This window comes from Bradyrhizobium sp. 18BD (assembly GCF_054185225.1).
On sequence record NZ_JAVAYL010000014.1, the window covers coordinates 1 to 57671 of the forward strand.

The window sequence follows — 57671 nt, forward strand, 5'->3', positions numbered from 1 at the left end:
TTGTTGACCGACGTCTCAGGGTTCTGCTTCCACCCTTGCACGATCATCCCACTCACACTTCTTTCGGACGTCCGGGAGACAACCCTTCCTCATGCCTCCCCCCTTGACTTGGGACATAAGAGGATGAGGGCCTTCTTCGTGGCACAACTTTTAGACCCTCATGGTGAGGAGCGCCGAAGGCGCGTCTCGAACCATGCGGGCCCAGCCGCCGCGTCAGACCGCGTCCGCGCGCAGCAGCGTGTCCACCGTGATCGTCCCCCGCGCGCGCGACACGCAGGTGCAGATCTTTTCGTTGCTCTGCTTCTGATGGTCGCTGAAGAAGACGTCGCGATGGTCGATCTCGCCGTCGACCTTCACCACATCGATGGCGCAGAGGCCGCATTCGCCGCGCTTGCAATCATACATCACGTCGTGGCCGCTGGCATTGAGCACATCCAGCATCGAGCGCTCGCGCGGGATTTCGAGCTCGACATTGGAATCTTTCAGACGCACGCGAAAGCTCTCGGTCGGCAGCGTGCCGCTGGAGCCGAAGGTCTCGTAGCGCAGATCGGGCAGCGGATGACCGGCGCCGATCCAGGCATGGCGCGCGGCGTCCAGCATCCGCATCGGGCCGCAGAACAGCGCCAGTGCGCCTTGCGGCAGCGAGGCGAACAGCGCGTCGAGATCGAGCCGCTTGCCTTCGTCGCTGGCATGGACGACCAGGCGATCACCGAGCTGAGCTGCGAGATCGTCGAGATAGGCCGCCTCGCGGCGCGAGCGCACGGCGTAATGCAGCGTGACATCGGCGCCGCGCCGCGCCAGCGCCTGCGCCGCGCCCAGGATCGGGGTGATGCCGATGCCGCCGGCGATCAGGCAGTAATTTTGGCGTGCCCAGTCGACCGCGAGCAGCGAAGCGGGCTGGGTGATGTCGAGCCGCGCGCCCGGCTGCAAGGACCACATGTAGCGCGAGCCGCCGCGGGAATCCTCGGCGCGGCGTACCGCGATGCGCAAGCCGCGCGAGGTAGCCTCGCCGACCAGCGAATAGGACCGCGTCTCCGGCAGGCCGTCGATGGTCACGCTGACATTGATGTGGCTGCCGACCGGATAGGCCGCGCCGTCGAACTGGTCCGGCCGGATCAGGAATTCGCGGATGCCGGGGGCGAGATCGCGCATTGAGACGAGCGTCGCCGGAATCCAGGTTTCGATGAAGCGCATGGCGGCACCCCTCAGTCGGTTGCGGTCTTGATCAGCGCGAGCGCCGGCAAGAGATCGAGATGGGTCCGGTTGCGCAGCGCGAGCCTCAGGTTTCTCACCGCGAGCCGCGCGTGCTCGCGCATCACCGCCTCGGCGCGCGCGCCTTCGCGGTTCTCGATCGCGTCGATCGCGACGCGGTGGTGCTCCTGCCCGATGATAAGGATCTGCTGCGCTTCGGGCAGCGCCGACTGCGCCATCACGAAACCGCTTGGCGAGGCGAACGGCAAAGCCGAGGCGCGGTCGATCTGCCGGATCAGCGGTGGACTGCGCGACAATTCGGTGAGCAGTGCGTGGAAGCGTGCGTTCAGCGCGACATAGGAGGAGAAGGCCTCGATCGAGATCGGCACCTGGCGCAGCAGCTCGTCGATCGCGGCGAGGCATTCCTTCAGCGGCTCGAGCTCGCGCGCGGAGACGCCGCGCTCGGCGGCGAAGCGCGCGGCAAGGCCTTCCAGCGTGCCACGCAGCTCGATCGAGTCGGAAATATCGCGCTCCGAAAACGCCTTCACCATGAAGCCGCCGGAGGGGATCGCCTCCAGCAGGCCCTCCTCCTCCAGCCGCACCAGCGCCATGCGCACCGGCGTTCGCGAGGCGCCGGTTGTCTCCACCGCCTGCAGCTCGGAGATGCGCTCGCCCGGCCGCAAAGCGCCCGACAGGATCTGGTCGCGCAACGCGAGCTGCGCCTTCACGGTCTGCGAGATGGAGCGATCGACCTCACGCTCGGCCATGGATTACTCCGCGGCCTGGAGATGCGTCGGCGGGTTTTCCTTCGCCACCATTTTGTCGATCAGCTTGCGCGTCCACATCGCACCGGCGTCGATGTTGAGGTTGTAGAAGATGCGGTCCGGGTTCTCGTCCATCGCGCGCTGCTGCGCCTCGAGGATCAGCTCGTCCTCGCGGAAGATGCCGGAGACGCCTTCGCGGATCTCGGTGGTGATGCGCTGCTCGCCGATCTGATAGTTGCGGACGAAGGCCCAGAAATAATGGCAGGTCTTCTCGGTTTCGGGCGTGATGGTGTTGAGCACGAAACCGTTGACGCCCTGCGAGCGGTCGCCTTCCGGCGCGCCGGTGCCCGTCGGCGCCACGCCGACATCGATCGCGATCGTGCACGGCGCCTCGAAGCGGATGATCTGCCAGCGATCGACGAGGCCGGGCTTGCCGAGCTGCTTGGCCCAGAACGGCGGCGCCTCGATGCCGCGCATCCAGCGCGTCACCGTCACGGTCTTCTCGCCATGGGTGACGTCGAACGGCGCTTCGGCCACCGCGTCGTTGCCGATGGAGGAGCCGTGCACAAAAGTCTCGTGGGTGAGGTCCATGAGATTGTCGAGCACGAGGCGGTAGTCGCAATTGACGCGGATGGTCTTGCCGTCGCCCGCCCAGGCCGGATCGTGATTCCAGTGCATGTCGGGCACGAGCGCGGGATCGGCGAGCGCCGGGTCGCCCATCCAGAGCCAGATGTAGCGGTGACGCTCGACGACGGGATAGGCGCGCACGCAGGCGGACGGGTTGATGGTCTCCTGCGAGGGCATGAAGGTGCAGCGCCCTTGCGAATTGTACTTCAGGCCGTGATAGCCGCAGACGACGGTGTCGCCTTCGAGCCGGCCCTTCGACAGCGGCACCAGCCGGTGCCAGCAGGCGTCCTCCAGCGCGGCCACCGAGCCATCGGCCTTGCGGTACATCACGACATGCTTGCCGCAGATCGTCCGCGGCAACAGCGCGGGCTTCACCTCCGCGTCCCAGGCGGCGGCGTACCAGGCGTTCATGGGGAAGGGTTTTGTCACCGGCGATTCTCCCAAGGTTTATGTATGCGTTATGTATACAATAGCGGAGGGATATAATAGTTCAAGGGCAAAATTGGCGTATCTAAATACCTATCATCTACGTGATGTATACAGATCTAACCACGGGGGTCATTCCCCGCGAAAGCGGGGAATCCAGTACGCCGCGGCGGACATTGGGTTCACACAACTGGCGCCGCGGCGTACTGGATCACCCGCTTTCGCGGGTGATGACAGCGGAGGATGCGGCAGGCGCTCCCCTCGGAGCGGCAGCTTGAGAGCGCTCGGCGCGTCGCCTTACGCCCCGAACACCTTCGCGAGGCCGGCCTGGGCTTCCTGCTGAATCTTCTTCAGATGCTCGGTGCTGCGGAAGCTCTCCGCATAGATCTTGTAGACGTCCTCCGTGCCGGACGGCCGCGCGGCGAACCAGCCGAAATCGGTTTCGACCTTGATGCCGCCGAACGACTGGCCGTTGCCGGGCGCCTTGCTCAGCGTGGCGCGCACCGGATCGCCGGCGAGATCTTTCAGGCCGAGCTGCTCGGGCGTAACGGATTTCAAAATGGTCTTCTGCGGCCCGGTCGCGGCGACGTCGATGCGCGCGTAATGCGGCACGCCGAGCTCGGCGGTGAGATCATTGAAGAGCTGACTCGGATCGCGGCCGGTCTTGGCCATGATCTCGGCCGCGAGCAGGCCGAGGATGATGCCGTCCTTGTCGGTGGTCCACACCCCGCCGTCGCGGCGCAGGAACGAGGCCCCTGCACTCTCCTCGCCGCCGAAACCAAAGCTGCCGCCGACGAGGCCGTCGACGAACCATTTGAAGCCGACCGGCGTCTCCACCAGCTTGCGGCCGAGTTTTTTCGCGACGCGGTCGATGATCGAGCTCGACACCACGGTCTTGCCGATCGCGGCATCCTTGCCCCAATTCGGACGGTGCGCGAACAGATAGGAGATAGCGGTCGCGAGATAATGGTTCGGATTCATCAGGCCGCCGGTGCGCGTCACGATGCCGTGGCGGTCGGCGTCGGTGTCGTTGGCAAAGGCGACGTCGAAGCGGTCGCGCATCGCGATCAGGCTCGCCATCGCGTAGGGCGAAGAGCAGTCCATGCGGATCTTGCCGTCCCAGTCCACCGTCATGAAGCGGAAGGTCGGGTCGATCGCCTCGTTCACCACGGTAGCCTTCAGGCCGTAGCGCTCGATGATCGGATGCCAGTAATGCACGGCGGCGCCGCCGAGCGGGTCGATACCGATATTGATGCCGGCGGATTTGACGAGATCGAGATCGACGACATTGCCGAGATCGGCGACGTACGGCGTGATGAAGTCGTAAGCGTGCACGTTGGCCGCCTTGCGCGCCCTGGCGTAGTCGATGCGCTGCACGCCCTTGAGGCCGTCGGCGAGATAGGCGTTGGCGCGCTTCTCGACGACGCCGGTGACATCCGTATCGGCCGGGCCGCCATGCGGCGGATTGTATTTGTAGCCGCCGTCTTCGGGGGGATTGTGCGAGGGCGTGATGACGACACCATCAGCCAGACCCGATGTGCGGCCCTTGTTGTAGGTGAGGATCGCGTGCGAGATCACGGGCGTCGGCGTGTAGCCGCCGTCCTTGTCAATCATGATCTCGACGCCGTTGGCCGCGAACACCTCGACCGCGCTCACCAGCGCCGGCTCGGCCAGGGCGTGAGTGTCAATGCCGACGAAGAGCGGGCCGGTCAGCCCCTTTTCCTTTCGGTAGTCGCAGATCGCCTGCGTGGTCGCCAGGATATGGCCTTCGTTGAAGGTGTTTTTGAACGAGGTGCCGCGATGGCCCGAGGTGCCGAACGCGACCCGCTGCGCGGGGTCGGCGACGTCGGGCTTGCCCGCGAAATAGGCCGTCACCAGCCGTGGAACGTTGGTGAGCGCGTCCGGCGAGACCAGTTTGCCCGCCGCGGGATGAACATCAGCCACTGAAATACCTCGTCCTGTCGTAGAGATTGCGGAGCACCATAGCATCGGCCGCGCCCCCGCCAAACCACAACACACAACACACGTCACGGGTATGGCGTTCCTTGGGCAGGACGAAGGTGTGGATCCCGTCATCCTGAGGCGCGAGGTGCGCCGCGCGACGCGCGGTGGGCCGAGCCTCGAAGGATGCACGGCCGAGCTGCAGCCGGGCCGTCGCCCTTCGAGGGCCGCTGAAGAGCAGCCACCTCAGGGCAACGGGGATGGATGAGCGTTCACGACATCAGGTCAGGCGGTCGTGCTATGCTCGACGCTTTCGAGGCTTTTCGAATCGTCCATGGCTCTTTCGCGCAAGCTGCTTCTGCCGATCGCCTGCATCGCCATGGGCCTTGCCCTGACCGGTGCGCCGGCGCACGCTGCCGAATTCTACACCGAGGACCTGCGCATCCCGATGGCGGAAGCCGGGCCGCAAGGGCTTGAGGCGTTTCTGGTGCGGCCAGCGGGGACGAAGCGCTATCCGCTGGCGCTGCTCAGCCACGGCTCGCCGCGCAGCTTCGACGACCGTGCGACCATGTCGGCGCACAAATATTACGGCATCGCGCTGGAATACGCCCGGCGCGGCTTTGCGGCGCTGATCGTGATGCGGCGCGGCTACGGCACCTCGCCCGGCGGACGTATCGACAGCCTCGGCGGCTGCACCAACGCCGCCTATCTGCCGGCCGCCGCGGTTGCGGTCGCTGATTTGCGCGCCGCGATCGACGCGATGGGACGCAGGACGGACGTCACGACGTCAGGCATGATCGCCGCCGGCCATTCCGCCGGCGGGCTCGCCACCGTCGCGCTGACGGCGCAGCCCCCGACAGGTCTCGTCGCCGCGATCAATTTTGCCGGTGGCCGCGGCTCGCGGGACGACGACGACGTCTGCAACGAGGATGGCCTCGTCCAGGCCTTCGCCAGCTTCGGCAAGACCTCGCGCGTGCCGATGCTGTGGGTCTACGCGACCAACGATTCCTTCTTCGGTCCCGAACTCGCGCGCCGGCTCTATGACGGATTTCGCGGCAATGGCGGTAACGCGAAATTCGTCGCGGCGGCGCCCTACGGCGACGATGGCCATTATCTCTATTCCGTGGTCGGACGGCCGCAATGGACGCCGTATGTGGATGGCTTCCTGCGCGAGCGCGGGCTCGGCCATGACATCCTGAGCCCGCCCGATCCATTGCCACCGCCAAGCCAGCTCAACGAGGCTGCGCGGGCCGAGTTCGCCCGCTATCTCGCCAGCACCATGCCGCACAAGGCTTTTGCGGTGTCGCCGAACGGCGGCTACGGCTGGCGTTCGGGCCGCACCACCACTGACGATGCCCAGCGCGATTCGCTCGCGGCGTGCATGAAATGGTCACCGACCTGCACGCTCTACGCGGTCGACGACCGGCTCGCCGGGGCGAGCCGGCAAACCTCCACCGACCAGAGCTCCCGCGCGCGATAGGCGCGAGAGCGATCGGGTCTTTCAGCGGATGAGGTTAGAGGCGCTCGCTGAGTGCGAGCTTGTAGCCGACGCCGGTGACGGTCGCGATGACAGGCGTGCCGCTGCCGACGAGCTTGCGGCGCAGCCGCGCCACCAGCGCATCGACGGTGCGGATGTCGACCTCGGCCTGGCGGTTGCTGACGACCTCGATCAGATAGTCGCGGCTGAGCGGCCGGCCGTCGGCGCCGACCAGTGCGGCGAGCAGGTCGAACTCGGCGCGCGTCAGCGCCACCGGCTTGCCGTCGCCGCCGAGCAGCTCGCGCCGCGTCAGGTCGATGATCCAGTCGCCGAAGGCGATTGAATTGTGGTTGCGCGCCGCCTTGCGGTCGATCGAACGCCGCCGCAGCACGCTGCGCGCGCGCGCCAGCAGGTCGCGCAGATTGATCGGCTTGGTGACGTAATGGTCGCCGGCGATCTCGAGACCGAGGATACGATCGACGTCGGTGTCGCGGCGGGTCACGAAGATGATGCCCGCGTTGCTGGTCGCCTGGATTTCCTTGGCGAGCTCGAAACCGTCGCCGTCAGGCAACTGCACGTCGAGGAAGACGAGGTCGGTGCGCACGCGCAGCGCCTGGCGGCACTCCGCGCAGGAGCCCGCGCCGACCACGTCGAAATTGTTTTCGCTGAAGTAACCGACCAGCATGGTCCGCGTCACCGGATCGTCTTCGACGACGATCAGGCGCTCGCGACCTGCGGGCCGCGCTTCCTGACGTGCGGAATCAGCCACGATGTTGGATGTCCTGTGTGCCTGCGGCGCAGCCTGAAAATTCAAGTCGTCGCGCAAAGCGCCGTCCTGTGAACGAACATTCACGACTGGTTCGAGCCCCCGAGATTGCCTGATGGAATACTAGGCGTGTTGTGCAGCCCAAACAATATTGGTCACGGTATTGAAGTATTAAGTATGAATTGGCCCACAATTCTCATCGCGCGCATCATCATGCTCTTAGGCCACTTCACTACCGCCGATCCCGCACATTCGGTGCTGGACTCAACTGCTGGTTAACGTAAAGAAAGCGTTCGGCTTCGGAAAAGCCGGCCGCGCCTCTATGGTCCTCGCCTGCAGATGGAAAACCACGGAGCAGATGCGATGCAAGGGCAGGCCCGATTGGCTGCCGGTCGAACCGGGGACAGCGCGGCGGTTTTCGGCCGCTCGCACAGCCTCGACTTCCTGCGCGGTCTCGCCATCGTCGGCGTGATGGCGATCCACGTCTCGCAATCCTTTCCATCGAACATCCACGCCGTCGACTACGCCTTCATGTGCGGCTGGACTGGCGTCAACGTGTTCTACTTCGTCAGCGCGATGACGATGTGCCTGATGTGGACGCGGCGTACCGAAGCGAATGCGACGCGCAAATTCTACATCCGCCGCTTCTTGCGTATCGCGCCGCTGTTCTGGCTCGCGATCCCGCTCTACCTCGTCGTCAACGGCACGGGGCCGAGCTACAACGCGCCCAACGGCATCGGCCCGCTGCAGGTGATGCTGACCGCGACGTTCCTGCACGGCTTCTGGCCCGACAGCGTCAACAGCGTCGTGCCCGGCGACTGGTCGATCGCCGCGGAGATGACCTTCTATCTCGTCTTCCCATTCGTGATCGCTGCGTTCGGATCGCGCCGCCATCTCTACCTTGCGCTGGCGATAGTGCTGCATCTCGTCAATGTCTGCCTGTTCAAGCCGTTCGCCTTCGCGGCATTCTCGGCCTATTACGGACCGGGCCATGAGGCCTTCGTCTGGAACGCGCTGCATATCAGCTTCCTGAACCAGCTCCCGGTCTTCCTGGTGGGATGCGCGCTGTTCTTCTCGCTGCGCGACGGCTTTGCGAAATCGGACGCCGTGATCTTCGCCGTCTTCATCGCCCTGTCCTTCATCGCCGATCGCACGACAGCTTCGCACGAGTTCAACTATCTGATGATCAACCTCGTGCTCGGCGCGCTGGTTGCCGGCTGCATCAAGCTCGCGATCCGCTTCCAGCCGATCGAGGCGCTCGGCCGCAATTCCTATTCGATGTATCTGTCGCACTTCGCGGTGATCCACGGCCTGCGCCAGATCTGGCCGCTCGCGGACGGACTGGTGTCGCTGCTGATCGCCTACGTCGTCACGGCCGCACTGAGCTATCTGGTCGCGCGCGCGACCTGGCACCTGGTCGAGCGGCGCGCGCAGGATCTCGCGCATCGCCTGACGTCTTCCGGATCGATCCGCTCCACCATCCAGCCGACCATCGCCGCCCCCGCGACAGGCGTGCGCTGAGCGCCCTGCTCCCGCAGCCGGCCGGTCTCGGTCCTGCTAATGCTCTGAATTTACTTCCCCTTCCGGCGGCATTGCACTACGTCGTCTCCTCCGCGGGCGGACGAAATGTCTTCGCAGTCTTCCGAACAAGGCTCACGTAGTTGCGAACAACGGGGGAGGTATCCCCCCGCCGCAAGCCGAGCATCAGCACGGCCTTTGGCTGAACCGCACCTTTGAGCCTGCGGTACACGACACCATTCATTGTCATGTTCTGCAGGCACGCCGGCACAAGCGACACACCGAGCCCCACTGCCACCAGGCTGAGGGCCGAAGTGATACGCGGGGCTTCCTGACCAAGGCGCGGAGTAAATCCCGCCTTGAGGCAGGCTGCCATTGTCGTCTCGTAGAATGCGGGCCCGAGTTGACGCGCGTAGATAATGAATTGCTCGTCGGCCAAGTCTTTCAGGGAAAGCGACACGGAGCGGCGCCCGTCCCGCGCGAGGGGGTGGTCGCTCGGCAATGCCGCGACCATCGGCTCGTTAAGCAGCGGATAAACGAGGAAATCCTCCTGGTCATCCATCGCGCTGCGGAGAAAGGCGATGTCCAGCTGCTGATTCCGCAGGCCCTCGATTGCTTCTGTACGGAGACATTCGTCCAGTGTCACTGACACCTGCGGGTAAGCCGTCCGGAACGCTCGGATGACAATCGGTACGAAGGGATGGAAGAGTGTTGTGGGCAGCACGCCGATACAGAGGTGTCCTTGCTCACCGCGCGCCGCGCGGCGGGTCGCCTGGAATGCGCCATCGTAGTGCGCGAGCGTCGCACGAGCGCGATCGAGAAAGACGCGCCCGGCCTCGGTTAGCTCGACGCCGCGCGGTTTGCGGCGAAAGAGCTGCACATTGAGCTCGCCCTCGATAGCCTTGATCCGCTGGCTGAGCGGTGGCTGCTGCATGCCAAGCCGCTCGGCTGCCCGCGTGATATGTCCCTCTTCGGCGACGACGACGAAATGCCGAAGATGCCGCAGCTCCATTGCCATATCCATTTATATATGAGTTTTGTCCGATCCATATAATAGCTCAACTGCCGCGCAAGCGATAGACAGGCCGTGTCCGACCGAGGAGATGGTCATGACGCTGTTGCGCCGGCAATTTCTGCAACTGACGGCGGGCTCGATCGTCGCGCCCGCGTTGTCGTCCTTCGCGCTCGCACAGACCTACCCGGCGCGGCCGGTGCGCCTGCTGGTGCCATACGCGCCCGCCGGTCCAGCCGACATCCTCGCCCGCCTTGCCGCCCAGAAGCTGTCCGAGCAGCTCGGAAGCCAATTCTATGTTGAGAATGTCGGCGGCGCCGGCGGCAATATCGGAATGGGTCAAGGCGCGAGAGCCGTGGCCGATGGCTACACTGTTCTCGTCGTGCCGCCAAACATCGTTGTCAATCCGGCGATGTACGACAAGGTGCCATACGATCCCTATAAGGATTTTGAGCCGGTGACGGTGGCGGTGAGTGCGCCCACGGTGGTGACAATCCATCCTTCGCTGCCGGCCAGGAATCTGAGCGAGCTGGTCGCGCTTATCAAGGCGGGCGGCACGAAATACAGCTTTGCGTCACCCGGCACAGGCACGCCGCCACATCTCATCGGCGAGCTGTTTCGCCTGTCGGTGGGGCTCGACCTTGTGCATGTCCCATTCAACAGCGCTGGTCAGGCGATCGGCTCGACGTTGGCGGGTCACACTCCGATCGCGTTCACGTCGTTGCCGCCCGCAGTGCCGCATATCCAAGAAGGAAAACTGCGTGCGCTCGCCGTTACCAGCAAGACGCGATCGCCGGCGCTGCCGGAAGTGCCTGATACCGCCGAAGCCGGATATCCGGAGATCCAGGGCGAGGGTTGGTTCGCGTTTGTCGTTCCGGCCGGGACGCCCAAGGAGGTTGTCGCGCTGCTCAACCGCGAGATCACTCGCGCCATGGCTCTCCCCGACATCAAGGAGAAAATGGCAGCACTGGGGTTCACGGTGGTCGGTACCACTCCGGAGGACTCCGCGACGCTGTTTCGCACCGAAAGTGCGAAATGGTCCAAGGTCATCCGCGAGGCCGGCATCAAGTCAAACTGACACACTCGGCCGGAGGATATCGTGACGCGCGATCGTTTGCATGGTGTGGGCATCATGGCAGCCGGTGGGGCCTCACCGGTGGCGCCCCGCGCAGATTGCCGAGCGCGCTCTGTCGCAGAACCTGCCAGCCCTGCTTGCGCTGGAGCAGGCGGAGGCGGGTGGCCTTCTGGGCTACGGAACCTCGCTCGGGCAAGCCGCTCATCGCATGGCGCGGCAAGCCAGCCGGCTCCTTGACGGCGATGCTGCAACCGAACTGCCGATCGAGACCCTGCGCTGCCCGGACCTTGTCCTGAACATGCGTACCGCGTGCCGCCTGGGTCTGACGATACCGCCCGAACTTCTACGGCGCGCCGGCCGAGTGATTCAGTAGCTTGGAGGGTCCGTGCGCGGCCGATTTATGGGTTCACGGCCTAAGACGTTCCCACATCGACCCGGAACGACAAGCGCTCCTCTGCCCCAGGTGCGATGTGCATCAGGCCCGGCTTGTCGGTGAACTCGCCGTCGAAGTCCTTGGGGCTGGCATAGCCGCGCCAAGGCTCGATGCAGAGGAACGGCGCGCCTGTTGGTTTCGACCAGACGCCGAGCTCGCGGAAGTCACGCCATGACATTTTGAGCCAGGGTCCGGTGCCATCCGTGGAGGCGTAGCGAACCGCACGGCTGTTGACGGGATCGAGGATGACGGCGTCGCTGACGAACAAGGCTTCCGACAGCGGAAGCACAGTGCCGCGGACCGGGCTCGGATCCGTTTCCGCAAGCAGAAGCCCGCCCTCGACGCGGCGGACCGGAGACGGCTCCTCGTTCGTGAACGTCAGCGCGTAGCTCTCCTTCGCCACGCCGGCCTGAAGCGGCCAGTTGAAAGCGGGATGACCACCGAGCGACACCGGCAATATCTCGTCGCCGGTGTTGACGACCGTGAGCGAGAGATCGAGACCGGCGTCGTCGAGCACATAGGCTGCCGTCAGCCGGAACGCGAACGGATAGAGCGCGCGTGTCGCCTCGCTGTCCTCGAGCACGAGCGTACACCTGCTCTCACCACGCTCCACCCACGCAAAACGGCTGTCGCGCGCAAAGCCGTGCTGGGTCATCCGGTAGGTCTTGCCCTGGTGCCGCATTTCGTCATTGGCAAGACGTCCGACGATCGGAAACAGCAGCGGCGCATGGCGCTGCCAGGCCGGGCCGGCCTGCCAGACGAATTCGGTACCGTCCTTGTGCCTGAGCGAGCACATCTCGGCGCCGTGCGCCTTGATGGTCGCGGTGAGCCCGCCGCTGCGGATCGTGTGCGTGTCGTCGGTCATGACAACCTCCATGGTGGCAGCCGCCACCGGATCATATCGCATCAGAAACGATTTCGCCCGCCTCACGGGTGAGGCGGGCGACGATCAGGTCTGCATGATTTGTCAGGCTTGGGACGAGCGCCCGACGCTCTCGTAAGTGAAGCCGGCTGCACGCATATCTTCGGGGCTGAAGATGTTGCGGAGATCGACGACGACGGGCTGCGCCATGACGCTCTTCAGCCGGCCGAGATCGAGGCCACGGAACTGCACCCATTCCGTGACGACGACGAGAGCATCGGCGCCTTCGGCGCAGGAATAAGCGTCCTCGCTATAGGCGATGCTGGGCAGCTCACTCTTCGCCTGCTCCATGCCGACGGGATCGAAGGCCCTCACGTTCGCGCCCATGTCGAGAAGGCCGGTCACCAGCGGGATCGACGGCGCATCGCGCATGTCGTCGGTATCGGGCTTGAAGGTGAGGCCGAGCACGGCGATGGTCTTGCCGCGCAAGGAGCCGCCAAGCGCCTGGCTCACCTTGCGCGCCATCGCCCGCTTGCGGTTCTCGTTGACCGCGAGCACGGATTCGACGATGCGCAAGCTCACATCATAGTCCTGCGCGATCTTGATCAGCGCCTTGGTGTCCTTCGGGAAGCACGAGCCGCCGAAGCCGGGACCGGCATGCAGGAACTTGGTGCCGATGCGGTTGTCCAGGCCAATGCCGCGCGCGACTTCCTGGACATTGGCGCCGACCTTCTCGGAGAGGTCCGCGATCTCGTTGATGAAGGTGATCTTGGTCGCGAGGAAGGCGTTCGCGGCGTATTTGATCATCTCGGCGGTGCGGCGCGCGGTGAACATCAGCGGCGCCTGGTTCAGCGACAGCGGGCGATAGATGTCACCCATCACCTTGCGGCCGCGCTCGTCGGAGGTGCCGACCACGACGCGATCGGGAAACTTGAAGTCGCGGATCGCCGCACCCTCGCGCAGGAATTCGGGATTGGAGGCGACGACGACGTCGGCCTTCGGATTGGCCTCGCGAATGATGCGCTCGACCTCGTCGCCGGTGCCGACAGGCACGGTCGATTTCGTCACCACGACGGTGAAGCCGGTGAGCGACTGTGCGATCTCCTTGGCGGCGGCGTAGACGTAGGAGAGGTCGGCGTGACCGTCACCGCGGCGCGACGGCGTGCCGACTGCGATGAAGACGGCGTCGGCGTCCGCGACCGGCTTCGACAGATCAGTGGTGAAGTCGAGCCGCTTGGCCTTGACGTTGGTCGCGACCAGCTCGTCGAGGCCGGGCTCATAGATCGGGATCTCGCCGCGATGAAGCGCCGCAATCTTCTTCTCGTCCTTGTCGACGCAGGTGACGTCGTGACCGAAATCCGCAAAGCAGGCTCCCGACACCAGTCCTACATAGCCCGTTCCGATCATCGCGATTCGCATGAAAAACTCTTCCCGTTAAGACGGATGTTCCGCTGAACACCCTAGACCATTTCACTATCCGATCGCGCGCCCAACATTAAGGCAGGTTGCTGCGCGAACCGAATAAATCTTAGCCGCCGCGCGTGACAGGATTTGCGGACCGCGTCGGCGTTGGCCGTGTATTGCAGGCTCTCGAAGCTGACCGCGACGTGGCTTTGCGCGGCGAGATTGTAGATCTCGGTCGGCCGGATCTGCTGCACAGATTGCTCGAATCCATCATGTCGCTGTAGTGCATCAGGAGCGGCACGTTGCCGAAGTGCGGGTCTTGGTAGAGGTGATCGACCCGCGCGGTACTGAACTGCCGCGAACTTAGGCCCATTTGCCCCGCGGAAGGGCCGCTACGGTCAACCAGTCAGGCCCGCCAGCGGCGAGCCCCTCGCCCAGCCAGCCGCGAGGGCCCAGGAAGAAATACGCCCAGATCAATCCCCTCGCATCACGTGCAAGGCGCATCACTTCCGTCGGATGAAGAGACCGCCGTGCACACCGGAGCCGTCATCAGGTGAACACGAAGTACTCGCTGTGAAGGTTAGCGACCGTGGTTCCCTTGAGCAAGATCGTATCGTGACTGTCCAATGTGATCAGAGCATCCGATCCTTGCTGAGTCATGTGAAGACCGCTGAAATTTGCAGCGAGCGCAGAGCTGATCGCGATCTTGTCCGTACCGGCAGAGGCGGTGTCGGTGTTAAAGCTGTAGACCGTGTCATTGCCGCCCTGATAGGTGACCGTCCCGCCATTGGTAGAGCGGAAATAGAACGTATCGTTGCCCGTGCCGCCGGCAAGCTTCAGATTGTCGGCATAAGCATAGACTTCGTGGGCTCCGGTCGTGTGGGTATACTCGCGCATTGTCAGATTGCCGCTGGCATCCGCCGTATCGGTGCGGATATCGCCGGTGCCGTCCTGGCTGTAATAGTCGACGACACGGGCGCCGTTGGCCTCGATGAGCGTGTGATTGAGGATCGCACCAGCGCTGGAGTAGTTGGAAATTTCCTTGCTGCCATCTGAATTGTGTTTTTCCAGATAGTCGTAGCTGCCGTCGGCATGGAAGCGCTCGACAAGCGTTACGTTGCCGCTGGCGTCGGCGGCTTGATGCGTCGAGGTATAGGACTGGCCGGTGATTTGATAGGCGTAGACATCCGACGAGCCGTCCTTGTGAAGGACGCTGTCCTTTGTCAGCACACCGCTGGTGTAAGTCTTGTTATCCGCGCTGCCGTCCACGTTGGCCGTATACTCGGTCAGCTTGTAGCCGGCCGCGGTGTCGTAGGTGGCGGTGGTCGTGCCGGTCGAGGTCACCGAGACCTCCGTGCTCAATTTGCCGGCGCTGGTATAATAGTCGTAAAGTTTCGAACCATCGGTGTGATAGGCCGCCTTGTAGTCGTAGGTGCCGTCGGCATGGAAGCGTTCGACAAGCGTTACGTTGCCGCTGGCGTCGGCGGCTTGATGCGTCGAGGTGTAGGACTGACCGGTGATCTTATAGACATAGACGTCCGACGATCCGTCCTTGTGCAGGACGTTGTCCTTGGTCAGCACACCGCTGGTGTAAGTCTTGTTCTCCGCGCTGCCGTCCACATTCGCGATGTAGTCCGAGATCTTGTAGCCGGTCGAGGTGTCGTAGGTCGTGGTCGTGGTGCCGGTCGACGTAACGGCAATTTCGGAGCTGTGAACGCCCGTGCTCGTATAGTAGTCGTAGACCTTCGAGCCGTCCGAATTATAAGCCACCTTGTACTGATAGCTGCCGTCGGCATGGAAACGCTCGAGCAGCGTCACCTTGCCGCTCGCATCTGCTGACTGATGGATCGTCGTGTAGGACTGGCCGGCGATGTTGTAGACGTAAACCTCGGACGAGCCGTCCTTGTTAAGGACGTTGTCCTTCATCAACACGTTGCTTGTATAGGTCTTGTTGTCGGCGCTGCCATCCACATTGGCCGTATAAACGCTGAGCTTGTAGCCCGTCGTCGTGTCATAGGTCGTTGTCGTCGTGTTGGTCGACGTGACGGCAATTTCGGAGCTGTGAGCCCCTGTACTCGTATAGTAGTCGTAGACCTTGGAGCCGTCCGAATTATAAGCCACCTTGTACTGGTAGCTGCCGTCGGCATGGAAACGCTCGATCAGCGTCACCTTGCCGCTCGCATCTGCCGACTGATGCATCGTCGTGTAGGACTGGCCGGCGATGTTGTAGACATAGACCTCGGACGAGCCGTCCTTGTTAAGGACGTTGTCCTTCATCAACACGCCGTTGGTATAGGTCTTGTTGTCGGCGCTGCCATCCACATTGGCCGTATAAACGCTGAGCTTGTAGCCCGTTGTCGTGTCATAGGTCGTTGTCGTGGTGCTGGTCGACGTAACGACCACGTCGGAGCTGTGAACCCCGGTGCTCGTGTAGTAGTCGTAGACCTTGGATCCATCCGAGTTATAAACCACCTTGTACTGGTAGCTGCCGTCGGCGTGGAAGCGCTCGATCAGCGTCACCTTGCCGCTCGCGTCGCTCACCTGATGGGTTGTCGTATAGGACTGGCCGGTGATGTTGTAGACGTAAACCTCGGACGAGCCGTCCTTGTGAAGGACGTTGTCCTTCATCAGCACGCCATTTGTATAGACCTTGTTGTCGGCGCTGCCGTCCGAATTGCTGGTGTAAACCCGGAGCTTGTAGCCGGTCGAGGTGTCATAGGTCGTCGTGACCGTGCTGGTAGACGTCACGCCGACTTCCGTGCTCAGCGCACCGGTGCTGCTGTAGTAGTCATAAACCTTGGAACCGTCACTATTGTACACAGCCTTGTATTGATAGCTGCCATCGGCGTTGAAACGCTCGATGAGCGTCACTTTGCCGCTCGCGTCGTACGCGGTGTGATCTGACGTGTAAGATTGGCCCGTAATGCCGTAGTGATAATAGTCGACCCGTCCGTCAGCCTGCGTAATGCTTTTCGAAATAATGGCGCCGCTGCTGCTGACACCCCACACGATGGTCTCGGTAAGGGAACCGTTGGCGTCGAAATCCTGTTCCTGGGTCCAGCCGTCGCCGCTCCAGGTGATAGAGAAGGAATAGCCGCCGTCGATCTTCGAAAGAAGATCGCCATAGTGGGCAATGACGTATTGCATGGTTTCGGACGACGAGACGGCCAGAACATGCGAGTCGGTCAAAGTCACCTTTTCCAGCCCGGTGGTGGCGCTCGCCAGAGTGTCCATCTGAGCGACGAAGGCGGCCGATGTCATGGTGAGATCGGGATCCACCGTCGCCGGAGGCTCGGCTGCCGCGGAACCTGCGCCGACTTCAATGATCAACGGGTGATCGCTGAGGCCGATCTGGATCGTGCTGGTGTTGTAATACACCGCAATCGGGCTCGTCCCCTTCAGCGGATCATAAACGTAGATGGCACTTTGCACCTGCCCGAAATTGACAGTAACGGAGGTTTCCGGCGTCGTGATTTCAGCTTGGGCCGCACTGTCCCATACGACCGTGTCGGCCCATACGACGAGGTCGCTGACGGCGCCGGACTTGTTCATCAGCATCGTATGGGTGTTGCCGGGCGCATTGGACAGCGTGTAGCTCAGGTCCGCGCCTGTATGAGCGCTGCCGTCGTCACCATGGCTCAAAATGGTCGTCAGATTGTGGACTGCGACAGCGGCTTCCTTCGGTGTTCCGTCAGCATTGAAAAGACCGAAAGAGGTTTCCTTGGCGCCGCGAGGCGCCGAGGATGGCGTGTCGAACAGTTCGTAGAGATAGGTGGCGGAAGATCCGTCTTCATAAGCCAGGAGCAGATTGGAGAGGACAAGCTTCGCCTGTGCGTCTTCATTGACGCCGATTCCGGCGGTGCTTGACAATGTCGTGTAACCGGTCTCCGTCACGATGACCGGATCGTTCGTCGAAATATCCTTCGCCAAAGCAAGGTCTTGCTCGATCTGACCGTCGGCAAGCGCGCCTGTGTGCACATAGACGTGTGCATTCGCCGCGTCCGAATAGGCGCTCATGTCGCCAACTGTGGCGTTCATCGCATCGGTTTGGTTCCCGATGCTGAAGTTGACAACGGTGACATCGCTAAGAACACCGTTGGCCTTCACTGCGGCATAAAGAGCCTGCTGAAACGCCGCTGCTCCTTCAAGCGAGGTCAGCCCGTTATAGGAAAAGGAATTCAGATTGGCTTCATTTATGCCTTCGATGGACAACAGGGCGCCCGGGTGCTCCGTCTTAAACTCTGCAAGAGCTGCGACAAAGCTGGCCAACCCGCTGCTGCCCGACCCAGGCAGCGTGTAGCTCACGCGAAAATCGAAAGAGATACCCGCATTGGCAAGCGCATCGACGACTGCATTTGCATGTCCAGTCGCACTGTAGGAGTCGCGGACGTGACTGATGCCCAGGTAGTCCAGGCTGCGGATGATCAAGCTGGAATTTGTGTATGCGTCGGTATAAGCGCCTGCCTTGGTGTTGATACCGAGAGAATTCAAGAAACTCGATGCAGTGGTCGCAGTCGCATTAGACATGTTGAGCCCCATTGGCGATGGAGCGCAGACTGACAGCCACTCCTAAGAGAACGCCTTGCGAGAAAGCTAAAATTGTCGGCTATCGACAATCTCCCCAGAACCCCATCCCGCTATCGCAGGAAAACCCGACAAGATTTAGATGCTTCTTAGGAGTCATCAAGTCAAGCGCAACGATCTTCTCGTGCTTGTCGACGAAGGTGACGTCGAGCGAAATCCGCAAAGCAGGTTCCGACACGAGCTGCACATAACCCGTGCAGATCATCGCTATTCGCGTGAAGAATTATTTCCGTTGGCGACGGATGCTCCAGTGAACACGCAAGACCATCTCTTTATCCGGCCGCACGCCCAACATTGAGGCAGGTTGTTTTGCGCGAACCGAACAAATCTTAACCGCTACATGTGACAATCAAACGCGGCGGCGTGGTCACAAAAAATCCGAGCGACATCTCTCACCATCATTTCCGCGACGAGTTCCGCAGACGTCTGCTTCAACGTTCCGCCGAGTCCTTCGGAGGCCTGTCGTCTGATTCGGCGATCACACGCCGTGATAGCTTCGACACCATTCGACGAAACGAGCGAGACCTTCCGCGATGGGCGTCGACAGCGCGAAACCGACGTCGCGCTGGAGCGCGGAAATGTCGGCGCGCGTCTCCAGCACGTCGCCGGCCTGCATCGGCAGAAGCTCGCGGATCGCAGGCTTGCCGATGATCTTCTCGAGCGTCTCGACGAACTCGAGCAGCTTCACCGACTTTTTGTTCCCGATGTTGTAGACGCGATACGGCGCATAGCTCGACGAATTTTCCGGCGCTTCCGCGTTCCACGCGGGATTCGGCGCCGCGGGCCGGTCGAGGGTTCCGATCACGCCTTCGACCGATGTCGTCGACATAGGTGAAGTCGCGCCACATATCGCCGACGAGGCGTAAACGAGATGGGCAGGGCCATGGCGCCGGCCGGCCTCGAGCACAGTGACAAAGCCGTCACAATTGGCGCGGATGCTGGTGATGAGATCGTCGATCGAGGCGCACACGCCAGGCTGCGCCGCGACGAGTTCGGCAGACGTCTGCTTAGACGTCCAGCCGAGTCCTCCGGAGGCCTGTCGTCTGATTCGGCGATCACACGCCGTGATAGCTTCGGTACCATTCGACGAAACGAGCGAGGCCTTCCGCGATGGGCGTCGACGGCGCGAAACCGACGTCGCGCTGGAGCGCGGAAATGTCGGCGCGCGTCTCCAGCACGTCGCCGGCCTGCATCGGCAGGAGCTTGCGGATCGCGGGCTTGCCGATGATCTTCTCGAGCGTCTCGACGAACTCGAGCAGCTTCACCGACTTGTTGTTCCCGATGTTGTAGACGCGATACGGCGCATAGCTCGACGAATTTTCCGGCGCTTCCGCGTTCCACGCGGGATTCGGCGCCGCGGGCCGGTCGAGGGTGCGGATCACGCCTTCGACGATGTCGTCGACATAGGTGAAGTCGCGCCACATATCGCCATTATTGAAGATCTTGATCGGCTCATTCGCGAAGATCGCGCGCGTGAACAGCCAGGCGGCCATATCGGGTCGGCCCCACGGACCGTAGACGGTGAAGAAGCGAAGACCGGTCACCGGCAGCTTGTGAACATGCGCGAAAGTGTGCGCCATCAGCTCGTTGGCCTTCTTGCTCGCGGCATAAAGGCTGACCGGATGGTTCACCGATTGCTCGGTCGAATACGGCAGGGTGCGATTGGCGCCATAGACCGAACTCGACGAGGCGTAAACGAGATGGGAAAGGCCATGGCGCCGGCCGGCCTCGAGCACCGTAACAAAGCCGTCGCAATTGGCGCGGATGCTGGTGATGGGATCGTCGATCGAGGCACGCACGCCAGGCTGCGCCGCGAGGTGGACGACCCGATCGGGCGCGACTTCATCAAAAACGCGTATCACCGCGGCAAAATCGGCCAAGTCGATCTCGCGAAAGCTGAAGCCCGGACGGTGCCTGAGCGTTTCGAGACGCGCACGCTTCAGCGCCGGATCGTAATACGGCGTAACCGCATCGACACCCACGACCTGTTCGCCACGCGCCAACAGCCGCTTGCAAACGTGCATTCCGATAAAGCCGGCAGCGCCAGTAACCACCACGGGGGCCAAGGTCAAACTCCGCTGTTTCGTTCTTCTGCACTGCAATGCCAGACCGGATCGGCGGAGGCAAGGCTCAGACGTGCACGGATTTCGCTGCCAGAATCATGCCGCTGGAATTCGCAATCGCGACCGCCGCTGCATATGACAGGGTTACGGAGAAAACGACACGTTGGCACGTCACGGCGCCAGGCAGCACCATCGGCAAGCTACGCGCTCGGCGGCACCCCGAGGTCAGCCGCGCTGGCTTGCGGAAGCAGGAAAGCAGGGATGCGAAATGGCAAGTCCGCGATCCTGAGCGAACCTGCGAAACACCAGCCGCACTTCATCCGGTTGGCTGCACATCTGCCCCAGCAACACCGCCTGCGTCGCCGCCGGCGCAGCCTGATATATGACAACGGCTGCAGGAAGCTGGCGGGTGCCAACAATATCGACGAAGTCATCGAGCGTCTGCTGCTTGAGCTTTTCAGGCAGGAAGCCATACGCCCGCAACGCAAGTGGCGCACGGAATAGCTGCACCCACATCTCGTGTGGCGCAAGGGCGTAGGACTGGGTCAAATAGGAAATGGCGTTTGGACTGAAGCCGCGCGTGCGAATTTCCGCCCAGTAGAGCGCCAGCCAGCCTATCGATTCCGAAGGTGAACAGGCGATCAACTGCTTGGCCGCATCCGTGACGTTCGGCAGCCTCACATCCATGGTGGCCGCGTCGCCGGCTTCGAGGGCGTTGCTCAACAGCCGCAGCTGGATCAAGAGCACGTTGCGTCTCAGCTTCGGATCGCAGAGCCCACCCGCGTCGCTCTTGACGCGGGTCACGATCTGGTCGAGCGCCGCGCTGTCGTAGCGCTCGCCGCGCATCAAATGCGACGCAAGATCCTGCAAGGTCGGCCGGAACGTATAGCTTGCGACCGATGTCAGCCAAGCGAGCGCCATCACCACGAGGGCGGCATTCAGAATGGCGACCGAGATTACCACCGACCGCCGCGCAACAGGCGGCAGGTCAGCTCTGCTCAATGTAGTAGTCAGAGTAATGTCGTCCCTTATACGACTCGATCCGCTTCAGCGTTTTCGGATTGGCTCGATTGAGAACGATTCCGACGATCTTGTTCTTGAAGACTTCCAGATCCGTGAGGGATTCCTGGACCGCCGCCCGGCGCGTCTTGCCCCATTCGACGACGTAGACGATGGCGTCGATCAAATGTCCAGCCGCCTTGGCGTCCGTCACCGGCAGCACGGGAGCCAGATCCACGAAGATATAGTCATACTGCTTGCGGGCGGATCTGAGAAAATCCGCCATCGCGGGAGAAGCGAGCAGATCGGCAGAATTGACCAATCTCGTCTGTACCACCGAGGGCAGGAAATTGAGCTTCGAGTGGCGATCGACCTGGACATGCCGCTCGAACTGGTTTGGCTCCGAAAGGGCCTCGATCAATCCGGTCTTGGCACCGGGCGCAAGCTTGCGGGTCAAAGCCTGCGTGTGCAGGTCGCCGTCAATCAACAGCGTGCGGTGTCCCGTGAGCGACGCCAGATGAGCGAGGTTTGCGGCGACCGTCGTCTTACCTTCCTTCGGAAGCGACGATACAATGGCGATGACGTTCGTCTCTCTCGATAAACGTGCCAGGTCGACCGCCGTTTTTACATTCCGCAGCGTCTCCGCGTAGCGCGAGAACGGGTGCTCCAGAGCATATCGGACGAGACCACCGCCCACATCCGAAGAGGAACCATCCAGCCCGTCCGAATGAATTTCGGGCAGCGTTCCGAGGCACTGGAGCGCGGTTTCGCCTTCCACTTCCAAAGGCGTTCGCAGCACCTCGGTCAGCAGCTCCTTGGCTACGGCCCCACCGACGCCGAAACATAGTCCACCGACCAGGCCGCCAAGCAGGAGCAGGCCGATCCTCGGCCAGCTCTTCTTGTCCGGCTTTTGCGCCGTGCTGATGATTCGCGCTTCGCTGATCGGGAAGCTCTGGTTCTGCGTGGCTTCCTGGAGTTGCTGGAGGAAATTGTTGTACAGAGTTCGATAGGTATCGGCGGCGCTTTCGAGATTGCGCAGCTTCACCTGCGCCTGGCTCGCGCTGCTGGATGCGCCGACGAGCTTGTTCAGATCGCTTTCGAGAGAGCTCTCTCGGCTCCGCGCGATCTCGTAATCGCTCTTGTAGGCATCGGCGATCCGCTTGACTTCATCCTTGATCGCCCGCCGCAGCTCCTGCATTCGCGAAGCCAGGTTGATCGATGCCTGATGTTCCTTCCCGTACTTGTTGGACCAGTCGGCATATTGGGCCGCGAGATCAAGATATTGTGCCCGCAGACGCGTGATGACCGTATTGTTCAGCGCATCGGTGACAGTGGGCTGAGCAAGATCCTGGTCCGTGATCGCATTGATCCGGTCGAGGCGCGCCTTGGCCTCGGCCGTTGCGGCCCGGGCCTGAATGAGCTGAGTGTTGACGTCGGACAATTGCTGCTCACTCATGAGCCCCTTGCTCGTTCCGACGATATTGTTTTCGGCTTTGAAGGTCTGGACCGCACGGTCGGCGTCCATGGCCTGCTGTTGCAGCTCCGCGCTTCGCCGCTGCAACCACTCGCTTGCCCGTTTCGTCGACTGGTACTTGGCCTCCAGAACGCTGACCATATAGGTGTCGGACAGAGCATTGGCGATACGCGCCGCCTTGTCCGGGTCCGTGGACTTGAATGACAGGGTGAGAACGTAGGTGACGCCGACCCGCTCCACCTTCAGATTCTTCTTCATGGCGGCGACGACCGCCCGCTTCACGAAGTCATTGGACGGGGGCTCGGCAAGTCCAAGCGCACTTATGACGGCACCGATGACGTGGGAGACCAGGTCGCCGTCAACATACTCCGGGTCGCTCGTCAGCTTCATCGAATCGACGACCGACCGGATGAGGTCGTCGGACGAGAGAATCTCAACCTGGCTCTCCACGAATCCGGGATCGATCAGGGTGCTATTGGCGTCCGTGGACTTGCTCAGAAGTTGCGCCTGGCGTGTGTCAACGAGAATGCTGACGGAGGCCGTGTAGTAAGGGGTGGCCGTCAGCGCGTACGCCAAAACCAGGGCGAGACAGCAGCCGACGACGGTGGCAATCAAGGGCCACTGCCGACGAACGATATCCACCGCCCGCTCGAACGTCAGCACGGCCGTGTTGAACGGGAACGTCACCGGCTGGCCAGGCTCAAAGTTGCTGCGAGGCTGATACATGTTGCACTTTTATTGCGGGGGGGTCTCGAGGGGAACCGGAATGGGAGCGAATGGATCGGCGACGTCGAGATTCCATTCGCCGTTGAACAATGAATTGGACCGACTTGCCGGAGCGCTTTGCACGGGAATCTGCGGCGTCGACTCAGAATCAACCGAACCATAGCCCGCGCTCACGGACGAGTCTTGCAAGCTCCGCGTAAAGTCGATGATGCTTTGCACGGCCTTGGGATCGACAGGACCGCAGTGTTGCGCGGCGCGAGCAAGCCCACGACCGATCGCGGAGCGATTCGTCGCAGGAGCGAGCTGCACCAACTTCTTGACCGCGGGCAGAAGATCCGGGTTACTCGCCAGATACTCAGTCACCTTCTGCTCGATCTTGGACCGATCATTCTTCGCGTATCTCAACAAATGGTCCGGATCGTCGGCGAACAACCGAAGCTCCAAGGACGGAGTGCGCAGGAGAAGCGGCAAACAACCAGCCGCCGTGGCCGGCGAAAGACCGACCACGGCGAACAAGAGAGCAAGCACAAAGCGTGCCATTAGGTGGGCTCACCAACGGTGAACCAGGATCCACAACTCGAAGAAGTCAACTGATCTCACCGTTAATATCTGTCCGCAAACGCACGCTTAACAGACAAATACGGCAAGTCTTTGTGCGTTGCAAAAAGATTTGTGTCTTGTCTAGTTTGAGCCGTCCTTGGCGGTCCCAAGTTCAGCAAAATCACGGTGATCCTGCTTGGCAATGGACATCCAGAAGCGGGGGTTTTCACCCGACTCCATCGACACCCACTGATAGCCCACTCCGCCCCACCTCTGAACGTCGGAGGCGAGATTGTCCAAGATGTAGTCACCATCTTGCAGGCGTGCGACGAGCACCAGATGGCCTCCGGCCGGCGCATAGACGACCGCCAAACGCAGAGCGCTTGCAGGCCAGCCCCTGGCGATGAGCATATGCCGCTTGGTCACCGCGTAGTCGTTGCAATCTCCCGACGCCGGCGAAATCGCCCAGTGCGACCGCAGCGGATCCGTCGATTTGGCCAGCGGATGAATGCTCTGGTTCACCGTCGCATTGACCTCGGCCAACATCGAGAAGGCCGCATCCCGCGCCGGCAGCCGGGCCTCCGAAGAGCTCGGCTCGCACTCTGCGGGGTTGTTCATGCAGAACTTCACGAACTGGAGCGGAGCCAGAACGTTCTGCGCCTCCTTCAGGAATGATCCCGAAGGCGCCGTCGCCTGCTCAGCTGCGTAGCACGGCATTGAAAGCCCAACGACGAGCCAAGCCGCAATCAGATGCCGTTTCATCACCACCTCCAACGAAATATTCGATGGGTTGAGCGTAGCGTCGAAACTTCTCAGCCTGATTGCGCAATTTCGTAAAATTGCACCTAAACGAAGGATCTACCTTCAGTTCGTGGGGCTGATTGGAGCAAGAACGTTGGTGGAAGCGCTCGATGCGGCGGTGAAGAAAGTCGGCGCCGTCGGCGTTGACCCTCTCGAAAAAGTGGTGGGATCGGAGGCACTTATGCCCCCCGACGACTGCGGGGCCTGGGTCCCGCGACCGCCTCCCACGACCGATTCGCCGTTGGGGTCAGACCCCGGAACGACGTTGGTCGGAACATCTCCAGTGATGCTTTCGAAGGACTGAATGAGGTCGCTATTCTCGGTTTTGAGGACGGCTTCCTGGATCAACACTGCGGTCGCCGGATGCGATATGACGCAGGTCGATGCAGCCGTCCCGAGCCCGGCGCCGATTGCGCGATTCTGACTCGGCGAGCTGGCCCCCGATAGCGACCGGATACCCTCCAACGTTTCGGGGCGCATTGTCGCGAAGTCTCTAACGGTTGCCGAAAGCTTGCCCTCGTCCCCCTCGGGGAAGCCGCCTAGCAAGGCGGTCGGGTTGTCGAGAAATTGTGTCGCACGCTCGGCAGTCATCCCACCGGCGAGAGGCGCGCATGAAACATCGACCGCAGTCGCGGCGCGAGACAATGACGGCTCAAGTAAAAAGGGAACCAAAAGCAGCCACACTCTAACCTTCATTTTGGCAACCTCTTTTCGAATTTTTTACGTCTATAAATCGCATTTTATATAAGCGATTTTCCCAACGGGGTGAACACATTTAAGAAATGGTGAATCGGCTAGCGCCGCTGCGGACGTTCGAGAGTGGAGATTGACTGCGCCAGGCCACAGCCCACGATCGCGGCGAATAATACTGCAAAGCCCGTTACTTGCACTGAAAAATCGACACATGAATGCAGCGCTCCGAGCAGAAACACCGCGGCACCCGTGGCTGGCATATAATTGTCACGTCGTCTTGCAAAATTGCCCAGGACCATTCTTCCGAAGAACAGGGCTGCGAGACCGCCCACCAGGATCGTCAATGGAAGGCCCGCGGAGACCAACATCTCGAGCGGGGTACTGTGGGCCTTGTCCCAGATTCCCTCGCTTCCAAGATCTGCCGCCCGGAACGCAGGAAAGGCAGCCTCGAAATTGCCCAGCCCCCAACCGAACAGCTCGTGGCCCCTCAGCATCTCCAATGATGTTCGATAGACCTCGAGCCGCCGCGGGTCCCCCATCCCGAATATGCCGACGCGGCTGCTTGCCATTCCGCCGATCACAAAAAAACCGGTGATGGCAGCGACAGTCACCGCCCCGGCGACCAGCCAGTAACGCTTCAACTGGTCTCGATATTGCATCAAGTGCAAATTGGCCAAGAAAGCGAGACCGAGGAGAGTTAGAAGAACGCCGGCGCGAGATCCCGTCATGCCGACTGCCGTCAGACATGCAAGGAGGCCCAAGCAAAGAGCAATGGGATGATCGACAAACGAGCGCGGAATCCTCCGGGGGCCTCGCTCGGCAAACCATGTGTCGGATGACAATGCCAACAATTTACCGAGGAACAAGATCGCACAGCAGCCCCAAAAAGCCGCGGCTGTATTTCGATTAACGAACGTTCCAGTAGCGAACGAAAGATAGTGCTCCTTGGTCCGCCACAAGAGCATCGCAGGAGCAAAAAGCTGTGCAGCGATGCCGTAGACAGCATAGGCAAAACCGGCATATGCAGTCGCCTTCAACAGCGATCTCGCGGCCTCTTCGTCAATTGCGATCAGATAGGCCCGCACAAGCACCAGGGCAAAGAGCAAACAAGGGCCAAAGGCCACCCACGGAACTGAAGCTGTTACAGAAAGGCGATCCGGCAGCGTCAGCCCGGCAAAATTCCGGGCAACTTCCCATGCCGGATTGGCGAATTCGACACCGACTCCGGGCCAGACTTGAAATACCGCCAATGCGCAGGTGAATAACAGGATGACGACCGTCGAGCCCAAAATCCAGAGATCTGCGCGACACAGGCGCGACAGGTCGGCTGTCATCAGGCTGACAACCAGGAGCGCGGTCCAAATCCAGACCCAGATCAGATCGACGGAGCCGAATGGCAGCGGCGCCACCAAGAAAACGAAAAGTGCGATAAACTGAGATATCCGGTGCACAGCAACAGTTTCTATTTGGAGGCCAGGCAATCGGCCATCAGTCGGTTGGGCTTGTCGCGCAGAATGAACAAAATCGACACCATGGGCCACCTTGTGGCCAACACACTTCCGTCGTGAAGACACGAAGTATTTAACGAAAGCCTTCACGATGGATCAACCGACGACGCATCTCGAAGACCAAAAAATCGAAGACCAAAAAACGACGTCTGCGACCTGGACGCTTCCAACCCTGGAAGGTCTCGCAGTGATCCTGTATTTTGGGCGCGACGCCTTCGCTGGCGTGGTTCGATATTATGCAAGTCGTATGCATCTCGACCCGCTTTGGTTTATTCCGGACATCTTCGCATTCGCCTGTATTGGCGCCTTCTTCTACAGGTACGCCGTCAAGGGAACGAACGTTCTCGCAATTCTCTTCCTCTTATATGTGGTGTTTGCCCTGTTCCTGGGTTACGTCTTCCTCGGCGAAGTCAAGGGACTGGCTTCGTCCATCAAGATGATCGCGCCGGCCTTTGTTGGCTTCTGCTTTTGCGGCCGCGAGTTCAAAGATCAAAAATTCCTCCTGAAGCTCATCTACTTTCTCTTTTTCGCCTCCATGCTCGGCATCCTGTGGTCTTCTCACACACGCTTGCCGTGGGTCGCCTTCTCGTACGAGTCTTTCGGCGCGACACGTACTGCCGCGCGGCTTTGGTGGACCGACGGCGAAAGCCGTGTCTCCGGGTTCGCCGCCGACAGCACCATGGCAGCCTATTTCGTCTTGATTACCTACGTCTTCACCTCCGTTCGAAAAAGCGTTCTGTGGTGCCTCCTGTGGGCCGGACCTGCCCTTTATGCGATCCATCTTTCGACGAACAAAACAGCGATGGGCGTCCTGGCGATCTATATCGCGGCCCTGCTATTCGTCCGCGCATTCAACGAAAGATATCGGTTTGCCGCACTTCGCTCGATCGCTCTTTGGTCGTTCGCTTGCATTCTGATCCCCGGAGCGCTGATGCTGATGTTCAGCGGCACGAACCTCGCGAGGATCGCAAAGGGCCTCTACAGCTTGCAGGACCGCATCAATAACAGCTGGCAACTGCCCTTCGTATACATGAACGACCTCATGCCACTCGGCTATTTCACGGGCTGCGGATTGGGGTGCTTCAACTATCCTCAGCAGCTATTTTCGAACAAAGTCAGCTACTACGTACCCGTGGACAATTTCTACATCGGTACGTACCTGATGTTCGGTCCGATCTTCGTGCTCTTCATGGTATTCGTCATACTCGCGGTGGCGAGAACACGGGACATCTACAAGCTCACCGTGATCTTCGTCATGAACTTCTACACCATTACGGTTCTGGGCTATGGACCCGCCAGCGGCCTCTTGGTCATCACCATGGGATTTAGCGAAGTATTTGGCCGGAAATTGAAGTCACGCACGTTAAGTGCCGAATCCAATGCCATCGGACGGCAGCCGCTTCTAAGGGTAGCGAGCGGTTGATGATGCTCCCCAGATTGCGCGACAAGCGGGTAGATCCCGTCAGGACGACATTTGCCGAGGGAACCAATCGCTCCCACACGAAGCAATTCGAACCCTCAATTCAAGGCTTGCGCGGCCTTGCAGCCTTGAGCGTATTGCTCGTCCACCTCTATGACATGCCGATGCTGGCCGGCTTCCTTCCAGCCATGCCGTCGTGGCTGGACGCGATCGTGGGAACCTTCGGCCGCGGGGTCGAGGTGTTCTTCATGATCAGCGGCTACCTCATTCCGGCGAGCCTGGTTCGGCACAAGTTGATTTCGAAATTCTTTTACGACCGATGCCTGCGCATTCTTCCGGTGTTCGTTACCTTCCACCTCATCCTTTTCGCCATTGGCCCTTTGGTCGGATACAAATTCTTCAAGGACATCGACGCGCTGAACTATCTGAAGATTTTCCTCGCCAACCTCGTTTTCCTTCCGGACATTCTTAATCTTCCTCTTGGCCAGCAGAACGCCTGGACCCTCACCTACGAGTGGGCCTTCTACATCTGGTTTGCGATCGCGTTCTATTTCGCACCGCGCTCGCTGGCGGCCACGGCGCTCGTGGTCGTCGCGGGCTGCGTCGCCATGTTCTATTTTCCCATCACCGCCTATTTCCTGATTGGCCTCGTACTCGGGGCAATCGAGCTGCGCATCAGGGCACAGGGCTTGCCTGGGCTGATATTCAGCGTCGCCTGCCTGGCATTGATGTATGCCATGCTGGAGTATGTACATCCGTTCGCAGGACTGATCCCGGCGTTCTTTCTGTTTTCGACCGTGTTGAACCCGGGCTCGGCTATCGCGCAGTTGCTGTCGAAGGCTGCACCGCAATTTGTCGGCAAGATCAGCTACAGCCTCTACCTTGTTCATCCCTTTGCGCTCTATCCGCTCCAGGTCATCGGGAGCAAACTGGTTGCGCATGGGTATTCACCATGGGCCATCTGGCCGATGTTCGTGACGATCGGCTTGCCTCTCTCGTTCGTGGCGTCGACCATTACGTACGAGCTGATCGAAGTTCGAATGAGACTTGCCATCGCGGCATTCCTTGGAGATTCCAAACCAAGGTCCCTCGCCGAAGCACGGAATGATTAGCCGCCCGACCGATGGGCGGGCAGCGCATTGCCGGAACATAGCTGCCGGTGCGCTAGCCTGCCCAAGTGGCTATCGGATGCTTCGAGTTGCACAACATTGCATCTCCCAGCCAACCGCCGTCGACCCCCCTCACCTTTGACAGCGTTTGCACGATATGCTTGGCCTTCGCGGTCGCGGATGAAGACGGTTCTGACAATGCGCATACCTCGGAAATTGATTGCCCTCACGAATGTCCTCATTCGATCCGCGACGTTGGGGCTCCGTTTCTTACTTTCCTTCTACATCATCAAATATCTCGGGTACGACGCGGCCGGCGTCTACGGGCTCACGGTTGGCGTGACGGGCATTACGCCGGCGTTGATCGGCTGGGGGCTGAACTATTTCGTCGCCCGCGAGGTCGTCGGCATGTCTCCGTCGGAGGCAGCCTTGCGGGTTCGAAATCGCCTGTTCATCACGATCGTCTCGCTGTCATTGGCCACAGTGGTGATGATCCTGCTGTCCTATTTTGCCCAACGAACGAGTGCCGCTCTCTTCGTGTTGATCGCCATCCTTGCCTGGCTCGAAACGATTGCGCTCGACTTGCACCTGCCGCTGATCGGTCTGGGCAAAGCCCTGGAAGCGAACATTCTCGTCTTCATACGCTCCGCAGCCTGGGTCCCCTTCATCGTTGGTCTCGGCCTGGCCTTCCCGCAACTCCGCTCGATGGAAGCGCTGTTGGCGGCCTGGATCGTCGCCAACGTACTGGCGCTCATCCTGCTCGGCGTCATGGCGCGGCGATGGGATGTGGGCAGGATATTCAGCAGCCAGATCGATTTCGATTGGATCATCAACCGGCTTCGACGATCTTGGCACATCTATATCAGCGACGTCAGCCTAGTGGGGTTGATGTATCTTGATCGATATATCGTTGGAATTTTTCTCGGGTTGTCGGCAACCGGCATCTACACCTTCTTCTGGTCGCTCAGCAATTCGTTGCAGACGCTGGTCTCGACCGCCGTCGTCCAAACAGCCTTGCCAACTCTGGTGAAAGCCTTCGCGAGTGGGGATCGCTCCGCCTGGAAAAATGCCATCACGGTCGAGTTCTACAAGGTGATCTCGATTTCCATCGGAATGGCGCTCGTGATTTTCGCGGCGAGCGAAGTCGCGCTGCGTTACATGTCGATGCAGGGCTTGAGTGAGCATCACGGGCTCTTCCTGCTGCTCCTTGCCGCGTCCGTTCTGCGTGCGTGTTCGGATCTGGGAAATGTCGCATTGTTGAGCACGCAAAAGGATAGGTCATATGCCGCCATCAACATCATCGGGGTCTTTCTTTCGACCGGCATGACCTGTCTTGGCGTCGCATTCTACGGCCTCTCCGGCGCAGGCGTGGCGATTTTTGTCACCGCCATCATCCTGTTTCTGATGCGGGTCTGGCTGCTCGCGAGTCTCCTTCGGCCCGCTGCATCGCCCCGCCCCGGAGGCGATGCCTGAGCCGATCAAACGGCCTTGCGCCGCAAAAGAAAGACCTTAAGCTTGCCGGCAGCCAGTGCCGCATCGCGGAGCAACTCTCTATGACTCGAACGACGAAAATAGCCGACAAGATCAGGGAGGATCTTGCGCATTACGCCCTGCGGGAACACACCAGCGTCAGCCCCGCCTTTGTTGCACGCATGTTCCTGTTGACCCCGGGATTTCAGTTCGTGCTGGCTCTGCGCATTCAGGAGGCGCTGTTTCGGATACCGCTCATCGGCAGGCTGCTGCGCCGCATAGCCTGGTGGGCCTCGTGCCTCTTCTTCGGATCAGAGATTGCGTTGGCTGCCGACGTGGATGGAGGACTTTACGTCCCCCATCCATACGGAATCGTCGTGGGGGCCAGCGACATCGGAAAGCGCGTCACATTGCTGCAACACATCACGATCGGCCGAAAGGACCACACGGATCGAGGACGCCCTCGGATCGGCGATGGAGCCTCTTTGATGGCAGGCTGCGTCGTGGTCGGAGACATCACAATCGGTAGCGGCGCAATCGTCGGCGCCAATTCAGTCGTACTGAAGGACGTCCCGCCCGATTCCGTGGCGATCGGCGCTCCGGCCAAAATACTGCGGCGCGCCGACGCTCCGATCAGCGCCAAGGGCGAATTGCGGGACGCAGGATCCGAGGTCGCCTAGGATTGCGGGACGCGTGATGAGCGACTCAACCAGCCCTGGCTTTTGATTTGTCTGCTCCGACGATCCGAGCGGGAGCTCCTGCCACGCAGGCATGATCGGGAACATCGGCCAGAACGACTGAATGTGCCGCGACGACGGCGTTACGTCCAACCCTGATCCCACCCAGCACCGTTGCACCGGTGTAGATCACTGCTCCGTCTTCGATCGAAGGGTATGCCGCGACGTCTTGCGACGTGCGGCCAAGCGTAACACCCTGATAGATCGTCACGTCGTTCCCGATCACGCTCCCCTCACCTATGACGACGCCGATCGGATGCGGCAGACATAGTCCGGCACCCAGCCGGGCCGTGACTGAAATGTAACACCCATACGTCGTGATCGTACCTCGCCAAACAAGCCGTGACAAAACTCTAGCCAACTTGCCGCCGCCATTCAGCCGGCTCGCGAGCCGTGCGCGCATGACGACACAAAAACCTGGCGATGTGACGAGAGCGATCGCGGCCCCCAGCCAACCCTCGCGCGCGGCGTTTCGCGAGAGATCTCGCCTCCAAGTGCTCATTCGTAGCCTCATATTCTCCGGTCGACCGATCGCGCCTGATGTAACAGTTCCTAAGCGCTCTGAACGCCCCGCGATCAGTCACAAGTACCTTGTAGCACCGTCGTTTGCCATGTTTGTAGCGTACTTCGTAACCATTCCGCGGTTGATCCCGCTCTCATGATGTCAAACCAAATCGGCAGAGTGCGCCTCGCGCCTTGAGCCAGCCGGACGCATCAGGTGCCTAAATTGAAGGCGCATCTGGCCGGCGAGGCTTGAGCGAATGCGCGGTGGCCCCCGGAAAGCGGCGGCAAGGCTCTGACAATAAGGCTCCGACGATAAGGCCTCATCGATAGCACAGCGCTGTCGCGCCGTCGTTCCGCCGCGCCGGTTCGCGATCCGCTCGCGCAATGTCATTCGATCTAGCGCCGGTCCGAGGTGCTCATCATCCAAACGACGGGGCTTGTATGGCGCCCCATCGGCTCCGCTGCTTCCATCGAACGGATAAACCGAGGTCCCGCGCTAGCCGGATGATCGGAACAACAGTGGCCCGTCATCATGAGAAGCGCCCCTGGAACAAGACGGCCACAACGTGAGCTTCATCCGGTCGTGAATCCGACAAGACGGTTCTAAACGACTCGTTAGCAATCGCGCTTCTGCGTCCGAAGCCGATCTCGGCAGCATGGTTCGCAACAAGCTAACGACGCTCGTCGACTGAGCCCGCTGCCGCACAATTCAGCAGAAACAGACGAACCCGTCCGGAGTTTTACGGACCGAAGAAACATTCGTCTCTCGCTGATGACGAAGCTGATTACAACAACGGCAATTATCACGAGGGAACTGCGCGTTGGTTCCGAGACCAACGACAATAGTTCCGCACTCGAACACGCGACGCCGCAAATTTTACATTGTGCAAGCACGGAATATTCCAACTTGCGTGAGACACATCGTGAAACACTCGAGCTTGGAATTAAGTCGCGATGGCAACGTCCAGCACATCCTCCACCGTCCTTTCGGCCCAGGCCTTTGTTGCTTCGATCGCCGTCAATGCTCACTCGGCCTATTCGAGTTCCTCTGCTTACGCGTCTTACGGCAACTCAAGCCTGATCCTCGACGACCTGCATTATCTCGGCGTCACCACGATCCGTGACGCGCTCCCCGCGGATCCGAACGCAACTCCCGTGGTCAATGCGCTCGCTGCCGCCGGCGTCAAATTCGACTTCGTGGTCTCGTCCGAGCTGCCTGCGTCTGGCGCGGCGGGAATTGCGCAGTTCATCGCATCGCTCGACAGCTTCGTCGCGAAATACCCAAGTAGCATCGTGGCAATCGAGGGGCTCAACGAAGCGAATATCCAGGCCTTCAGCTACCACGGCAGTTCGTCGATGGCCGCGGCCGCCCAGTTTCAGAAAGATCTCTACACAGCGATCAAGGCGGACGCACATCTCGGTGGCGTCTCTGTCTACAATCTGACCCTTGGCCTGAACGATTCGGCCGCCTACGCAAAGCTCGGCGACCTCTCCAAGTACTCCGACTATTCGACGTCCCACGCGTATGTCGCAACGTCGACACCTGAGAATTACGGCATTCAGTACGGCGTTAACGTTGCCGCAACCAGCTCGCCCGGTAAGCCCTCCGTCATCACCGAGACCGGCTACGCCACGCTCGCGAGTTACTCCGGCCTCGGCGTTGATCAGCTCGTGCAAGCCAAATCGATCCTGAATTCCCTGGTCGATGCCTTCAAGGACGGCGTCAGCAAGACCTACCTCTACGAGCTGCTCGACCACGGCAGCAATTCCGACCCGGAAGGACATTTCGGCCTGTTCAACGCCGACGGCACTCCGAAACTGGCCGCAGCGGCGGTTCATAATCTCACGACCATTCTCGCTGACGACGGGAGTGGCGGCCGGACGCCGACGACGCCACTCACCTACACGATCGACAACCTGCCGACGAGCGGCAACAGCATGGTCCTCGCCAAGAGCAACGGCGCGTACGAGCTTGTCGTCTGGGCCGAGCCGCAACTCTGGAACGACGCAAAGGACGCGGAGATCTCCAATCCGACGACGCAGGCCAAGGTGCACCTCGGCAGCGTGCACAAGACCGTCACGATTTATGATCCGTTGAACACCAGCAAGCCAATCGCGACCTATACCAACGTCCAGGACTTTACGCTCCCCGTCAGCGACCACCCGCTCATCATCGAGATCGACGCGCCGACCGCGTCGACAACCGCGCCGGCCGGCGCGACCGATGTCGTCGCCACCTCGGCGATGGTCGTGGCCGATCTGTCGGACCTCAATGCGGCCGGAACCGTCAAATCCATCACGTTGACCGACACGCACGTCCTGACGGTGTCGTCGAAAGCGACGATGGACTACATGATCTCGCACTACGCCGGCGTGCTTTCCACGATCAAGGGCGGATATTCGTTCGCCGTGACGACCTCGGCTTCCACCTGGAGCCTCACCGAGAACTACGACTCGACCGGCAAGCTCACATCGACCGACCAGACCGCCTACCAGAATGGCCTGACCGCATACGATCTGGTCACTTATGCCGATGGGACGACCGCGGCCTCGAACTTTGCCAACGGCGTCAGGACGAAGACCACGGTCACCCACACTGATGGATCCAAGGACGTCACCGTTTACGGGATCACCGGGAAATCCTACGTAACGATGATCACGTATACGAATGCATCCGGGGTCGTCGTTGAAAAGACGTACATCAGCGCCGACGGAAGCAAGGTCGACGATCGATTCAACTCTTCGGGCACGCTTGTCTCGGAAACCAAGATCAGCGCCGACGGCTCATCGAGCACGACACTGTTCACGAACGGCGTAAAGACGGCGGCCTTTGTCACCAACGCCGATCACAGCAATGATAACTCCTTCTACAACATCAAGGGGCAGAGCTACGCATCGGAAGTCCAGCACGTGGATGCCGGCGGATCGGTCTCGTCGGTCGTCCGCAATTACGCCGACGGAACGCTGGCCTACACCGAGATCCACAGCGCGGATGGCACCATCACCTCGGCGAACTACGACGCGAAGGGCGTAAAGGTCGCACAGGCCGTCACGCACACCGACGGAACAAAGGACATCTACGCACTTAATATCCAGCAGAAGTCCTACGCGTCCGAGCACAGCCACTTCGACACCGCGGGCAACCTTACGCTGTTCGAACGCTTCCACGCTGATGGCAGTTACGCCGAAAAGGTTGCGACGCTCGGCGGCACGACCGTTACGGACAGCTACGATTCGAAGGGGACGCTTGCGAGCGAGACGGTGGCCAGGGCAGACGGCTCCGCGACGACGTCGCTCTTTTCCGGTGGCGTCACGACCAAGATGTACGTCACCTATGCCGACCACAGCCAGGATAACTACGCCTATAGCGTGACCGGCCAGTCCTACGCCAACATCGTGCAGCACGTCAGCGCCTCCGGCCAGCTGACCTCGATCACCCGTACGCACGCCGACGGCTCCCTGGAATACACCCAGGTCATTGGTGCGGACGGCACGAAAACCAGCACCCAATACGACGCGCATGGGACGAAGCTCGCTCAGACGATCACCCATTCCGACGGCTCATCGGTCAACGACACGTTCAATGCCGCCGGTCAGATCACGCAGGACGTCGTCAAGAATGCCGACGGCTCCTCTTCGACGTCCCTGTTCGTGGATGGCGTGAAAACGAAAATGTACGTCCTGAATGCCGACCATAGCCAGGACAATTTCGCCTATGGCGTCACCGGCCAATCATACACGAACATCGCCCAGCACGTGGACGCCGCCGGGAAGCTGACGTCGACGACGCGCACCCATGCCGACGGCACGCTCGACTACACGCTGACGACCGGCTCGGACGGAGGCACGACCGCGACGTACTACGACGCAAAAGGCGTCATGGCATCGAAAGTCGTTACGCAGAGCACCGGAGCCAAGGATGTCTTCACTTTCCTGTCGAACGGTGTTCAGGACAAGACCTACGCCGCATCGGGCGTGCTGCTGAAGACGGACCTGCTCAAGACCGACGGCACGCATGTCGAGACGGCAAACACAGCCGGCATCACACTTCAGGGCGGGAGCGGAAACGACATGTTCGCGTCGGCCGGTTCAACCACGTTTGTGTTTGACCGGGGCAACGACCAGATCCAGAACTTTCATGCGGGAACGGCCGCGGATCACGATGTCATCAAGATCTCTCAGTCGCTGGTCGCGGACTACAGCCATCTGAGCGCCACTCAGGCCGGCGCCGACGCCGTAGTTCATCTGGGCGACGCTGGATCGATCCTGCTCTCACACGTCAATGCGGCTCAGCTGGCGCACGACAACTTCCTGTTCGTGTAAACTGAAGACGGCGCAGGCTGCTTCTGCGCTTTTCGGCCGCGCCTTTCCAAAACGCGTCCCGCGAGGCACGCTACGGGCAAAATATAGGCGCCGCCTGCCGCGAGACGCCGCACTTTCGGGTGCCGCTTCACGACAATTTCGCCAGAGGCAAGAAAAGCAGACCACGGAGATCGTTCGTGGCCATGAATTGCCACAAATTTCAATCTTAGTTGGTCTCTGCCAACAAGAGGTTCTTGCTATCGCCTTGCGTGTGAACGCCAATGCGGAATATGGTCAGAATCTGAGTGTTATGTGGATTAGTATGTCTCTATCAAGCCACTTTTCGAATGACGCATGATTTCCAGGGGCTGAGAATAGTCCATATTGCCGAAACGGTTCGCGGTGGAATCGCAACCTATTTCAATGAACTGCACTCCCTTCAATGTCAGACCTTCGGTCAGGAGAATGTGCATTATCTCGTTCCGTCGGACCATAGGGACGATCTGATCGGAATTTCCGACGCGAACATCGTCGCCTTCGATCGATCGGGTCGCAACTTGGCCAGCCTGATGAGGCTGGCTCTGGAGACGATGCAGCAAGTACGCGTTACTCGACCAGACATTGTGCACGTTCATTCCACGCTGGCTGGTATAATCGTGCGCATCATGCTGATGTTGGTTCGGAACCGGCCCGTGGTGGTCTACTGTCCTCACGGCTGGGCCTTCTCTCGCGACACGTCGCGGTTGAGCAATTATGTCGCCAAGCTGGCAGAGTGGTTGCTGGCCAAAGTCACTGACCGGATTATTTGCATTTCGAGGAACGAATACTCTGCCGCGCGGGACGCCGGCATCCCGGAGAAGAAACTCAACCTCGTTCTCAGCGGAATGCGCAATGAGCGCCTAAGTGTCGATGCCAAGACACCGGACTGGAGCACACCGAAGCTGAAGGTGCTTTTTATTGGGCGCCTTGATCGCCAGAAGGGCTATGATTTCCTCATTGAGGCCGCCCAAGAGCTCGATAGCACGATCGACGTCCGAATGATCGGGTCTGCAGTCGTCAATGAGGAAGGCGACCACGCCCTGCCTCCAAACGTCACACTGCTCGGCTGGCTCGCGCGCACGAGTATTGAGGCGCAGCTCAACCTGGCGGATATTGTCGTCATCCCGTCACGTTGGGAGGCCTTCGGGTTTGTCGCGCTCGAAGCGATGCGGGCGCATAAGCCGATTCTGGCATTTCGCGCCGGAGCCCTGCCGGAAATCGTCGAGAACGGAGTTACCGGCTTGATTTGCGATCCTGTCGGGCCCCAAGCTCTCGTTACGGGCCTGAAAGAAGCTGCACGAATTGATCTGCCTGCGCTTGGCGAGGCGGGCTATGAGCGTTTCGTTTCCATGTTCAGCGTCAGCCGAACTCACGAAACGCTGCTCAAGGTTTATGCAAGCGCACTAAGGTTAACCTCTAAGCGGCTGTCAGAATTGGCGCTTTGACGCAGGGCCACGTGGCCCAAATACAACAACGTCAGCCGAATCTTCCTTCCCGACATGCCCGAGCGGTTGGTCCGAAATCTCGCACCTGCTAAGAGGTATTTAGGCGAGAATTGAGAATAGGAAGCGCTTTGTTACAGTCATTTCTAAGAGTATCCCCGGCGCTTGTTGTCTCATCGTTGTGCCTTGCGGGCTGTGGAGGATTCACTCCGCAAGATGCACCGAACAGCGCCTCGATTATTGCAAATGCAGCGCTGACGACGGCGCAGAGCCCGCCGCTCCCCTACGCCCTCCTGGCCGTGGATCCCGGGATCATGAAGTGGGCAAATTCCATCAGTGATCGCGGTGGCGGCTCCTTCAGCAAGTTGCCGGGCGGTGACTACAAGGACATCACGATTGGCGTGGGCGATATCGTCGCCGTGACGATCTTCGAAGCCCAATCCGGGGGCCTCTTCATTCCCAGGGAAGCCAGCGTAAGGCCGGGCAATTTCGTTGACGTTCCTCGCCAGCAGGTTGATCAGTCCGGAAATATCACGATTCCGTATGCAGGTTCGATCAAGGCCGCCGGGCTCACCGCCCGCGCCGTTGCGGACATCGTGCGGGAGCGCATCAAGAACCGCGCCATCGACCCGCAGGCGGTGGTCTCGGTCGTCGAACAGCGCGGAAATCAAATCAGCGTCCTTGGCGAAGCCAATGCGCCATTGCGCTTCCCGGTCGATCCGGGCGGCATTCGCGTTCTGGGTGCAATCGCGCGCGCAGGCGGTCCGAAAAACCCTGCGTGGGAAACGAAGGTCAGAATCAAGCGCGGAGGCCGAACCTATGTCGAGACGATGAGTTCGATCGTCCGGCATCCCGAGGAAGACGCCTTCCTTGCGCCAGGGGACGTTGTCTATCTGTCGCGCGAACCCCGCGTTTTCATGGTCTTCGGGTCTACACCCTCGCCTGGCTCCATCGGCGGAACGAACAACCGCAGGTTCACGTTTGAAAACGACACGATGACCCTTGCCGAAGCGATCGCAAAGGCAGGCGGCCTGGACGGAGCCCGGGCAAACTCACCTTCGGTGTATGTCTTGCGGCTTGAACCGAGAAACCTCCTGAAGTCGGCGGGTATCGATGTCGAGCGCTTCAGGGGCGAGCTGGTACCCACCGTCTACAATTTCGATTGGAGCAAGCCGGACGGAATGTTCTTTGCCGACTCGTTCCAGATCCGGGATCACGACGCGATTGTCGTATCTGAATCTCCGAGCACAGAGCTGATCAAAATCTTCGCCCCGCTGATCGCCGGAACCGATGCGGCTGTGAACATCCAGACACTGACGCGATAACGGGCGTTCACACTGGGTGAAACCCGCACGCAGCGCTGCAATTTTTGCAGCGCTGCTCATCACTTCAATATCCCTTGAGTTGTGCGCGGCTCGGCTGCCGCGGTTTCGTTTTGACTTGGCGGTATGCCGGGTATTTGGCCTGGATACTGCAAGATGGCCCGCGCGCGTCATAAAAAGGCGCTGGGTCGGCGGCTAAACGAGCCAGATCCCTTGTCATTTGGAGCTTGAGAGTATGCGCATTTTGGTCGTCTCGGCCATGTTCCCTCCGAACGTGCTCGGTGGTGCTGAAATTTCCGCATTCAACCTCTCATCTTGGCTTCAGAAGCAGGGACATGAAATCGGCGTACTCACGGCTGCAAAGTCGCCCGCAGAGGAGAAGTTCGGCGAGATCGTCGACGGCATGAGAGTCTGGAGCATCTATATGCCGCGCCCATACCCGATATTCGCGCAAGGCGCGGTTGAGCAGAAATATCTGAAACCCATCTGGCATCTCCAGGACCATCTCGATCCACGCAACCGAAGCACGGTTGCCAAGGTGATCGAGGAATTCAGACCCGACTTCTGCAACGTCCACTACCTCACGGGGATCGGCCACAATGTGCTTTCCGAGCTCGGCAAGCGCGACATTCCCGTGATGTACGTGATGCCGGACCTCGCGTTGTCCTGCCTGCGTTTGACCATGTTTCGCGATGGAAAGACGTGCGAACGACAATGTATGCCCTGCAAATTATCGGCGGCCTTGAAGCGCAGCGACTTTCGCTCGGTTCGACGTATCGGGTTTTGCGCGCCGTCGCGCGCAAATCTGGAACGCAACGCCCGTTTCCAGGCGCTTGACGCCTATCCAACCGCTCATATCCTGAACGCCAACAAGTATCCGGCGCCGACCGTTACGAGGCCCCCCTCGGCCACGGTGCGCTTCATCTACGTTGGGCGTCTGCACGCGGCCAAAGGTGTCGACATGCTGATACAGGCCGCCGACACGATTCAAGATCTGGATTTTTCTCTCACGATCGTCGGCGGCGGCGCGGAGGAAGAGGCGCTACGGCAGAAATACGATCAACGCCCGCGCATCGAGTTCACAGGACACGTGCCACTCCAAGAGGCCATCAATCGCATAGCCGGAAGCGACGTCCTCTGCATTCCGTCCATATGGCTGGAGAATTCTCCGGGTGTCGTCATCCAGGCACTCGGCATGGGTGTCCCCGTCATTGGCAGCGAGGTCGGAGGCATCCCCGAGCTGGTTCAACACGACGAGACGGGCCTGCTTGTGGCGCCGGGGGACATCGCGGCCTGGAGCAACGCCCTTAAGCTGCTGGTCGTCGACCGACAGCGCCTCAGTAAATTTCAGCAGAATGCCACGAGTCGCGCCAATGAATTCGATCAGGATTTCATCGGCAAGCGCTATGTCGAATTCATGGATCGGATCGTGAATTTTGGGGGCCTACCGGCGCAGTGACGAGGAGCCATCCAAAATGACATTTCCGGCCTTAACCCGCGTCGTACAGTTACTTGCCGCGGCGGTATCCGCGATAGGCCTTGCGCTCATCTTCGCACAGCCCGCGACGGCAGAGACGAAGATGATCGTCTTTCCCCATCGGGATGCACCGGCAGCGGCACCACGACCGATCATCTATGGCGCAAACATCCACTATGGATTGCGACGGACGCTCGGTTATAACTCGGTCGCCCAGGGCATCAAGCAGCTCAGCGACATCGGCGCGGTCTCTTTCCGCGATTACCTGCCCTGGCAATCGTTCGATTTCAGGTCTGGGGCTCCGTCTCTCGTCTACTCCGAGCGACTGATGAGTTTTCTCCCTCAGTCGAAGTTCAAGCCGCTCCTCAACCTTGGCGGCGCCAACAGTCAGGTTCCGGGCGGCGTCCCTCCCGTCTCCGACGAAGGACTGCAATACTTCAATCGCTATCTGGAGGCAGTCGTCGAAGCCACCAAACAGTACGACCCGATGTACGAAATATGGAACGAATGGAACATGTACATCGGTACGGGACCTCGTGTGCCGCGCTTGCAGGGCGCCGGCGACACGAGCGATCCGCGAGCCGCGGTTCATTATGCACGCATTGCGAGAACCGCGGTCGATACGATCAAGAAGACAAACCCTCATGCAATCGTGATTGTAGGTGCAGTCGGCGACGACACTGATTGGGTGTGGGCACAGGCCATCACGCGGCATGGCGCGCTCGATCACGCCGATGGCCTGTCGGTCCACCTCTACAACCAATGCGCGAGATTGGTATCCGATCGAACGGCCAAAGAGATGATCGTTCGCCTGGAAAAACTTCAGGACGCGTTGAGAACGATCAGAAATGGGCAGCAGACTTCCATCTATGTCACTGAGTTCGGCTGGCCGACCTCGCAAGGCAATTGCGGCATGCCACTGGACGTTTCTGCTTACAATTTCGCCCACTTCGTTTTAGAGAGCGCCACGTTACCATGGCTCAAGGGAGCGTGGATGCACGAGCTGAAGAACATTGGGCCAGATCCAGTGGATCGCGAAAACAACTTTGGCCTCTTCACATTCGACGATCAGCCGAAGCCTGCCGCCTGCTTCATGCGCGAGGCTGTAGACTTGGTCAAATCGGCCAAGCTGCTGGAATTGCGGGAGCCGTTTCCGGATGTCTTTGTGTTACGGGCCATCTCCGCCGGACGACAAAAAGTCGTGCTCTGGACGTCAGGCCCGTTCAAGCGCGCGAATTTCAGGTTCGACGCTCCGGCGTTGCACGCCCGCATGATGTGTGGCGACACAATACCGACAAGCCAGCCTGCCAAGCTGGGAGCGCAGCCCGTGGTCTACGAATTTGATCAAGGCGCTCAAATCACCGTAGCCGTGGATACCGGAGAACTCCCCGCTCAAGGGACGAAGTGAATCGCGTGACTGGACGCTGAGGCAATACGAGTTCCGATGCTGCTGTACTGCAAGACACTTATTTCAGAGCTGCGCAAGAAGAAGCACGGCGCAGCTCGATTGTGGTTCATCGGACCGATGCCACCTCCCTTACACGGGCAGTCCGTCTACAATACAGCGCTAGTGGAGTTTCTGCGCCATTATCGCGTGCCGACATGCCTGCCGCTGGGTGGAACCAGATCAGAGAAAATCGCGGGTGCGCTGCTGTTGCCGCTGATCATGCTGTTCTTCGCCCGCCGCGGAGACGACGTCTATACCTCGCCACCCGGCCAGGGCGGCGTCTGGGCATTTCTACTCACAATAGCAACACTGCGCGTTCGCCATCTCGACCACTACGTGCACCATCATTCCTTTCGGCCCATCAATCAGTCTCCGGCACTGACCGCAAAGCTGCTGACCGGTGTCGGCGGAAAGTACCAGCATCATATTTTCCTATCGGACGGAATGAGAGAACGATATGCCGCGCTCTACCTGAGCGGCCAGCAACAATCTCAAAGCCTGGTGCTTCCCAATTCCTTCTTATTTTATGAGCCCATAGACGATATGCCCGAACGTTCGGGGCCCGTCACACTGGGACATCTCAGCGTGATCACTCGCGAGAAAGGCATTGTCTACCTGATGGAGCTTGCCGATCGAATGTTTCAGGTTCGAGGCGATTTCCGTTTGGTGCTGGCCGGTCCGGTTCGTGACCCTTCCCTCAAGGAAGAGATTCTCGCATTTTGCGCTCGCCACCCCGACAAGGCTGTGTACCTGGGACCAGTTTACGGCAAGGAAAAAGCAGCCTTCTATCGGGCAATCGATATCTTCGTTCTTCCATCGCGTCTGCTCGACGAAGCCGACCCTCTCGTCTTGCTTGAGTCCTATAGCAGCGGCTGCGAAGTCGTGGCTTCGAGCACCGGCTGTATTCCCGAGCGGATTCGCGCAGGAGACAGACTCCTGTCCTTTGTTCCGAACGACGACTGCACCTTGATGGGTCGCATCATCGATCAATGCAACGCGGATAGAGGAGGCGTTTCCTCAATGTGCGTCACGCACGCCCGGCGGCTCTATACGGACGCACGACAGGCAGCCATCCGGTTTTTTGACGCATTGTCGATCTCGATTCCGGTCAACGCTTTCCCCGATCGGTCCGACAAGGTTCAAAAGTTGTGAACATGTCTGGTGCCCGCCCAACTTGCCCGACGCCGCTGACATGGCGCATGCGCGACAAACCGAAAGGCGATCGCGCAAGAACGATCTGCATCAAATTCATGCAGAGGATGACACTAAAAGAGACGCCTCGCGACGGCGTTTGTTGCACGGTGTTCCAGGGAATTGTGATATGAGCCGAGACCTAAAGCCATGGAAGGCAGCGCGCTGATGACCGGCACCTCAGTTAGCCGGAACGTCAGCATGATGTGTCCATCCCTTCTGGATTGTTCCGCCCGGATCGATGATTTGCTACAGTTCTCTCTCTGCAGGAAGTTCGCTCTATGAGCTGCCCGAGTAAGCTCCAGGCGATCATCGTCAACTTCAGAACCCCTCAACTGACCATTCGCTGCATAAAGTCGATGCTGGAGCATCGCGTGGTGGACCGGGATGGCGTGCTGGTCGTCGACAATTGTTCCGGCGACAATTCGCTCGAGGAAATTCGCAAGGCTCTGCCCGACATCCGGACACTCGCCGCCGACCGCAATGGTGGGTTTGGAGCCGGCGTAAATCTGGGCGTGGCGAAGACGACTGCCGACTATCTTCTTATCCTCAATCCAGACACTTATTTCGAATTCAACAGCGTCGCAGCCGTCGTGGACTTCATGGAGCACCGTCCCGAAACCGCGTTGGTCGGGTTGGACCTGGTCAATCCCGACGGTAGCCGGCAGTATTCGGCTCGCCGCTTTTACTCGGTGTTCGACGTCCTCGCCCGGCGGGTGGACTGGATCGGGGCGATGGTGCCTCAGCGCGGCAAGAATCACCTGATGATGGACGCTTGGGAGACCGGGGAGCCATTCGACGCGGAATGGGTCATGGGGACCGGCTTTGTCGTCAGGCGTTCCGCATTTGAACAAATTCAGGGAATGGACGAGCGCTATTTCCTCTATATGGAGGATGTCGATCTCTGTGCCCGCCTCTGGCGAGCGGGATACAAGATCAAGGGCATGCCCGGCGCCAAGCTGGTGCATGACCATCAGCGATCAAGCGCTGCCGGTCCTCTCACGTTTGCCGGCAGGACGCATATTCACAGCCTTTTTCTGTTCAGGTCGCGATTTGCGGTTCCGCTATTCCGGCCACCGGGCGTCGGCAAAATCATGAAGCGAAGGGCTGAGCATTAAGTGTTCGGCATCTTCACGCCACGACTTGACCGGGGGAGCGATCCTTCATGACGTCCGAACTTCCGAAAAAGGCCCCCCCGGTCCCGCGACAAGGACAGCTGCTACAGCTGAACTGGATCCGGGCCATCGCAGCACTGCTCGTCGTGGCCTACCACTGCGAAGTGACCATGGTGCTGCCGAAATACTTCGGCGTCAGCACGTTTCCGTTGTTCAAGGCCGGCCATTCGGGCGTTCAGCTGTTCTTTGTCCTGAGCGGATTCGTCATTTACCTGGCGCATCATCGCGATTCCGAAGGTAACGGGAGCTTAGTCGCTCGATTCGCGGCGAAGCGATTTCGTCGCATCTATCCATCGCTTTGGATCGTACTCGTTCCTCTGATCATCCTGTCATTTCTCGGCTTCGCGACAAGGGTACCGAACAACACCGACGTCGTGCTGTCGCTCCTGATTTTGCCGGTAAAAGAAGAGGTGATCCTGGCTACGGAATGGACGCTTCGCCACGAAATTCTCTTCTACGCCCTATTCGCCTGCTTTCTTTGGAATCGGAGAATCGGGTTCTGGCTTCTGGTGATCTGGGGCTTCATCGGCCTCCCTCTCGCTCTGTTCGACGACAAGGGCTGGCTGATCGACTTCATCTTCAACAACAATCACCTGCTGTTTCTGTGTGGGGTCGGCATCGCCTGGCTCTACATACGCGGATATTCTGCCGGTGGGGCCTACTTTCTCTTCGCGGGGCTTATCGTTTTCGCCGTCACTTTCTACTTCGGCATATCGAAGCAGATTCCTCCAAACGGCGAACTCCTGCTATTTGGACTGGGCGCAGCAGGAATTATCCACGGCGCATGTTCCATGCCGCTCCTGAATCGGAAAATCGTTCCGTTAGAGGAGGCGGGGGCTGCGTCATACGCACTCTATCTTATTCATTATCCGCTGATCTCGTTGCTTGCGAAGATTGCGGTCAAGATCAACGCAACGGTCGCGGCGCCGCGCGCCGTGTATTTTGTAGCCATTATCGCGATCTGTCAGATGGCAGCTATCGTCTTCCATCGCCTGATAGAAGCCCCTCTGATGAAGGCTCCCTGGATGCAGAGGCTATTCCTGCCTACCGGGGCCACGACGATCGCGTCAGGCTTTCGAGGATCATCTCAGGATATCGCTGACGGCAACGTGCCAGCGTCCTCGTCGGACTAAAGCGCGATGAGATCAGGACGAATCGTCATCGCGCTTCAGGCTATTGTCTGAGCATGATCTTTTCGCAAAACTGCCGCGCAGTCTTCCGGATCATGCCTTAGATGGAATTAACCATCGCCAGCGCCGAAGAGATCCACGTATACCGCGATCTCTGCGTCAACTGACGGGCGAGCTCGGCTTCAGACAGCGCGCCCTTTTCGATCCGCTCTCGCATCAAACGAGCCAGGTGTTCGGGATCCGTCGGGCTGCAATACTCGGCTGCATCTCCGCATACTTCGCGCAGCACCGCGATGTCCGACACGATAACGGGACACCCGAACACCATAGCTTCCAACGGAGGCACGCCAAACCCCTCATACAAGCTTGGAAAGATCAGCGCAGTTGCATGGCCATACAAGGTCGCCATGGACGCGTCCGAGATATGCCCTGCAGGGATCACCCGATTATCGACCGTTGCATCGCTGCGACCAAAGACCCGCTCATTGGCGGCGCCCACGATCACCAGCGGGTAATCCCTGGGGAGAGATTTGATCGCACGGGTGACGAGTTCGATATTCTTGTTTGGCTTGTTGGAGCCGATAGCCAGAAAATATCGCCCCGGCACCAGGTTGAGCCTGTGCAATATCGCATCGTCGGTCGGAATCCCTGCAAGATGCTCGGCGCTGTTTGAACAGACGGCTATGTCGTCGACCGGAATCTTCAGGACGACGGAGAGCTCTCGCTGGGAAAAATGTGACACCGTCATGATGCTTGCGGTCCTGGCGTAGAGCCGTCCGAGACAACGGTGAAACTGTCCATAGCTGCGACTGAAGAACTCTGGATGCCGAAAGACCTGCGCGTCGTGAAGCACGATATGGTGCCGACGATGGAGCACGGGGCCGGAATTGGCGAGACTGATGAGAGTGCCGCTCCGCGCGGCCACGGCGAGATCGATCTGATCCCAGGCGTGCCCCGCCCGCTGTCCGATCTTTGCGATGCGGATGTGCTTCAGCGATAGACGATCCTCGGCATTCGAAGGCGCAAGGAGGGTCCAGTTCGCGCCAATGAGACGGTCAGGCAGCTGCTTCCGGTCGATCAGCTGATCGATTGCCTTGACGATCTCCGCGGCAAATCGCTGAACGCCGCTTAGGGGCTGCGAAAGAAAGCGACCGTTTATAAAAACATCAGGCATGCGTCTTGCGGCTTCGCAGGGTCTACGGCAGCTTCGAACGGCTCAGAACCATGAGAGACCATCCGCCGACAAGCCGGACCGTAGCGTCGGGGGCAGCGAGAAACGCCAGGCGTCGCGGCCATGCGGCGAGCCGCTTCTTCCAGGTCTTGTACGACTGATCAATCGCCCAGGCCGTGTAGAAGAAGTCGATCGTCTCCAGGCCCGATTCCGCAATCAGGGACAGGGCGCTGTCCCGTGAGAAATAGTGAATATGCCCCAGCGTGCGACGGGCTGTGGGCAGCACCCAACCGCGGCCGACCGCAAGAGCACTCATGTCGAGCGGGACATGAATGACTTGCCAACGAGACATCTTCCCCATCGCCCGGAGGAATTCGAAGGGATTCTCGACATGTTCCACCACGTCGATCGCCATCGTCAGATCGAATTGCTTCCCGCTCTGGAAAGCATCCTCCATGCTGAAAATCAGATTGTCCGACGATCGTTTCAGGGACAGTTCGTGAGCATAAGGCGAGACTTCAAAACCCTGGAAGTTCGATTGCGGATATTGCTTGGACAGGATCCCGACGATTGCACCCGTCCCGCAGCCGATGTCAGCGAGTGTCCGCCACTGGAGGCCATTGCGATCGAGAATCGTCCGGATATGCGCGGCCTTCCACGGCGCATCTTCCTCGTGCCAGTTCGGATTGTCGACGGCGTAGTCGTCCTGCCGGTACCGGCTTGTTGCATCGGGCGCCGGCTGTTCCATCGAGGAAGAATTCATGCCGGCTGCGTCCTCACGCTCTCGTAGAAGGCAACGACCCGCCGCCCCAAAGTGTCCTGATTGAACTCTTGCATTGCGGCGCCAGCACTGTCCTTGTACGCCTCGAGACGCTCCGGATGATCGAGGATGCCTTCGATCGCCGTACCCCAGGCTCTTACATCGCCGGCCTCCACAAGGATACCATTTTTCTCGTGCATCACGAGTTCTGGTATGCCGCCGGCATTGCTTCCCATAACGGGAAGGCCCCGCCCGAGTGCTTCGATGATCACGCCGGGGGAGTTTTCGAACCATATGGACGGCACCAGAAGGAGGTCGCTCTGGGCCATGCGATTGGCGACTTCCTGGACTGAGACATGCCCTGCGAACTCGATCCAGCGATGATGACCAAAGCGCCGCTTGAGATCGTCTTCGCTGGGGCCAGTACCCACCAGCGTCAGCGTAAACTCATGACGCGTAGACAACGGCTCGAGGGCTTGGAGCAGAACGTACAACCCTTTCGATTCATGCAGACGTCCGACATAGAGGAAGCGGACCGTCTTCGATGCAACTTTCTCAACAGTCGGGCTCGGTGATTTGTTGGGATTCAGGATGTGGGCCTGGGCCCAGGCCTGGATCGGTTGGAACGCCGACAACCGGCGGAGAATCGCGAGCGAAGGCGAAACGAATCCCAGCCGTGGGACGGAGCGGAGATAAGCGAGCTTTGCTCTCGACGAAAAGGCGCAGGGTGCGCATAGGCGCTCGCACTCCCGGCCGGATTTGAACATCGCCATCCTCACACAAGCGAGGCTGAGATCGTGAAGCGTCAAGACGACGGGAATGTTCCGGCCACCGAGCACGCGAAGCGTATTCCAGCCAATGCCTTGCAGGACGTGTATGTTGACAATGTCGGGGGCAAATTCGTCGAGGACCTGACGCATGATCCGGTCGTTGCGAGGATCAAAATGGTCTTGAAGATGCCAGATGGACTTCTGTACACCGGATTTTTGAGCAGCTTCAAACACCGTATACGGCCGAGGCATGTGAATGCGCCAGATTTTGAGACCGTCAACGATCGCTCCCCTCACCTCGTCCGCGGGAGCCGGCGATGTGGTCAGGACGGCGACTTCATGACCGTTCGTATGGAGCCATGCCGCCAGATTGCGCGCGGAAAGTTCAGCTCCGCCTTGGACAAAGGGCGGAAAGAAGGCTGAAACGATGAGAATTCGCATGTACGTTCGTTACCTGACACAATAGGACGAAGATGGTCAAAGCGGCGAAAAGAGGGTTGGCACTTGCGATCATCGCAACAGGCCTGCTCTTCGGCAAAATCTATGCTGCCAATGAAGCGACATCCTTCTCGATTGGCAAGCAGCCGTTGGCCGAGCGTGCCGATCGGTCGATCATCGGCGTCGGCGTGCACTTCGGGATAGGCGGAGAGTATGGCTATTCCCCGCAAAAGTCTGCGCAGATATTGCGCTCCGACGGCTTCGATTCTGTCAGGGACGATCTGGCTTGGACCTTGTTTCGGGCCGGGCCGGCGATTGGCGACCCAACAACTCAAGTCGCCCGCGAACCCTTCAAAGTGTTCGATTTCCTGGATCAAACCCAGGCGAGGCCGCTGCTTATTCTTGGTCACCCCAATCCTCTCGTTCCTGACGGCGCACCTCCTCTGACCGATGTCGGCCGAAAAAGCTTCGCCGACTTCGCGGCGAAGGCTGTGCTGACGACCGCCAAGCGAAATCCAATCTACGAGATCTGGAACGAATGGAATATGAACGCCGTGCAGGGGCGCCCGTTCCTGGTCGGCGAAGGTGATCCGAGCGATCCACGCGCGGCTAGCTATTATTCTGCCCTCGCGAAGGAGGCGCTCGCAAGGATACGCAGTGTCGCCCCGAAAGCGCAGGTATTGATCGGAGCTGTCGGGATGGATCCCGATTGGAAGTGGACGATGGCGCTCGTGCGTTCGGGCGCGCTGGAAGGCGCCAGCGGCTTGTCCGTTCACCTCTACAATCATTGCGAGCGCGACGTGTCGAACCGGACTGCAGAGGCTGCGATCCGGCAAATCAGTACCCTGCGCCAGTTGCTCGATTCAGCCGGATCGAACATCCCGATCTACGTTACCGAAGTTGGTTGGCCTACGGCGTCGAAGATGTGTCCGATCTCGACGCAGGCAGCGGCAAACAATATCGCGCAATTCCTGCTCTGGACGGCAGCCACACCTTGGTTGAAGGGAGCCTGGATCTACGAAATGAAGGATCAGGGCCCTGATCCGGCCGCCCTGGAGGACAACTTTGGCCTGTACGATTTTGGTTTTGCGCCGAAGCCGGCCGCTTGTTTGACCCGCGAGGCGATCAGCATCATCAAGAGCGCGAGCTCGATGAGATTTGAACGCCCCCTTCCCGAATTGTCGGTCATCGAGGCAACGACCTCCGCAGGAAAGCGGCTGATTGCCTGGACTTCGCAAGAGAAAGTCTCGGCAACTCTTGAATTTCCCGACGGCACGGAACCAGAATACGCCCAATTGTGCCAACAGAAGACCGCATCGAAGACGATACAGATCGGGGCCGCGCCGGTCGTGATTACATTGCCGACGGCTGCTCCAATCGATTTGAAGGCGAAGATCGTTCGTTAATGTCCGAACTCCACCAAGTCATCTCCCTGGAGACCTCAAGCTCCCTATCCCTCGCCTGAAGCAACCGGGCGCCTCCTTGGCGGCCAAGCACGCCGGCGCGACATAACGGAGAGCATCAGAGGCAGTCCGGCCAGTCGGGGCCGCCGTAGCAAGGCGCCTCATAAGGCCTACAGGGACGCTTCTCTTGGCGCCCTATGCCCCTCGGATCAGGTAAGGAGGAAAGAATGAGCCGTAAGCATAACGTTCCTGGGACGCATCCGACGAGCCCCTGCCCGACACACGCCAGCCAATTGGCCGACTGCCTGTAGCGCTGGAATGCAACGGCTCAAGGCTCTCGGGTTGAGGCCGAGCGCCCCGCAGGGTATGGAATTAATCCGTCAATAGGCTTCCTGATGGACCAGCGCCAAGGCCGTCTTGAAGATGATCTTGATGTCGAGCCAGATGCTCCAGTTGCTGACGTACCAGACATCGTATTCGACGCGCTTTTCCATCAAATCGATGGTCGGCGTTTCACCGCGAAAGCCATTGACTTGAGCCCAGCCCGTCAGGCCCGGCTTCATATGATGGCGGTAAACATAGTTGCTTATCATCGGATCGTAATAGTTGTCATGGGCCAGCGCATGTGGCCGCGGTCCGACCAGAGACATCTCGCCGCGCAAGACGTTCCAGAGCTGCGGCAGCTCGTCGATACTGGTTCGGCGCAGCACACGACCGACGCGCGTGACCCGGGCATCGGTCTTCGTCGCCTGTGTGACCGTATGTCCGTTCTCCGCCACTGTCATGGAGCGAAACTTCCAGATCTCGAACGGCTTGCCGTTGAAGCCGCGCCGGAACTGCTTGAAGATCACCTTGCCCTTGGAATCGAGCTTGATCATGATCGCGGCCGTCGCCAGCAGCGGCGCCAGCAGCAGAAGCGCGAACGAGGCAATGCCGATGTCGAGGCAGCGCTTCTGCGCCTGCTCGAACACGCTGAGCGGCGCGCGCTGAATCTCGATCGCGACCGTGCCGCTGACGGGCTGGAACGGACGCGAGACCAGATCGGCGATCGGGAAGTCCGGCAAAAGGCGGATCGGCTGCGGAACGACGCGGAGGTGCTGACTCAACTTCTGGAGAAGCGGCATTTCGTCCCAGTCGATGACCAGGAGATATTCTTCCACGTCGGCCGTCCGCGCCTGACGAGTGATATCGCGAATCTCGCTATCCCAGCCTGCGCCCTCCTCAGAGGGATCGAGCACGAAATGCCGCACGACGTTGAAGCCGTGCTTGCGCAGATCCTTGAAGCGGGTCGAGGTGAAATCGAGAGGCTTGAGGCTGAGCAGCACGACCTTCCGGTCGACCAGGCGTCCCTTGGCATAGCTTGAGGTCAGGGCCACGCGCCACAACACGCGAAGCCCGCCCAAGGCGAGACCGCCGGTCGCGGCGAACAACAGCGTGGTCCCGCGCGACAGCTCCGCGGACGATTTGAGCAAAAATGCCTCGACCGCGAGAATGGTCAGCGAGATCAGCCACACCGCCAGAGCCTTGCGCAGCTGCCAGACCGTGTTCAGCAGGCGATGGTGATCATAGACACCCTGGAAATACGCGATCGTCACGAACACCGCGCCGACGACGAGACCAGCTCCGACGGATGAATCCTGTTCGCCGACCAGCACGCGATAGAGACCGCTTGCCGCGAAATAGCTGAGCATCACGACGGCGAAGTCGGCTGCGATCAGGGCCACCTGAAGAGGTCGTTGGAGGGTACCGCGCCGGTTCGATATAACCGAATAATAGTTTTCCGAACCGTAAGTTGCTACAGCCATCCGAACCTCGCTGCCTCGTCGCACTAATCGCAATCAAACATTGCGAGCAAATCGATCCAAATTTTTCGACGTGCGTCCAAGTATATCTTAACTAAACAAAGCGACATTGCGGCAGTGCACCGAAAAAATCAAATCGATTTTTATGCAACGCAGCATCGCCGCAATCGAATGCTCAAACTACTGTCACACACGTGACAATTAAGCGGGCATCGCGCCACGTTTCGCACCAAATCGCGTCATTTTCGCACAGCATTTTCGCGCGCATTTGAACGGCTGTTCAACCATGCCGCTTAAGCCGTTATTAGCTCGCAGCCATTAATACTCGTGACCAATTCGGGGAGAGTTGTGTCGTGAGTACCGTTGCCGTTTTCAGCCTGCTGATCGGATCATTGCTGGGAGGCCGATTCCGAATCTTCATCCTGCCACCCGCCATCGTTCTCGGAGCTGCGATCCTTGGTGCGGGCTCCGCCTGGCAGGGACATGATTCGGCTCACACCGTTGTTATGATTCTTGTCTTTGCAGCGGTGCTCCAGCTCGGCTATTTCTGCGGCGCGTTTCTGGTCCGGGTACGGGCGACGGCTTATCGCGGCAAGGCAGCGCCGTCATTCGACAGCCAGAGCTTCGGCTAGTCGGGCCGGAAGCGCAGGGATCGACGATTCGCAGTGCGCGCGGATGATCGGTCAGACGTGCGAATGAGCATTCACCCGTCAAGGTGGTGAAAAAAGCGGCTCGTGGCGCCCCTATTTGCTCGATAGCATATTGACTTCTCGGGCGAAGCTCTCTCTGAAAGAGTTGAAGCCCATGCCCACAACTGCGCCCCGAAATTCGCCCCGGCCGAAGCTCCCGAACGGCGTGCGCATCTATGCGATCAGCGATATTCACGGCTGCGCCCACCTGCTCGAGCAGATGTTCGCTGTCATCGATGCGGACATGGCGAACAGCCGCCCGTATCGCGCGATCGAGGTCTTCCTCGGCGATTACATCGATCGCGGGCCGGACTCGCGCCACACACTCGATCTCCTGATCCGGCGCAGCCGCCGCCGTAACACCGTGTTTCTCAAGGGCAATCACGAGGCCTATCTCACCTCGGTGTTGGAGGACCCCTCGCGCGCCACCGAATGGCTTCAGTTCGGCGGACTCCAGACCATGATGTCGTACGGCGTGTCGGCCGCACCAGGCCTCAGCAAGGACGAGCTCTCCGATCTCGTGCGCGAGCTCGCATCCGCGATGCCGCCGGAGCACATCCATTTCCTACGGCAGTTGCGACCGACATTCACATGCGGCGATTTCTTCTTCGTCCATGCGGGGGTACGCCCCGGCATTCCGCTGTCCGAACAGCGCGAGGCGGACCTGTTGTGGATCAGGGACGAATTCCTGCAGAGCAAGAAGCGCTTCGGCAAATATGTCGTGCACGGTCACACACCGGTGAAGCAGGCCGAATTGCTCGAGAACCGGGCCAACATCGATACCGGGGCGTATGCCACTGGAAATCTGACGCTGCTGTCCATTCAAGGCAACAGCATGCTCGCGATCTAAAGTATCATCCGGAAAAGTGTGAAGCGGCTTTCCGAAAAGATCATGCTCAAACAAAGAGCTAATGCGCGACGACGATTCAATCTCATCGCGCTTTAGCCGCCGCGCTCGCGCGCCGAGTCAATTGGCGTGGCTAGCCGGAGGCCTGTATTCCGGGAAGCGACTAAGCATCGCCGCCTTGAGGAACTTGAAATGGGCGATCGAGGCACCGAGTTCCTTGAGCCTGCGCTGGCCGTTCAGGATCTCCTTGTCGAACAGATCCTGGTGGTGATTGTCCAGCGCCTCACGCTCGAGATATTCATCATCGCCATTGCCCAAGGTCACGGCCGCGCGCGCCAGCACGTCTTCCACCCGGCGGTTGAGACCTGATTGTTCGCGCTCGGCCGCATGCAGGGCCTCGTCGATCGCGGTCATGATGGCTTCGATGCGCGTGCGATCGGTTTCAGCGTCGCGCTCGGGCGAACGCGCGCGAAACGTCTGCTCGCCCCCGAAGCGGTCTTTCAGGAAGTTATGGGTGCGGGCCCGCAGGAAGAGCTGAAACATGCGTGCATTTTCCGGTTCGAGGCGCCAGACCAGAAAATGGGCCAAGGATGGTTAATAAACGTTAAAGGCGGCAGAAGGTTGTGCTCCGCGCGTCCCCCGTGAGCCGCCCCAAGACGTTCAGATTGGACGTTCAGATTGTCGCCCTGAGGGCATCCAGCTCGCGATCGAGCGCCTGCTGCCAGCTCGGCGGCGTAATGCCGAACCGCTCGTGCAGCCGCGAGAGATCAAGGCGGGAATTGAACGGCCGCTTCGCCTTGACGGGAAATTCCTCCGAACGGATTGGAACAATTTCCTTCACGGCGAACTTGACGCCCCGCGATTGCAAGCCGGAAACGATCGCGGTCGCAAAGCCGTGCCAGCTGGTCTCGCCCGTGCAGACCAGATTGACGACGCCGCCTTGCTGCTCAAAAGGCTTGCGAAGGTCGCTGTCGCTCCGCGGCAGCATCGCAACCACCGCTTGTGAAATCGCGTTTGCTGTCGTCGGCGCGCCGATCTGGTCGGCGACGATGCGCAGCTGCTCGCGCTCTCCGGCGAGCCGCACGATCGTTTTGAGAAAATTTGCACCGGTTGCAGCGTACACCCAGGACGTGCGCGCGATCACATGCAGGGCACCCGCCTCGGCAATGGCTTGGTCGCCCGCGAGCTTGCTTTGGCCGTACACCGAGAGAGGCGCCGGCGTGCTGTCCTCGCGCCACGGACGATCGCCCGAGCCGTCGAAGACATAATCCGTCGAAAAGTGCACCAGCGGCACGCCACGGGGCGCAGCCCATTGGGCGATCACCCTGGGAGATTCCGCGTTGATCCGAAACGCGAGTTCCCGCTCGTCTTCCGCGCGATCGACAGCGGTGTAGGCCGCGGGATTGATGATCAGATCCGGCTTGATCGAATCCAGCCTGCCGGCAAGCTCATCCGGCCGCGACAGATCGAAGTCTTCCTGTGCCGGCGCAACGATATCGGCGCGTCCCCGAAGCAGCGGAAGCAGAGCTCCGCCCACCTGCCCCGCAGAGCCCGTCAGAAGAACTTTCATGTCAGATCTCCCCGTAACGCGGGAGATTCTTCACGTCCGCGAGGAACGGCGCGTCGGCATCCTTCGGCGACAGCGAGGGTTCCGCGAGGCCCCAGTCGATGCCGATCGCGGGGTCGTTCCACCGAATGGAGATCTCATCCTTCGGGCTGTAGAGCGCGTCGCACTTATAGAAGAAATCAGCCGTCTCGGAGAGAACGGCAAAACCATGCGCGAAACCGCGAGGAACCCACAATTGCCTCCGGTTGTCCTCACTCAATTCGACAGCAACGTGACGCCCAAAATTCGGGCTGCCGACGCGGACATCGACGGCAACGTCCAAGACGCGGCCTCGAAGCGCAGTGACCAGCTTGCCCTGCGTAAGCGGATTCTGTAGGTGCAGCCCGCGCAACACTCCGTAACGCGAGCGTGACAGGTTGTCCTGAACGAACGGCCGCGTAATCCCGCTCTGCGCATAGCGCTCGAACTGGTAGCTTTCCAAGAAAAAGCCGCGTTGATCGCCAAATAGCTTCGGCTCGACGATCAAAACCTCAGGCAGATCTGTCTTGATAACGTTCATTCCCGCGACTTCAGCTCCGCACACACAACAATCTTGTGCAGCGCACACTATCTGATATTTTCGAATTGGTAAACCAGAGGGACCTATGAAGGGAATCATACTCGCTGGCGGAACAGGCTCGCGCCTCTATCCCGTCACGACAGTGGTGTCGAAGCAGCTGCTGCCGGTTTTTGACAAACCGATGATCTACTATCCGCTGTCGACACTGATGCTCGCCGGAATTCGCGACATTCTCATCATCTCGACGCCGCAGGACAAGCCGCTGTTCCAGCGCTTGCTCGGTGATGGATCGGAGATCGGCGTCAATTTCTCTTACGCCACCCAGGAAACCCCGCGCGGTCTTGCCGATGCATTCATCGTCGGGCGCGAATTCGTAGGATCGGATTCCGTAGCCCTAGTTCTCGGCGACAACATCTTCTACGGCCACGGGCTTCAGGAAATGCTCGCCAAGGCCGCGACACGCACGAGCGGCGCCACCATCTTCGGCTATGTCGTCAACACTCCCGAACAATACGGCGTGGTCGAGCTCGGCGGTGACGGGCGTGCGCGCTCGATCGAAGAGAAGCCCAAGCAGCCGAAGTCGAATGTGGCCGTCACCGGCCTCTATTTCTACGACAACAGCGTGGTCGACATCGCTGCGGGGATCAAACCGTCGGCGCGGGGCGAAATCGAGATCACCGACGTGAATAACGCCTACCTCGCCCGGGGCGACCTGTTCGTCGAAGTGCTCGGACGCGGATTTGCCTGGCTCGACACCGGCACGCACGCCTCGCTGGTCGAAGCCAGCCACTTCGTCCAGATCCTGGAGCAGCGCCAGGGTTTGCGCATCGCCTGCCCCGAGGAAATCGCGTTGCGACGCGGTTACATCTCTCTCGAAGCATTCACGAAGGTCGCCGAGAAGACCGCCAAGAGCAGCTACGGCCAGTATCTGCAATCGGTGGCCCGATCCTACGCCGCTCAAGCCTGAGGCAGATCATCCATGCGTTTCGAAGGCTCCACGATTTTCGTCACGGGCGGTGCGGGTTTCATCGGCTCTGCGGTCGTCCGTCATCTCCTCCGCGACACGAAGGCGCGTGTCGTCAACATCGACAAGCTGACTTATGCGGCGAACCTCGAGTCAATCCCTGGCGCCGAGGCAAACCCGCGTTATGCATTTGAGAGGCAATGCATTTGCGAGGCAGCGTCGCTTCGCAAATTGTTCGAGAAGTACCAGCCCGCGGCGGTGATGAACCTGGCTGCCGAGAGCCATGTCGATCGCTCGATCGACGGCCCCGGCGAATTCATCCAGACTAACATCGTCGGCACCTTCACGCTGCTGCAGGAAGCGCTGCGATACTGGAGGGCTCTGACCCCGGACCGTCGTTCGAAATTCCGCTTCCTCCACATCTCCACTGACGAGGTGTTCGGGTCGCTCGGCAAGGACGGCTACTTCACCGAGACCACGCCCTATTCACCGAACTCGCCATACTCGGCGAGCAAGGCGTCGTCCGACCATCTGGTCCGCGCCTGGCGTGAGACCTACGACCTTCCGACGATGGTGACAAACTGCTCGAACAATTACGGGCCCTATCATTTCCCCGAGAAGCTCATTCCGCACATCATCATCAAAGGGTTGGCCCAGGAGGCGCTTCCCGTCTATGGCGACGGACAGAACATTCGCGACTGGCTCTACGTCGAAGATCACGCCAAGGCACTTGCGCTCGTGCTCGAGCGGGGCGTGGTCGGCGAGACGTACAACGTCGGCGGACGAAACGAACGCACCAACCTCCACGTCGTGGAAAGCATTTGCGACCTGCTGGACGAACTTTCACCCAGCGGAACGGGCTCCCGGCGGAGCCTGATTTCTTTTGTTGCCGACCGCCCTGGACACGATCGCCGCTACGCGATTGATGCTTCAAAGCTAGAGCGCGAGCTTGGATGGCGTGCCGACGAGAATTTCGAAAGTGGCTTAACCAAGACCGTCCGGTGGTTCTTCGACAATCGGATGTGGTGGGAGGCTATTCTTGACCGCGGCTA

At 60.1% G+C, this 57671-nt stretch carries 44 protein-coding genes and 2 pseudogenes (1 of these 46 running past the window's edge); 21 read left to right on the forward strand and 25 right to left on the reverse strand.

Translation table 11 applies throughout. The features are described from left to right. Positions 1–213 precede the first annotated feature (213 nt). From RAD16_RS24165 to pgm, 4 genes are all read right to left on the reverse strand, one after another. On the reverse strand, positions 214–1194 hold the full coding sequence (locus tag RAD16_RS24165) for a PDR/VanB family oxidoreductase (protein WP_458160352.1): 981 nt from the start codon (positions 1192–1194) through the stop codon (positions 214–216). Between the two features lie 11 nt (positions 1195–1205). Further along, the gene (locus RAD16_RS24170) at positions 1206–1958 is read right to left on the reverse strand and encodes a GntR family transcriptional regulator (RefSeq protein WP_458160353.1); all 753 of its coding nucleotides are present in this window, start codon (positions 1956–1958) and stop codon (positions 1206–1208) included. Positions 1959–1961: 3 nt separating this feature from the next. Beyond that, positions 1962–3011, reverse strand: a complete 1050-nt coding sequence (locus tag RAD16_RS24175) for an aromatic ring-hydroxylating dioxygenase subunit alpha (RefSeq protein WP_458160354.1) — start codon at positions 3009–3011, stop codon at positions 1962–1964. Between the two features lie 294 nt (positions 3012–3305). Beyond that, positions 3306–4952: a phosphoglucomutase (alpha-D-glucose-1,6-bisphosphate-dependent) gene (gene pgm, locus RAD16_RS24180; RefSeq protein ID WP_458160355.1), complete on the reverse strand. Its 1647-nt coding sequence runs from the start codon at positions 4950–4952 to the stop codon at positions 3306–3308. Positions 4953–5328: 376 nt separating this feature from the next. On the opposite strand from pgm, the gene RAD16_RS24185 reads away from it, so the two are divergent. Next, on the forward strand, positions 5329–6429 hold the full coding sequence (locus tag RAD16_RS24185) for an alpha/beta hydrolase family protein (RefSeq protein WP_458160553.1): 1101 nt from the start codon (positions 5329–5331) through the stop codon (positions 6427–6429). A gap of 34 nt (positions 6430–6463) precedes the next feature. Here RAD16_RS24185 and RAD16_RS24190 read toward each other — a convergent pair whose 3' ends face one another. Next, positions 6464–7279: a winged helix-turn-helix domain-containing protein gene (locus tag RAD16_RS24190; protein WP_458160356.1), complete on the reverse strand. Its 816-nt coding sequence runs from the start codon at positions 7277–7279 to the stop codon at positions 6464–6466. 276 nt (positions 7280–7555) lie between these two features. Between RAD16_RS24190 and RAD16_RS24195 the strand changes: the two genes are divergently transcribed. After that, a complete protein-coding gene (locus RAD16_RS24195) occupies positions 7556–8713 on the forward strand; it encodes an acyltransferase family protein (protein WP_458160357.1) in 1158 nt (385 codons plus the stop codon). A 76-nt stretch (positions 8714–8789) separates the two neighbouring features. On the opposite strand, the gene RAD16_RS24200 is transcribed toward RAD16_RS24195, so the two are convergent. Beyond that, entirely contained in the window at positions 8790–9722 is a 933-nt protein-coding gene (locus RAD16_RS24200) for a LysR family transcriptional regulator (RefSeq protein WP_458160358.1), read from the reverse strand. A 97-nt stretch (positions 9723–9819) separates the two neighbouring features. Between RAD16_RS24200 and RAD16_RS24205 the strand changes: the two genes are divergently transcribed. Together RAD16_RS24205 and RAD16_RS24210 are read left to right on the forward strand one after the other, a co-directional pair. Further along, positions 9820–10800 carry a Bug family tripartite tricarboxylate transporter substrate binding protein gene (locus tag RAD16_RS24205; protein ID WP_458160359.1) on the forward strand — a complete coding sequence of 327 codons (981 nt, stop codon included), beginning with the start codon at positions 9820–9822 and terminating at the stop codon, positions 10798–10800. A 40-nt stretch (positions 10801–10840) separates the two neighbouring features. Beyond that, positions 10841–11170: an ABC transporter substrate binding protein gene (locus tag RAD16_RS24210; RefSeq protein ID WP_458160360.1), complete on the forward strand. Its 330-nt coding sequence runs from the start codon at positions 10841–10843 to the stop codon at positions 11168–11170. Positions 11171–11210: 40 nt separating this feature from the next. Here RAD16_RS24210 and RAD16_RS24215 read toward each other — a convergent pair whose 3' ends face one another. The 11 genes and pseudogenes from RAD16_RS24215 to RAD16_RS24265 all read right to left on the reverse strand — a co-directional run bounded on the left by RAD16_RS24215 (position 11211) and on the right by RAD16_RS24265 (position 26974). After that, on the reverse strand, positions 11211–12095 hold the full coding sequence (locus RAD16_RS24215) for an aldose 1-epimerase family protein (protein WP_458160361.1): 885 nt from the start codon (positions 12093–12095) through the stop codon (positions 11211–11213). Between the two features lie 102 nt (positions 12096–12197). Next, positions 12198–13511 (reverse strand): UDP-glucose dehydrogenase family protein, encoded by a 1314-nt coding sequence (locus RAD16_RS24220; RefSeq protein WP_458160362.1) that lies wholly within the window; start codon positions 13509–13511, stop codon positions 12198–12200. A 137-nt stretch (positions 13512–13648) separates the two neighbouring features. Next, positions 13649–13857 (reverse strand): annotated as a pseudogene (locus RAD16_RS24225) (GDP-mannose 4,6-dehydratase); the annotation flags it as partial. A gap of 188 nt (positions 13858–14045) precedes the next feature. Further along, positions 14046–18023 carry a hypothetical protein gene (locus RAD16_RS24230; RefSeq protein ID WP_458160363.1) on the reverse strand — a complete coding sequence of 1326 codons (3978 nt, stop codon included), beginning with the start codon at positions 18021–18023 and terminating at the stop codon, positions 14046–14048. Positions 18024–18558: 535 nt separating this feature from the next. Continuing rightward, a pseudogene (locus RAD16_RS24235) lies at positions 18559–19068 on the reverse strand (hypothetical protein); the annotation flags it as partial. A gap of 67 nt (positions 19069–19135) precedes the next feature. Next, positions 19136–20146 carry an NAD-dependent epimerase/dehydratase family protein gene (locus RAD16_RS24240; RefSeq protein ID WP_458160364.1) on the reverse strand — a complete coding sequence of 337 codons (1011 nt, stop codon included), beginning with the start codon at positions 20144–20146 and terminating at the stop codon, positions 19136–19138. 222 nt (positions 20147–20368) lie between these two features. Continuing rightward, positions 20369–21145 (reverse strand): hypothetical protein, encoded by a 777-nt coding sequence (locus RAD16_RS24245; RefSeq protein WP_458160365.1) that lies wholly within the window; start codon positions 21143–21145, stop codon positions 20369–20371. Then, positions 21132–23342, reverse strand: a complete 2211-nt coding sequence (locus tag RAD16_RS24250) for an AAA family ATPase (protein ID WP_458160366.1) — start codon at positions 23340–23342, stop codon at positions 21132–21134. Before RAD16_RS24250 ends, RAD16_RS24245 begins: the two co-directional genes overlap by 14 nt. A 9-nt stretch (positions 23343–23351) precedes the next feature. After that, the gene (locus RAD16_RS24255) at positions 23352–23882 is read right to left on the reverse strand and encodes a hypothetical protein (RefSeq protein WP_458160367.1); all 531 of its coding nucleotides are present in this window, start codon (positions 23880–23882) and stop codon (positions 23352–23354) included. A 141-nt stretch (positions 23883–24023) separates the two neighbouring features. After that, complete coding sequence (locus RAD16_RS24260) at positions 24024–24644, reverse strand: transglutaminase-like cysteine peptidase (protein WP_458160368.1); 621 nt, start codon at positions 24642–24644, stop codon at positions 24024–24026. Positions 24645–25477: 833 nt separating this feature from the next. Further along, on the reverse strand, positions 25478–26974 hold the full coding sequence (locus RAD16_RS24265) for an O-antigen ligase family protein (RefSeq protein WP_458160369.1): 1497 nt from the start codon (positions 26972–26974) through the stop codon (positions 25478–25480). Between the two features lies 1 nt (position 26975). Here RAD16_RS24265 and RAD16_RS24270 point away from each other — a divergent pair, with 1 nt between their 5' ends. The 4 genes from RAD16_RS24270 (at position 26976) to epsC (ending at position 31563) form a co-directional block, all read left to right on the forward strand. Then, on the forward strand, positions 26976–28307 hold the full coding sequence (locus RAD16_RS24270) for a hypothetical protein (RefSeq protein ID WP_458160370.1): 1332 nt from the start codon (positions 26976–26978) through the stop codon (positions 28305–28307). Further along, positions 28307–29416, forward strand: a complete 1110-nt coding sequence (locus tag RAD16_RS24275) for an acyltransferase family protein (RefSeq protein ID WP_458160371.1) — start codon at positions 28307–28309, stop codon at positions 29414–29416. Before RAD16_RS24270 ends, RAD16_RS24275 begins: the two co-directional genes overlap by 1 nt. Before the next feature lie 177 nt (positions 29417–29593). Continuing rightward, a complete protein-coding gene (locus RAD16_RS24280; protein WP_458160372.1) occupies positions 29594–30886 on the forward strand; it encodes an oligosaccharide flippase family protein in 1293 nt (430 codons plus the stop codon). Between the two features lie 80 nt (positions 30887–30966). Continuing rightward, a complete protein-coding gene (gene epsC / locus RAD16_RS24285) occupies positions 30967–31563 on the forward strand; it encodes a serine O-acetyltransferase EpsC (protein WP_458160373.1) in 597 nt (198 codons plus the stop codon). A gap of 25 nt (positions 31564–31588) precedes the next feature. Here epsC and RAD16_RS24290 read toward each other — a convergent pair whose 3' ends face one another. Beyond that, entirely contained in the window at positions 31589–31846 is a 258-nt protein-coding gene (locus tag RAD16_RS24290; protein ID WP_458160374.1) for a serine O-acetyltransferase, read from the reverse strand. A gap of 1232 nt (positions 31847–33078) precedes the next feature. On the opposite strand from RAD16_RS24290, the gene RAD16_RS24295 reads away from it, so the two are divergent. From RAD16_RS24295 to RAD16_RS24330, 8 genes are all read left to right on the forward strand, one after another. After that, on the forward strand, positions 33079–36447 hold the full coding sequence (locus RAD16_RS24295) for an RHS repeat protein (protein ID WP_458160375.1): 3369 nt from the start codon (positions 33079–33081) through the stop codon (positions 36445–36447). 326 nt (positions 36448–36773) lie between these two features. Continuing rightward, on the forward strand, positions 36774–37910 hold the full coding sequence (locus RAD16_RS24300; RefSeq protein WP_458160376.1) for a glycosyltransferase: 1137 nt from the start codon (positions 36774–36776) through the stop codon (positions 37908–37910). Between the two features lie 311 nt (positions 37911–38221). Beyond that, entirely contained in the window at positions 38222–39232 is a 1011-nt protein-coding gene (locus RAD16_RS24305) for a polysaccharide biosynthesis/export family protein (protein ID WP_458160377.1), read from the forward strand. 232 nt (positions 39233–39464) lie between these two features. Further along, complete coding sequence (locus tag RAD16_RS24310) at positions 39465–40688, forward strand: glycosyltransferase (RefSeq protein WP_458160378.1); 1224 nt, start codon at positions 39465–39467, stop codon at positions 40686–40688. A 16-nt stretch (positions 40689–40704) separates the two neighbouring features. Beyond that, entirely contained in the window at positions 40705–42114 is a 1410-nt protein-coding gene (locus RAD16_RS24315; protein WP_458160379.1) for a hypothetical protein, read from the forward strand. 36 nt (positions 42115–42150) lie between these two features. Continuing rightward, entirely contained in the window at positions 42151–43305 is a 1155-nt protein-coding gene (locus RAD16_RS24320; RefSeq protein ID WP_458160380.1) for a glycosyltransferase family 4 protein, read from the forward strand. 320 nt (positions 43306–43625) lie between these two features. Then, the gene (locus tag RAD16_RS24325) at positions 43626–44462 is read left to right on the forward strand and encodes a glycosyltransferase family 2 protein (protein WP_458160381.1); all 837 of its coding nucleotides are present in this window, start codon (positions 43626–43628) and stop codon (positions 44460–44462) included. A gap of 47 nt (positions 44463–44509) precedes the next feature. Beyond that, positions 44510–45652 carry an acyltransferase family protein gene (locus RAD16_RS24330; protein WP_458160382.1) on the forward strand — a complete coding sequence of 381 codons (1143 nt, stop codon included), beginning with the start codon at positions 44510–44512 and terminating at the stop codon, positions 45650–45652. Between the two features lie 97 nt (positions 45653–45749). On the opposite strand, the gene RAD16_RS24335 is transcribed toward RAD16_RS24330, so the two are convergent. The 3 genes from RAD16_RS24335 to RAD16_RS24345 are packed head-to-tail and all read right to left on the reverse strand — an operon-like array spanning position 45750 to position 48791. Continuing rightward, the gene (locus tag RAD16_RS24335; RefSeq protein ID WP_458160383.1) at positions 45750–46823 is read right to left on the reverse strand and encodes a glycosyltransferase family 4 protein; all 1074 of its coding nucleotides are present in this window, start codon (positions 46821–46823) and stop codon (positions 45750–45752) included. A gap of 22 nt (positions 46824–46845) precedes the next feature. Beyond that, complete coding sequence (locus RAD16_RS24340; protein ID WP_458160384.1) at positions 46846–47583, reverse strand: class I SAM-dependent methyltransferase; 738 nt, start codon at positions 47581–47583, stop codon at positions 46846–46848. Then, positions 47580–48791: a glycosyltransferase family 4 protein gene (locus RAD16_RS24345; protein ID WP_458160385.1), complete on the reverse strand. Its 1212-nt coding sequence runs from the start codon at positions 48789–48791 to the stop codon at positions 47580–47582. Before RAD16_RS24345 ends, RAD16_RS24340 begins: the two co-directional genes overlap by 4 nt. A gap of 32 nt (positions 48792–48823) precedes the next feature. Here RAD16_RS24345 and RAD16_RS24350 point away from each other — a divergent pair, with 32 nt between their 5' ends. Further along, complete coding sequence (locus tag RAD16_RS24350) at positions 48824–50194, forward strand: hypothetical protein (protein ID WP_458160386.1); 1371 nt, start codon at positions 48824–48826, stop codon at positions 50192–50194. Between the two features lie 377 nt (positions 50195–50571). On the opposite strand, the gene RAD16_RS24355 is transcribed toward RAD16_RS24350, so the two are convergent. Then, positions 50572–51996 (reverse strand): undecaprenyl-phosphate glucose phosphotransferase, encoded by a 1425-nt coding sequence (locus tag RAD16_RS24355; protein WP_458160387.1) that lies wholly within the window; start codon positions 51994–51996, stop codon positions 50572–50574. Between the two features lie 350 nt (positions 51997–52346). On the opposite strand from RAD16_RS24355, the gene RAD16_RS24360 reads away from it, so the two are divergent. Together RAD16_RS24360 and RAD16_RS24365 are read left to right on the forward strand one after the other, a co-directional pair. Continuing rightward, positions 52347–52625, forward strand: coding sequence for a hypothetical protein (locus tag RAD16_RS24360; protein ID WP_458160388.1), 279 nt, complete (start codon positions 52347–52349; stop codon positions 52623–52625). A 172-nt stretch (positions 52626–52797) separates the two neighbouring features. After that, positions 52798–53532: a metallophosphoesterase family protein gene (locus tag RAD16_RS24365; RefSeq protein ID WP_458160389.1), complete on the forward strand. Its 735-nt coding sequence runs from the start codon at positions 52798–52800 to the stop codon at positions 53530–53532. 117 nt (positions 53533–53649) lie between these two features. Here the strand turns inward: RAD16_RS24365 and RAD16_RS24370 are convergent, their stop codons facing one another. The 3 genes from RAD16_RS24370 to rfbC form a co-directional block, all read right to left on the reverse strand. Continuing rightward, entirely contained in the window at positions 53650–54072 is a 423-nt protein-coding gene (locus RAD16_RS24370) for a hypothetical protein (RefSeq protein ID WP_458160554.1), read from the reverse strand. 130 nt (positions 54073–54202) lie between these two features. Further along, positions 54203–55099, reverse strand: a complete 897-nt coding sequence (gene rfbD / locus RAD16_RS24375) for a dTDP-4-dehydrorhamnose reductase (protein WP_458160390.1) — start codon at positions 55097–55099, stop codon at positions 54203–54205. Between the two features lies 1 nt (position 55100). Next, complete coding sequence (rfbC, locus tag RAD16_RS24380) at positions 55101–55655, reverse strand: dTDP-4-dehydrorhamnose 3,5-epimerase (protein ID WP_458160391.1); 555 nt, start codon at positions 55653–55655, stop codon at positions 55101–55103. Between the two features lie 85 nt (positions 55656–55740). Between rfbC and rfbA the strand changes: the two genes are divergently transcribed. Together rfbA and rfbB are read left to right on the forward strand one after the other, a co-directional pair. Beyond that, positions 55741–56622, forward strand: a complete 882-nt coding sequence (gene rfbA, locus RAD16_RS24385) for a glucose-1-phosphate thymidylyltransferase RfbA (protein WP_458160392.1) — start codon at positions 55741–55743, stop codon at positions 56620–56622. 12 nt (positions 56623–56634) lie between these two features. Further along, positions 56635–57671, forward strand: the 5' portion of a protein-coding gene (gene rfbB / locus RAD16_RS24390) for a dTDP-glucose 4,6-dehydratase (protein WP_458160393.1). Its footprint extends 28 nt past the window's final position; 1037 of the gene's 1065 nt are visible here — the first part of the coding sequence; it begins with the start codon at positions 56635–56637; its stop codon lies beyond the right edge, outside the window.

Excerpts from the sequence above, each read along its gene's own strand:
- RAD16_RS24165 (WP_458160352.1), bottom strand. The coding sequence starts at position 1,194 with ATGCGCTTCATCGAAACCTGGATTCCGGCGACGCTCGTCTCAATGCGC.
- RAD16_RS24170 (WP_458160353.1), bottom strand. The coding sequence starts at position 1,958 with ATGGCCGAGCGTGAGGTCGATCGCTCCATCTCGCAGACCGTGAAGGCG.
- RAD16_RS24185 (WP_458160553.1), top strand. The coding sequence starts at position 5,329 with ATGGGCCTTGCCCTGACCGGTGCGCCGGCGCACGCTGCCGAATTCTAC.
- RAD16_RS24195 (WP_458160357.1), top strand. The coding sequence starts at position 7,556 with ATGCAAGGGCAGGCCCGATTGGCTGCCGGTCGAACCGGGGACAGCGCG.
- RAD16_RS24200 (WP_458160358.1), bottom strand. The coding sequence starts at position 9,722 with ATGGAGCTGCGGCATCTTCGGCATTTCGTCGTCGTCGCCGAAGAGGGA.
- RAD16_RS24205 (WP_458160359.1), top strand. The coding sequence starts at position 9,820 with ATGACGCTGTTGCGCCGGCAATTTCTGCAACTGACGGCGGGCTCGATC.
- RAD16_RS24210 (WP_458160360.1), top strand. The coding sequence starts at position 10,841 with ATGGTGTGGGCATCATGGCAGCCGGTGGGGCCTCACCGGTGGCGCCCC.
- RAD16_RS24215 (WP_458160361.1), bottom strand. The coding sequence starts at position 12,095 with ATGACCGACGACACGCACACGATCCGCAGCGGCGGGCTCACCGCGACC.
- RAD16_RS24220 (WP_458160362.1), bottom strand. The coding sequence starts at position 13,511 with ATGCGAATCGCGATGATCGGAACGGGCTATGTAGGACTGGTGTCGGGA.
- RAD16_RS24230 (WP_458160363.1), bottom strand. The coding sequence starts at position 18,023 with ATGTCTAATGCGACTGCGACCACTGCATCGAGTTTCTTGAATTCTCTC.
- RAD16_RS24250 (WP_458160366.1), bottom strand. The coding sequence starts at position 23,342 with ATGTATCAGCCTCGCAGCAACTTTGAGCCTGGCCAGCCGGTGACGTTC.
- RAD16_RS24255 (WP_458160367.1), bottom strand. The coding sequence starts at position 23,882 with ATGGCACGCTTTGTGCTTGCTCTCTTGTTCGCCGTGGTCGGTCTTTCG.
- RAD16_RS24260 (WP_458160368.1), bottom strand. The coding sequence starts at position 24,644 with ATGAAACGGCATCTGATTGCGGCTTGGCTCGTCGTTGGGCTTTCAATG.
- RAD16_RS24270 (WP_458160370.1), top strand. The coding sequence starts at position 26,976 with ATGGATCAACCGACGACGCATCTCGAAGACCAAAAAATCGAAGACCAA.
- RAD16_RS24275 (WP_458160371.1), top strand. The coding sequence starts at position 28,307 with ATGATGCTCCCCAGATTGCGCGACAAGCGGGTAGATCCCGTCAGGACG.
- RAD16_RS24280 (WP_458160372.1), top strand. The coding sequence starts at position 29,594 with ATGAAGACGGTTCTGACAATGCGCATACCTCGGAAATTGATTGCCCTC.
- epsC (WP_458160373.1), top strand. The coding sequence starts at position 30,967 with ATGACTCGAACGACGAAAATAGCCGACAAGATCAGGGAGGATCTTGCG.
- RAD16_RS24295 (WP_458160375.1), top strand. The coding sequence starts at position 33,079 with ATGGCAACGTCCAGCACATCCTCCACCGTCCTTTCGGCCCAGGCCTTT.
- RAD16_RS24300 (WP_458160376.1), top strand. The coding sequence starts at position 36,774 with ATGACGCATGATTTCCAGGGGCTGAGAATAGTCCATATTGCCGAAACG.
- RAD16_RS24305 (WP_458160377.1), top strand. The coding sequence starts at position 38,222 with ATGAAGTGGGCAAATTCCATCAGTGATCGCGGTGGCGGCTCCTTCAGC.
- RAD16_RS24310 (WP_458160378.1), top strand. The coding sequence starts at position 39,465 with ATGCGCATTTTGGTCGTCTCGGCCATGTTCCCTCCGAACGTGCTCGGT.
- RAD16_RS24315 (WP_458160379.1), top strand. The coding sequence starts at position 40,705 with ATGACATTTCCGGCCTTAACCCGCGTCGTACAGTTACTTGCCGCGGCG.
- RAD16_RS24320 (WP_458160380.1), top strand. The coding sequence starts at position 42,151 with ATGCTGCTGTACTGCAAGACACTTATTTCAGAGCTGCGCAAGAAGAAG.
- RAD16_RS24325 (WP_458160381.1), top strand. The coding sequence starts at position 43,626 with ATGAGCTGCCCGAGTAAGCTCCAGGCGATCATCGTCAACTTCAGAACC.
- RAD16_RS24330 (WP_458160382.1), top strand. The coding sequence starts at position 44,510 with ATGACGTCCGAACTTCCGAAAAAGGCCCCCCCGGTCCCGCGACAAGGA.
- RAD16_RS24335 (WP_458160383.1), bottom strand. The coding sequence starts at position 46,823 with ATGCCTGATGTTTTTATAAACGGTCGCTTTCTTTCGCAGCCCCTAAGC.
- RAD16_RS24340 (WP_458160384.1), bottom strand. The coding sequence starts at position 47,583 with ATGAATTCTTCCTCGATGGAACAGCCGGCGCCCGATGCAACAAGCCGG.
- RAD16_RS24345 (WP_458160385.1), bottom strand. The coding sequence starts at position 48,791 with ATGCGAATTCTCATCGTTTCAGCCTTCTTTCCGCCCTTTGTCCAAGGC.
- RAD16_RS24350 (WP_458160386.1), top strand. The coding sequence starts at position 48,824 with ATGGTCAAAGCGGCGAAAAGAGGGTTGGCACTTGCGATCATCGCAACA.
- RAD16_RS24355 (WP_458160387.1), bottom strand. The coding sequence starts at position 51,996 with ATGGCTGTAGCAACTTACGGTTCGGAAAACTATTATTCGGTTATATCG.
- RAD16_RS24365 (WP_458160389.1), top strand. The coding sequence starts at position 52,798 with ATGCCCACAACTGCGCCCCGAAATTCGCCCCGGCCGAAGCTCCCGAAC.
- RAD16_RS24370 (WP_458160554.1), bottom strand. The coding sequence starts at position 54,072 with ATGTTTCAGCTCTTCCTGCGGGCCCGCACCCATAACTTCCTGAAAGAC.
- rfbD (WP_458160390.1), bottom strand. The coding sequence starts at position 55,099 with ATGAAAGTTCTTCTGACGGGCTCTGCGGGGCAGGTGGGCGGAGCTCTG.
- rfbC (WP_458160391.1), bottom strand. The coding sequence starts at position 55,655 with ATGAACGTTATCAAGACAGATCTGCCTGAGGTTTTGATCGTCGAGCCG.
- rfbA (WP_458160392.1), top strand. The coding sequence starts at position 55,741 with ATGAAGGGAATCATACTCGCTGGCGGAACAGGCTCGCGCCTCTATCCC.